Raw genomic sequence first — 57,671 nt, forward strand, 5'->3', positions numbered from 1 at the left:
GGCAGTGATGAGAACTCCTACGGCCGGTCGGTTCCGGCCCTGGCCGCGCGCCGTGTAGTGACCGGCACCGAGCCGTACACGATGGACGTCATGCCCACAGACGTCGGTCACATCGCCGTCGTGGGCAGTCCGCATCCGCATGCGCGCATCGTCGACATCGACACCACCGCCGCGGCGGCGGTGGACGGTGTGCGCGCGGTGCTGACCCACCGAGATGATCCGGGTGTGTTGTTCTCCACGGCGCGGCACCACGAACGCGACGACGATCCCGACGACACCCGGATCTTCGACACCGTGGTGCGTTTCGTCGGCCAGCGGGTCGCGGCGGTGGTCGCCGACTCCCCCACCATCGCCCGACGCGCCGCCGAGCTGATCTCGGTCACGTATCAGCCTCTTGACGCCGTCTTCGATCCGGCCGCCGCGCGCGAACCCGGTGCGCCGCGTCTGCACGCCGACAAGCCGGCGAGTTCACGGATCGCGGACGCCTCGCGCAACATCGTCGCCACGATCGACGACGGCGTCGGTGACATCACCGCGGGTATTGCGGCGGCTCGCGCGGCCGGCGGCACTGTTGTCAGCGGCACCTGGCAGACCCAGCGCGTGCAGCACACCCACCTCGAGACGCACGGTGCGACGGCGTGGCGAGAGGACAACGGGCGCATCGTCATCCGGTCCAGCACGCAGGTTCCGTTCCTGGTCCGCGACGAACTCTGCTACATCTTCGGCCTCGACCGCGAGAGCGTCCGCGTGTACGCACCGCGGGTGGGTGGCGGTTTCGGCGGCAAGCAGGAGCTGCTGACCGAGGATCTGGTGATGCTGGCACTGCTGGTCACCGGCCGCCCGGTGACCTACGAGTTCACCCGCACCGACCAGTTCACCATCGCCCCCTGCCGTCACCCGATGACCGTGCAGGTCACTGCGGCGGCGGGCGCCGACGGAGTGCTCACCGCGCTGTCGATGACCGTGCTCTCGGATGCCGGTGCCTACGGCAATCACAGCGTCGGCGTGCTGTTCCACTCGGTGGGAGAGTCGATGGCGCTCTACCGCTGCCCCAACAAACACGTTGCGGCACAAGCGGTGTACACCAACAATCTGCCGTCTGGCGCGTTCCGCGGATATGGACTGGGACAGACCATCTTCGGAATCGAGTGTGCACTCGACGAACTCGCCGACGCCCTGGGTATCGATCCGTTGGAGTTCCGCCGCCGCAACGTGGTGGTTCCCGGAGACCCGTTCGTCAGCTGGGAGGTCGACGACGGCGACCTCGAATACGGCTCCTACGGACTCGACCAGTGCCTCGACCTCGCCGAGAAGGCACTCCTGCGAGGCCGCGTCGACGAGACGAAAAACGGTGCGGCCCTTGCCCAGACCGGTGTGTGGCAGATCGGCGAGGGTTATGCCGCTGCGATGATCGCCACCATCCCGCCGCGCGGTCACGTCGCCGACGCATCGGCGACCCTCGAGATCGACGGCAGCTATTCGGCCGCAGTCGGTACCGCCGAATTCGGCAACGGCACCACCACCGTGCAGGCTCAGATCGCCGCCTCGGTGCTGCGGTGCACACCCGAGGAGATCACGCTGCGCTTCGCCGACACCGACGGTGTCACCCACGACACCGGTGCCTTCGGCTCGGCGGGAACCGTGGTGGCGGGCAAGACGTTGCAGTCAGCGGCACAGTCATTGCGCACCATCATCATCGAGCACGCCGCCCGCGCACTCGAGGTGGCACCCGAGCAGTGCTCCCTCGGTCCGCAGGGGGTCAGTTGCGGCGAGCAGTTCATCGACCTCCCCTCCGTGGCGGCCATCGCCGGCGGTGCCATCCGCGCCACTGCGCACAGCGACGGCTCGCCGCGCTCCGTCGCGTTCAACGTCTCGGCCTTCCGCGTCGTCGTCAACACAGAAACCGGCGAGGTGCAGATACTGCAGTCCGTCCAGTCCGCCGACGCAGGTGTGGTGATGAACCCCCAGCAGTGCCGCGGGCAGATCGAAGGCGGTGTGGCACAGGCGATCGGCTCGTCGCTGTACGAGGAGATGATCCTCGACCACGGTGTGGTGACCACGGCAGTGTTGCGCAACTATCACATTCCGCAGATCGCCGACGTGCCGATCACCGAGGTCTACTTCGCCGACACCTATGACATGCTCGGACCCTTCGGCGCGAAGTCGATGAGTGAGGCGCCCTACAACCCGGTGGCCCCAGCGCTGTCCAACGCCATCGCCGATGCGACGGGCGCTCGCGTACGCGAACTGCCGATGAACCCCGTGCGGGTGTGGCGCGCGGTCAGCGACGCCGGCGTCCGGCCACCCCGATCATCTGCGGCAGATCGGTGAACTTCACCCGCGGGCGCCCCTGGACCTGACCGCGACGGCGTTCGGCGAGGTCGATCCGCCGCATACCCCGATAGCCGATCACGTGGCGCGACCGCGAACGCAACAGCACGGGGAAGTCGTCGGGTCCGCATTCGGTGCGAGATAACCTGCCCGTCGCGGCGTCGTCGATGAACTCCTCGACGGCCTCCTGGGCGTACTTCTTGTTCGCGCCGATGCCGCCGGTGGGCCCTCGCCCGGCCCAGCCTAGAACGTAACTGCCGGCGATGATCTCGCCGCTCTCGTCGACCATCCGGCCCGCGATGTTCGGGAACATCCTCCGCATCTCGTCGAATGGCAGTCCCTCGATGGGCGTCGAGCGGTAGCCGATCGATCGCACCACGAGGTCGGCGTCAGCCCGGTGGTCGCGATCACCTGTGCGCACGACGATCCCGTCGACCTGCCCGTCACCGGTGATGGCCTGCGGAGTGGAGTGGAACAGGAACATGATGCGCCGCCGGGTCGGATCGGCCGTGCCGGTGAGGTCGGGCAGTCCTCCCTCGGGATCGTCGTGGACCACCACGTCCACGCCGGGAATGCCTGACAGCGCACGGAATTCGGCGGATGTGTAGGCCGCGTGCGCCTGATCGCGCCGACCGAGCAACACCACTTCGTGCACATTCTGCTCGGCCAGGATCGACAGCGCACGATCGGCGATGTCGGTGGTGGCCAACGACTCCGGTGGGGACACCAGGATGCGCGCCACGTCGAGGGCGACGTTTCCCGTGCCCACGATCACCGCCCGACCGGTCGCCGGATCGTCAGGGGTGCCGCGCCGGATCGGTGGGGCGGCATCGGCGCCGGGAACCGCGTTGTACCAGGCGACGAGTTCGGTGGCCGAGGTCGATCCGGCGAGGTCCTCGCCGGGAATGTCCAGTCGCCGTGACTCGCTCGCGCCGACCGCATAGAACACCGCGTCGAAATGCTCGGCGAGTTCGGCAGGCGTGACGTGGGCGGCGCCGTGCGACCGCGCGACGGCCGGCGATCCGACCTCGACATTGGTCGCCATCGTGACGCGGGGGTCGCGGTAGAGGAGATCGAATCCGCGCAGCACACCCTTGGTGCCAGGGTGATCCGGTGCGACACCCGCGCGGACGAGACCGCCGGGGGTGGGCAGTCTGTCGATCACCGTGACGCTCGCCTGCGTGCGGTCGAGTAGCGTGCGCAGCGCGTAGCCACCGGACGGTCCGGTGCCCACGAGCGCGACCCGCAGCCCGTCGGGCAGCGTACGGATGTCGGGATAGCCCACGATGCCGGCATCGCCAGATGACGTCGACGTCGGCTCGATCTGCGGCCAGCCCGATGTCACATCCGGATTGGTGCGGTAGTAGTCGGCATTGATCTCGATGAACACCGTGTCGCGGGTACCGAGCTTGTCGGCCGGGAAGATCGCGTCGACCGGGCAGGCGTCCGCGCACGCACCGCAATCGATACATGCCTGCGGGTCGATGTGGAGGATGTCGGAGCTCCCGAAGCCCCGCTCCTCGGGCGTGGGATGGATACAGTTGACCGGACACACGGACACGCATGCCGCATCGCTGCAGCACGACTGGGTGATCACATACATCAGAGCATGTGCACTTTCCGGTAGTAGTGCATGGCCGGGCGGGTGAGCAGACCCACCTCGTCGAGGAATTCCATGAGATGTGCACAGCTGCTGCGGATCATCGACTGGAAGTGTGTGTTCCCACGCGCCTCGCGCACCGCCCGGTCGACGTCGAGACCGGCGTCGGAATAGGCCTGCGGGCGTACGAGGCTGCTGACGATGAAGAAGGCACCCATCGAGATGTAGAGCGCGCTGAACTGCCGGCGCAGTCCGCCCACACCCTGCATCGACTCGCGCACCTCCTCGCGCGCGAACTTCATGTGCCGGGACTCTTCGAGGACGTGGATCTCGTTGACGGTTCGGATGAACGGCAGCACCCGCTCGTCACGCATACAGCCGCGCTGGAAGACGTCGAGCACCTCCTCGGCGACCAGGATGCCTGCGTAGGCGATCTCGTTCTTGGCGGTCATCTTGAAGAACTTGCCCAGACGTCCCACCTTCGTGCTCGGCTTGTAGGACGTGCCGACCATCTTCTCCGATGCCTTGGCGAACATGATCGAGTGACGACATTCGTCGGCGATCTCGGTGAGCGCGAACTGGAACTCGGGGCTGTGGTATCCGCCGAGGTACTGATCGCGGATGACCATCTCCTGCAGGATCATCTCGAACCAGATGCCGATGTTCATGATCGAGGCGAACTCGTGTCGGGTCACCGAGATCCGCTGTTCCTCACTCAGTTCGTCCCAGTAGGCCGTCCCGTACAGCGTCGACCATTCCGGACTGCCGCCGTATTTGGTGGGATCCATCGGCAGCGACCAGTCGATCTCGGTCATCGCGTTCCGTGAGAGACGCGCCGAGGACTCGAGAAGTCGCCGCGACACCTCGTCGGTGCCCTGATCGCGCATGCTCACGGTGTTCTCGCGGAGCATGCTGTTGTGGTCGAAACCGGTGGAACCGGACAGGGTCTCTGCGGTCATCGCCGCCACCTCCGCATACGTGTGACAACGTCCGTTCTCGTCGATGTCCGTTCTCATCAATGCCTGTTGTCATCAACGTACGTTGTCATATCGATGACTTCACGGTAGCACCGGAATGTGACCCAGTAAACAATCTTGTCGGACACCGCGGTCAGCCGAGGCGCGCATCGTCGGGGGACCCGGTCATCGACGAGCCTCCTACCAGCGGCGATGACGCCCGCGGCGGTATGTCGGTCCTCTGGGCCATGATGGAGGGATGTCAGCAGGAACCTCGGCTCTCGATCGCTTCGGCGAGGCGACGCGTCGGTGGTTCTCCGGTGCGTTCAGCGCGCCCACCGACGCCCAGGAGGGCGCCTGGGAATCGATCTCCGCAGGCCTCAACACCCTGGTCGTCGCACCCACCGGTTCGGGCAAGACGCTCTCGGCGTTCCTGTGGGCGCTCGACCGGCTGGCACGCGAGCCCCGCACACCGGGTACCAAGGTGCTCTACGTGTCACCGTTGAAGGCACTCGGCGTGGACGTCGAGCGCAACCTGCGCGCACCCCTGACCGGCATCGCCCGCGCCGCCGAGGAACTCGGTGTGGACATCCCGGAGATCACCGTCGGGGTGCGTTCGGGAGACACTCCCACCAAGGAACGCCGCTCGTTGCTGCGCACGCCGCCCGACATCCTCATCACCACCCCTGAATCCCTGTTCCTCATGCTCACTTCGTCGGCTCGGGAGACGTTGGCCGCCGTCCACACGGTGATCGTCGACGAGGTACATGCGGTCGCCGGCACCAAACGCGGCACCCACCTGGCCCTGTCCCTCGAGCGCCTCGACGAACAACTCGAGACGCCCGCCCAGCGCATCGGCCTGTCGGCGACGGTCCGCCCACCCGAACGTGTGGCCGAGTTTCTGTGCGGCGCACACGACTACCGGATCGTGCGTCCACCAACGGTGAAGACCTTCGATCTGCGGGTCGATGTGCCCGTACCCGACATGGCCAACATCGCCCCCTACCCCGAACCGGTGGGTTCGGCCGACTTCGACGACGAGCTGACCCCCGCGGCCGGCTCGCTGTGGCCCTATGTCGAGAATGCGATCGTCGACCTCATCGAGAAGAACCGCTCCACGATCGTCTTCGCCAATTCCCGCCGCCTCTCCGAACGACTGACCGCCCGGCTCAACGAGATCGCCGCGCAGCGCGCCGGCACCCCTGCCGACCCACCACCCAACCCGCGTGTCCCCGGTGGGGCACCCGCACAGATCCCGGCGTCGGGGACCTCACAGGGCGCACCGCCGGTTCTCGCCCGCGCCCATCACGGGTCGGTGAGCAAGGAGCAGCGCGCGCAGATCGAGGACGACCTGAAGTCGGGCATGCTGCGATGTGTGGTCGCCACCAGCTCGCTGGAACTCGGGATCGACATGGGCGCGGTCGATCTGGTGATCCAGGTGGAGACTCCGCCGTCGGTGGCGAGCGGCCTGCAGCGCATCGGCCGGGCCGGTCATCAGGTGGGCGAGATCAGCCAGGGAGTGGTGTACCCGAAACACCGCACCGACCTCATCCATGCGACGGTCGCCGTCTCGCGCATGCGCGAGGGGCTCATCGAGGAACTCACCGTCCCGGCCAATCCCCTCGACATCCTCGCCCAGCAGACCATCGCCGCCGGCGCGGTCGACGAACTCGACGTCGAGGCGTGGTACGAGCTGGTCCGCCGTGCCATGCCCTACCGACACCTGCCGCGGTCGGCCTATGAGGCCACCCTCGACCTGATCTCGGGACGCTATCCCTCCGACGAGTTCGCCGAGCTGCGTCCGCGGATGATCTGGGATCGCGACGCCGGGACACTGGTCGGCAGACCGGGAGCCCAGCGGCTCGCGGTCACCTCGGGAGGATCGATTCCCGATCGTGGTCAGTTCGGCGTGTTCATGGTCGGCGAAAAGGCCACGCGCGTGGGCGAACTCGACGAGGAGATGGTCTACGAATCACGCGTCGGCGACGTCTTCGCCCTCGGTGCGAGCAGCTGGCGCATCGAGGAGATCACCGCCGATCGCGTACTGGTCACCCCCGCGCCGGGACAGGCCGGGCGGCTACCGTTCTGGATCGGCGACGCCGTGGGCAGGCCCGCCGAGCTCGGTGCGGCGATCGGGTCATTCGTGGGAGACGCCGCCGACGCCGAGTTCCTCGATCGCCGCTCGCGCGAACTCGGGCTGTCCGACAACGCCCGTGCCAACCTCGCTGCCCTGGTCTCCGAACAAAAGGAGGCCACCGGTGCGCTGCCCACCGACCGCACCCTGGTGGTGGAACGGTTCCGCGACGAGCTCGGTGACTGGCGCGTCCTGCTGCACTCGCCCTACGGGCTCCGCGTCCACGCGCCCTGGGCGTCGGCGATCGCCGCCCGTATCCGCGACGAGCTCGGGCTCGACCAGGTGACCACAGCCTCCGACGACGGCATCATCGTGCGGTTGCCCGACACCGACGACCAGCCGCCGGGCGCCGCACTGTTCGCCGTGGATCCCGACGCCATCGAGGAGATCGTCACCACCGAACTCGGCTCGTCGGCGATGTTCGCATCCCGTTTCCGTGAATGTGCCGCTCGCGCGTTGCTTCTCCCCCGTCGTAATCCGGGCCGACGGGCCCCGCTGTGGCAGCAGCGTCAGCGCAGTGCGGCCCTGCTGTCGGTGGCCGCGAAGTATCCGCAGTTCCCGATCATCCTCGAGGCCGTGCGCGAATGCCTGCAGGATGTCTACGATCTGCCGGCACTCACCGACCTGCTCACGCGCATCCGTGGCCGCCGGGTGCGGATCGTGGAGACCGAGACCGCCACCCCGTCTCCGATGGCGGCGTCGATGATGTTCGGCTACGCCGGCGCATTCATGTACGAGGACGACGCGCCGCTGGCCGAGCGCCGGGCGGCGGCACTGTCGCTGGACTCGTCGCTGCTCGCCGCACTGCTGGGTCGCGTGGACCTGCGGGAACTACTCGACCCCGGGGTCATCGAGGAGATCGAGGCCAGGCTGCAACGCACCGCCCCCGACCGACGCGCCCGCTCGACCGAGGAGATCGCCGACATGCTGCGCTGGCTCGGCCCGTTGACGGTCGAGGAGATCGCGGCGCGCACCACCGACGACGTGACGGTGGCCGGCTCGATCGCCGATCTGCGCAGCGCCGGGCGCATCGTGGAGTTCACCCACGCCGGCCGCGCACTCATCGCACCGATCGAGGACACCGCCCGGCTCCGCGACGCACTGGGCGTGCCGCCACCGCTGGGGGTGCCCGCCGCCTTCACCGAACCGGTGCCGGACCCGGTGGGCGATCTGGTGAGCCGCTACGCCCGTACCCACGGTCCGTTCACCACCACCGAGGCCGCGCAGCATCTGGGCCTCGGGCCGGCGGTGGTGCGTGCGACGCTGACCCGACTCACCCAGGAACGACGTGTCGTGGAGGGCGACTTCCGTCCCACTCCCGCCAACACCTCGAATCAACCCGAACAGTGGTGCAACAACGACGTTCTCGGTCAGATCCGTCGGGCCTCGCTGGCCGCCTCGCGCGCCGAGGTCGCGCCGGTCCCGCCGAGCACCTATGCGCGGTTTCTGCTCGACTGGCAGCACGCCGGCACCGACACCCGGCTGACCGGCGTCGACGGGGTGGCCACCGTCATCGATCAGCTCGCCGGCATGAGCGCACCCGCCTCCGCGTGGGAGTCGCTCATCCTGCCTGCGCGCGTACGGGATTACGCCCCGGCGATGCTCGACGAGCTGATGACCTCCGGCGAGGTCATCTGGGCGGGCCACGGTCGACTATCGGCCGCCGACGGGTGGATCAGTCTGCACCCCGCCGACCTGGCCCCCGCCACACTTCCCGCACCAGCGGAGGCCGACCTCGACGACACCGCTCGTCAGATCCTGACGATCCTCGGCGACGGCGGCGCCTTCCACTTCCGGCAACTCGTCGAGTCGTTGTCGCGCAACGGTTTCGAGGTCGACGACGAGACCGTCGAACGTGCGCTGTGGGAGTTGGTGTGGACGTCGCGGATCGCCGGTGACACCTTCGCGCCCGTGCGGGCGATGGGAGCAGGACGACGCTCGTCGACGGGCAGTCGCCATCGCCCGACACATCGGTCCGGCGCCAGGGCCCCGAGGCTGCGTGCCCATCGCCTGTCCGCGCGCTACCTCGCCGAACACGCCGCCGTCTCCCGTCCCGTCCCGCCCACCGTCACCGGACGCTGGTCGCTGCTCCCGCACGTCATCGACGATCCCACCGTCGCTCTGCACGCCCACTGCGAGCAGCTCCTCGAGCGATACGGTGTGCTCACCAAGGGAGCGGTGACCAATGAGGGCATCGAGGGCGGCTTTGCCCGCGTCTACAAGGCACTGTCGGGATTCGAGGACGCCGGACGCGTCCGACGCGGCTACTACATCGACGGACTCGGAGGCGCCCAGTTCGCGACCCCGGCCACCGTCGACGATCTGCGCCACCACTCCGACACCCATTCGCGCGACGACTCCCGGTCCGCGCCCGAGGCGGTGGTACTGGCCGCCACCGACCCCGCCAACCCGTACGGGGCTGCCCTGAGCTGGCCCGAGAGCGAAGGGCACCGCCCGGGACGCAAGCCGGGAGCACTGGTGGTGATCGTCGACGGCGAGCTCGCCGCATTCGTCGAACGCGGCGGCAAGTCGGTGCTGATGTTCACCGACGACACCGGCTCACTGGCCGCCGCCGACGCCCTGGCCGGTGCGGTGCGCTCGGGAATGATCGACCAGCTGCATATCGAGCGCGTCGGTGGCGAGGCGATCCTGGGCACGCCGGCGGCCACCACATTGGTCTCGGCCGGTTTCACCGCCACCCCGCGCGGGGTTCGACTGCGAAGGCCACCGCGATGATCGTTGCTCACGCCGCCCCGACCACCCACCGCATCCTCACCTACCGCATCCTCACCCACCGCACCGTCACATCGGCGTCCTATGCCCGAAGGTGACAGCGTCTATCAGGCTGCCGCCCGCCTGCGGTCGGCCCTCGACGGACAGGTGCTGACCCGTACCGACTTTCGCGTCCCGGCGCTGGCCACCACCGATCTGAGTGGTCGGCGTGTACGCGCGGTGCGGTCGGTGGGTAAACACCTGTTCATCGACCTTGACCCGATCAACCGCGACCCGATCAACCGCGACCCGCCCACCGACCGCATCACCAGCGGGTCGCGGGCCGCCGTGAACAGCCGCGATGCGACGCCACTGAGCATTCACACCCACCTGAAGATGGAGGGCGTCTGGCAGGTCGCGCGACCCGGGGCGCGCTGGCGGCGTCCCGCGTTCACTGCCCGCCTGGTGTTGACCACGCACTCGGCGCAGGCGGTGGGATTCGACCTCGGAATCGTCGAGGTGACGGCCGACCCCGCGTCTACCGTGGCACACCTGGGTCCCGATCTTCTCGGCGGGGACTGGGATCCCGAGGTGGCTGCGGCCAATCTGACGCGCGATCCCGCCCGGCCGATCGGCGAGGCGCTGCTCGACCAACGGGTGATGGCGGGTGTGGGCAACGTGTTCCGGTGCGAGGCATGCTTTGTGCGCGGCGTGCTGCCGAGTACACCGGTCGAGCGGGTCGACGCCGATGCGATGGTCGACCTGTGTCATCGACTCTTGACGGCCAACCGTAACCGGTTGCGTACCACCACATCCTCGGATCTGCGGCGAGACAGGTTGTGGGTGTACGGCCGTGGCGGCCGACCGTGCCTACGATGCGGAACACCGATCGTGCGCGCCCTGACCGACGACGGATACGACGAGGAACGCGTGGTGTACTACTGTCCTCGCTGCCAGAGGTAACCCGTCAGGGCCGACGGTCGATGACGCGCAGCACCTCGTCCACATCACGGCGCGCCGTCGGTGCGGTCGGTCGCGCCGCACGCGCTCCGATCCGCAGCAGGATCTGCGGGTACTGATCTGCACGTCCACCGGCCTTCTCCGCCATGTCCGCCACCATCTTCCGGGACTGGGGCAGCTCGGTGACATGTGAGATGGGGCAGGTCGCCGCACCCGCCGCGGTCGCCGCCAGCAGACCCCGCGACATCGCGGCACCGGCACGCAGCCAGTCGGCGCGTTCGTCACCCAGGGTCGACAACACCATCCACGCTGCCTCGTCGGCGGCCGTACCCATCTCGAGTTCGCCGGTCGAGAAGTCGCGCGACAACGCGTGCTCGAACGGACCGAATTTCGGCAACGCACTGGGCGGGACCCCGTCACGGGGTGTGTCATGCCCTGTCCACCAGTGCAATTCGTTCTTGTACACAGCATCGTAACGGCGCGCCGACGCGGTGATGTCGGATGCCTCGAGCAGCTCGTCGCGTGCATACGACGGCAGGACAACGGCCTGCACGCCGGAAATCGACTCCACGGCCGCGGCGACGCGCCGCACGACCGAGGTCGACGGCATCGCGAAGGGGCGCCGGTCGGAATGGCGCTGCGCGATGGCGGCGGCGAGCTCGGGGTGGCGCAGTGCCGGGTCGTCGGCCTCGATGAACTCGATGGCCGCCAACACGTTCTCGTCGTCGGAGACCGGGAACTCGGTGACGCGTGCCCGAATCGCGCACTCGGACAACGCGATCACCAGGTGATCGAGTGCAGCGCCGCAGCTGAGCAGCATCTGCCTGCCGAACTCGTCGGCGTGACTCAGGTGCCGCGCCGGGTCGGCGAGCAGATACAGCGTCTGGTCATCGACCACCCAGCGCCACGGCTGTGTATTGTGCACCGACGGCGCCATGCACGCGGCACCGACGACCTTGCGGATCACGTCATTGTCGACGCGTGTGAATGTGGTCATCTCACGACCTCCCGTCCCGATTCGGACGAGTCCATTGTCGCGCCCTGATGCGCTGATCGATGCGCAGCCGGGTCACTAGGTCACCGACAGCCGGGCCCAACGTCCCGAATCGCCTACCACCTCGAATCACCCAGCATCACCGGATGATCGGGCGCCGCCCCGACACCCGCGCGCTGCCCACCGCGTCGTGCCCAGTCGAGGTCGTCGTGCCCAGTCGAGATCGCCGTGCCCAGTCGAGGTCGTCGTGCCCAGTCGAGGTCGCTGTACTCAGTCGAGATCGTCGTGGCGGACGAGCTGACGGGCGGCCTCGGTGATCGACCCCGACAGCGACGGGTACACCGAGAAGGTCGCCGCCAGATCGCTCACGGTCAGCTTGTTCTGCACGGCCACGGCGATCGGCAGGATCAGCTCCGAGGCGTTGGGTGCGACCACCACGCCACCGATGACCACACCGGTTGCCGGGCGACAGAAGATCTTCACGAATCCTCGTCGCAGGCCGCTCATCTTTGCCCGCGGATTGGTCGACAGCGGCAGCATCACCGTGCGCGCCGGGTACTCGCCGTCGTCGATGGCCTGCTGGCTCACACCGACGGTGGCGATCTCCGGGCGGGTGAAGATGGCCGAGGCCACGGTCTTGAGCTTGATCGGAGCCACACCCTCGCCGAGTGCGTGGTACATCGCGATGCGGCCCTGCATCGCCGCCACCGAGGCGAGCGGAAGAAGGCTCGTGCAGTCGCCGGCCGCATAGATTCCGGTCACCGAGGTCCGTGACACGCGGTCGACCTGGATGTGCCCACTTCTGGCGGTCTCGATTCCCACATCCTCGAGTCCGAGGTCGGCCGTGTTGGGGATCGACCCGACCGTCATGAGCACATGCGAACCCTCGACCGTCCGGCCGTCGGCGAGGTAGGCGATCACACCGTCGTCGGTACGTTCGACCTTGTCGGCTCGCGCATGTTTGATCAGCGTCACGCCGCGTTCGGCCAGCGCCTCCTCGAGGACCAGCGCCGCGTCCTCGTCCTCCCCGGGTAGCACCCGGTCGCGGCTGGAGACCAACGTCACCTGGACACCGAGTTCGGTGTACGCGTGCACGAATTCCGCACCGGTCACACCCGAGCCGATCACCACCAGATGTTCGGGCAGCTCGTCGAGGTCGTAGAGCTGACGCCATGTGAGGATCCGCTCGCCGTCGGGTTTGGCGTCGGGCAGGATCCGCGGCGATGCGCCGGTCGCGATCAGCACCACGTCGGCGTGCAGCGTGCGCTCCTCACCCCACGACAGGGTGGCCACCACCTTGTGACCGGCCGCCCCCGGCTCGTTGGGCACCAGACGCGCGCGGCCGCTGAGCAAGTGGACGTTCTCACTCTCCAACCGTGAGCGGATGTCAGCGGATTGTGCGAACGCGAGATCACGCACACGCTGATGGATCTGCGGCAGATGCACGAGCGCACCCTCGTAGGAGATGTTGACGCCCAGATCCACCGCACGCCGCACCTCCGTGCGGATGCCCGTGGACGCGATGAAGGTCTTGGACGGCACGCAGTCGAACAACACACACGCCCCGCCGATCCCATCGGAGTCGATGACCGTCACGTCGGCCCCGTAGGCAGTGGCCGCCAACGCTGCCTCATAACCTGCCGGACCTCCACCGATGATGACGATGCTGGTCATCTCACTCCTCAACGCGACTCGGAACCAGAGGTGGGCACGAGACGGTGACGGGCTGCCCGCCTCGCGTGATATCGGTTCCACCGTAATCGACACCGGCATCCCCCGGCGGTGGCACCGCTCGTCGGTGACGCGGGTCATCGGGGAGATAATGGCGACCGATCACAACCCACGACACGTTGGCGTCGCCCGTCTGCAGCTCACCGGTGTGCGCATCGTGTCATTGCACACCGCCCCGGGCGCACCCGGCCGCGGCGTCCTAATGTTCTCCGGTGGAGACGCCCTCACGTGAGGCATCATTTCTCGGGTCAGGGCATCGGGGTGGACATCCGCGCCACAGGCGGCGGGTGTCCACAGGGTCGGCGCAGAAGGAGTTCGAACACACCATGGCGACGTACGCGGCGTACGGCTCGAACATGCATCCCGCGCAGATGGGCGAACGGGCGCCGCATTCACCGACCTCGGGGGTCGGCTGGCTCCGCGGGTGGCGACTCACCTTCGGCGGCGGCGACATCGGTTGGGAGGGTGCGCTGGCCACCGTCACCGAGGATCGCGACGACCCGGATGCGCGGGTGTTCGTGGTGCTCTACGACGTGACCGACGAGGATGAACTCAACCTCGACCGGTGGGAGGGTTCAGAACTGGGCATCCACCGCAAGATCCGCGCCCGTGTGGACACCGCCGACGGACCGGTGCTGGCATGGCTGTACGTGCTCGACGCCTACGAGGGCGGCCTGCCCTCGGCCCGCTACCTGGGCGTGATGGCCGAGGCCGCCGAGATCGCCGGGGCACCCGCAGAGTATGTGCGTGATCTACGCATGCGCGATGCCCGCAATGTCGGCCCCGGCCCGGGTCCTGACGCGGTCTGACTTCGACGCGGTCTGCACTCAGACGGTCTGCGCATCCCCGGCGGCGTGGACGAGGTTGACGAACATCCGGACCCCGTACTCGAGGGCACGCTCGTCGATGTCGAAATTCGGTTGGTGCAGGTCCACCTGCGGACCGACGCCGTCCCACACTCCCAGGCGGCACATCGAGCCGGGCACCTTCTCGAGGTACCAGGAGAAATCCTCACCGCCGCCGGACTGCGGGGTGTCGGTGACCACCTCCGGTCCGATCGCGGTGACCGCGGTGTGCAGCACTTCGGTGGCGGCGGGGTCGTTGACCACCGGCGGGACGCCCCGCTGATAGTTGAGGTCATATCCCACCCCGGTCGGCGCCAGCAGCGCCGCGATCATCTCCGACACCATCGGCTCGAGCGCATCCCACACCACGTGGTCGCCGGTACGGACCGTGCCGCGCAACTGCCCTTCCTGCGGGATCGCATTGGCCGCGTTGCCCGAGTGCACCGCACCCCAGACCATCGTCGTCCCGCTGCGCGGATCCACCCGACGTGAGAGAAGACCGGGCAGACCGGTGATCACCGTGCCGAGTGCGTAGACGAGATCGGCGGTCAGATGCGGACGCGACGTGTGCCCCCCCGGCGAGTGCACACGCAGGTCGATGTGGTCGGCGGCCGACGTGATGGGGCCGGAACGAATCCCGATGTGCCCCACCTCGATCTTGGGGTCGCAGTGCAGCGCGAAGAACTGCGACACGCCTTCGGTGACACCGAAGGCGACCGCGTCGAGGGCACCGCCGGGCATGACCTCTTCGGCCGGCTGGAACACCAGGCGCACGCCGATCGGCAGAGACGGCAACGTGGCGAGGTATTTCGCGGTGAACAGCAGGATCGCGGTGTGCGCGTCATGTCCGCAGGCGTGCGAGACGCCCTCGACCTGCGAGCTGAACGGCAACCCGGTCCGCTCGGCCACCGGCAAGGCGTCCATGTCGGCGCGCAAACCGATCATCGGACCCTGCGGGCCGATCTCGCACACCACCCCGATACCCGAGGGCATCCGCTGCGGTGACAGACCGGCCAACTGCAGTTCCCGCATCACCAGCGCGGTCGTGGCGACCTCGTTGCGGGAGAGCTCTGGATGGGAGTGCAGCGTTCTGCGCATCTCGACGACGTCATCGAGATGCGCTCGGATCCACTGATCGAAATGTGCTGTGTCCATGAGGGTTACATCAGGTCCATGAGGGTTTCGTCCGGTCCAAGAGGATTACGCCAGCTCGAGACGGCGATCAGAGGAGGGTGGGCGGGGTCGGGATGGCCAGCTCGGCGAGCAGCGCCTTGCGTAGACCCCGCTTGATCGTCGACAGATTCGGTCCGGCGGTCGCCGCACGCTGACCGGCGAGCGCGGTGGCCGACGACACGAGTTCGGATTCGGCCACGGCTGCGTCCACGATGCCGACCGCCGCAGCCTCCTCGCCGCCGAACCGCTTGCCGGTCGTCATCGCCTCGGTGGCCACCGGGTCGGGCACCCGTGTGCGCACCAGCGTTGCCATACCCGCGGTGAAGGGCATACCGAGCAGGACCTCCGGCAGCGACCAGAAGCCGCGTTCGGTGCGCATCACCCGCACGTCGCCGCACAGCGCGAGCATCGCGCCGGCACCGAATGCGTGACCGTTCACCGCAGTGACGGTGGGGACAGCCAACGTCAGCACCCGCGTGTAGAGCTGGTGAACACTGTCGAGGTAGGCCGGGAGGTCGTTCGGATGCGCGGCCACATAGTCGGTGTCGAGGCCGTTGGTGAAGAACTTGCCGGTGGCGGTGATCACCAGCGCACCGGGCTTGATGCTCTCGGCCTCGGTCAGCAGTTCGCTGACCTGCTCGATCCACTCCGGCGTGAACCGGTTCTCCGGATTCGTCTCGTCGAGTTCGACCCCTTTGGTCCCGAGGTGGAGAACGGATACGGCGTCGTCGGAAATCAAGTACGGCATGAGCTGACAATATCGCGCCACCGATGTCGGTCGGTCACGAGATCGGCCAGGCGTGATGGACGCGGACGACGCCGACATCTCACCTCCCACGACTGCACGCCCGTGCACGAAGGCCCGTGTCGCCTAGGGTGATCTGCATGGCGACCGGCGATCCGTGGACAGACGACACCCTCACCCAGCAGGCACCTCTCACTCACGACGCCGGATCTGCCGTCGACGATCCCAGCGTCGATCCCGCCGCGGCAGCGGCCACCGCGGCTGCCACCATCGCAGGCGCGTCGGGCTCACCCGCCCACGACGTCGCGGTGATCCTGGGGTCGGGGTGGGCACCGGCCGCGGAGGCATTCGGTGAGCCGGCCGCGACCATCCCGATGTCGGAGATCCCCGGTTTCACCGCGCCGTCGGCGGCCGGTCACAGCGGCGAGGTGCGTTCGGTGCAGCTCGGTGACCGGCGGGTCCTGATCATGCTCGGGCGCACGCACGCCTATGAGGGACACGACCTGGCGCGGGTGGTGCACGCAGTGCGCACGGCCGCCGCGGCCGGATGTCACACCGTGGTGCTGACCAACGCCGCCGGCGGCCTGCGGTCCGACATGGCGGTCGGCCAGCCGGTCCTGATCTCTGATCACCTGAATCTGACCGCGCGCTCACCGCTGGTCGGCGCGAACTTCGTCGACCTCGTCGATGCGTACTCGCCCCGGTTGCGAGCCCTGGCGCATGAGGTGCAACCCACATTGGCCGAAGGCGTGTACGCGGGGCTGCCCGGTCCGCACTACGAGACGCCCGCCGAGATCCGGATGCTGAGCACCCTGGGCGCCGATCTGGTCGGCATGTCGACGGTGCACGAGACGATCGCCGCGCGCGCCGAGGGATTGGAAGTATTGGCGGTGTCCTTGGTGACCAATCTCGCCGCCGGGATCACCGGCGATCATCTCGACCACGCCGAAGTCCTCGCGGTGGGACGCGACTCCGCGGCACAGATGGGTGCACTTCTCGCACAGGTGATCTCGACCATGTGACCACCCGCGACCGTCTGGCCCACCCCGAACATCGACCTCCGGAGGAGACAGCCGTGGCCACCAGTGCCGAGATCAGCGAATGGATCGACGGCGACCCCGACCCGCAGACTCGTGCCGAACTCCGATCGCTGCCCAAAGACGAACTCTCCCGACGCTTCGGTGACACACTGCATTTCGGCACCGCAGGACTCCGTGGTCCGGTGCAGGCCGGGCCGGCCGGGATGAACGTCGCCACCGTCACTCGCGCCACCGATGGGCTGGCCCGGTGGCTGATCGAGCATGGACATCGAGGTGCAACGGTGGTCGTCGGCCGCGATGCCCGACACGGCTCGCAAGCGTTCTTCGCAGCGACCACCGAGGTGCTCGCTGCGCACGGCTTCGCTGTCGTCGCGCTCGAAGAACCCGGCCCGACACCGCTCGTCGCATTCGGCACCCGGCTCCTCGGCGCGGCCGCCGGTATCCAGATCACCGCCTCCCACAACCCGGCCTCCGACAACGGCTACAAGGTGTATCTCGAACACGGCGCGCAGATCGTGCCGCCGGCCGATTCCGAGATCGAGTCGGCGATCGCCGATTCCGCTCCGGCCGTGGACATCGCACGTGCGGCGGTACCCGTCGATCCGCGCGCACACGCGATCCCCGAGCAGTACCTGTCGCGCCTGGCGGATCGGTTCGGGCACCGACCCTCGCAGCTGCGTATCGCGCTGACCCCGATGCACGGCGTCGGCGGTGAGATCGCGCTACAGGCGTTGCACCAGGCGGGTTTTCACGACGTTCACGTGGTCGCCGAACAAGCCGACCCCGACCCCGACTTCCCCACCGTCGCCTTCCCCAACCCCGAGGAGAACGGCGCGACCGACCTGCTGCTCGACCTCGCCGAGAGCATCCACGCCGATCTGGCGATCGCACTCGACCCCGACGCCGACCGTTGCTCGATCGGTGCGGTCATCGACGGCCGCTGGCGGATGCTCACCGGTGACGAGACCGGCGGCCTGTTCGGCGAAGCGATCCTGTCGCGCCGGGAATCCGCCGCCGAGGCAGGTGAGGTGACGGGCACAACCGCTGGTGCCGTTGATGATCGCGCCCCGGTCCCTGCCGTTTCGACCGGACCTGCCGTTTCGACCGGACCTGCCGTTTCGACTGTGCCCGTCGTTGCGACGACCATCGTCTCGGGAACCATCCTCGCGGCCATCGCGCAGGCACACCACGCGCGCCACGTGCGCACCCTCACCGGGTTCAAATGGCTCGTCCGCGCCGGCGAACCACTGGTGTACGCCTACGAGGAGGCGATCGGACACTGTGTCGACCCGGACGCGGTGCGCGACAAGGACGGTATCTCCGCCGCGGTGTTCGCGGCCACCCTCGCACACGATGCGGCGCTCGCCGACCGCGGGATCGCCGACCTGCTCGACGACCTCGCCGTCGCCCACGGACTGCGCGTGGGCACGCAGAAGTCGATTCGCGTCGAACAGCACCGCCAGATCGTGGAGATGATGCAGCGGCTTCGTGCCAATCCCTCGGGCACCATCGGCGGGGTGGACGTCACCATGAACGACTACGCCCGACGAGACGACGGATTGGCCACCGATGCAGTCGAATTCAGCGGCCGCAACGGGTCGGGTATGGGCCTTCGGGTCTGTGCCCGCCCCTCGGGGACCGAACCGAAGCTGAAGTTCTATCTCGAGGTCAGTTCGCCGCCGACCGACCGCAGCGTGCTCTCGACGGTCCGCGACGCCTGCCGGCTGGTGCTCAACGCGGCGGTACGCGACGTCACCGAGTTCGTCGCCGGCAGCCCGCCGGTGGGCTGATGACCTGCCATCCGTCGGTGCCCCGGCAGCCCGGTGACCCAAGCGCGAGACCGCGGTTGGGATACTGAGGCGATGGACACAGTCGCACTTCTCGATGCCCGCGAACTCGATGTCGTGCGCGGCGGACGGCATCTGTTGCGTGATGTGTCGATCCAGGTCGACGCCGGTGAGCACTGGGCGCTGCTGGGACCCAACGGGGCGGGTAAGTCGACTCTGCTGACGATTCTCGGCGCCGTCGGCCACCCGACCAGCGGAACGGTCGACGTTCTCGGCAAGCGCCTCGGCCGTGTCGACATGCGCGAACTGCGCACCCACATCGGGCACGTCAACCCGCGCCACCGGCTCGACCTGCCCCTCACCGCCCACGAGGTGGTGCTGACCGGGCTGACCAACACACCCGAACTCGACGCCCGCCGCGGCTACACCGAGGCCGAACACCGCCACGCCGACGAGTTGCTCGAGCTGCTCGGAATGGGCAACCGGCGCGAATCGCGGTGGACCACCATGAGCCAGGGTGAGCGTGGCCGCACACTGATCGCCCGGGCGCTCACCGGACGCCCGTCCCTGCTGCTGCTCGACGAGCCGGCCACCGGCCTCGACCTCGCCGCGCGTGAGCAGTTGCTGCTCAGCGTCGACCAGTTGCGTCGCGAGGTGCCCGAGATGGCCAGCGTGCTGGTGACCCACCACCTCGAGGATCTGCCGGCGAGCACCACCCATGCGCTCGTCCTGGCCGACGGAGAGATCGTCGCCTCCGGTCCGGTCGATCAGACACTCACCTCCGACGTCATCTCGAAGGCCTTCGACCACCCAGTGCAGGTGAGCCGCAATCACGGGCGATGGTCTGCGGTGACCGCGAGCGCCCGCGACTGAGGCGCTGCGGCCGACCACGATGGAGTTCACGCGATGGGCACGCTACGTGGTTGCGGTCGCGGTATGCGGTGCGCTGGCCGGTCTGGTCGGCGCGGCGACCTCGGAGCTGTTGCACGCGCTGCAGCACCTGACCTACGGCTACCACTCCGGGTCATTGCTCCTGGGTGTGACACGCGCGGACTGGCGACGCCGCGTCGCGGGGCCGGTGGTGGGCGGACTGCTCGCGGGCCTGTGCTGGTGGTGGCTACGGCGCCGGCACACCGTCGATGAACTCACCCCGGCGCTGCGGGAGGGGCGCCGACTGCGACCGGTCGCACAGACCGCCGACGCCCTGGTCCAGGTGCTCCTGGTGGGGTCGGGGGCATCGCTGGGTCGTGAGAGCGCACCCCGTCAGATCGCCGCGTCGGCGGCGGCGCTGGTACTCGGGCCGTTCGCCGTGGCGGGGACCCACCGCAGGATCCTGCTCTCGTCGGCGGCCGGGGCCGGCCTGGCCGCGGTCTACAACGTGCCAGTGGCCGGCGCAGTGTTCACCATCTCGGTGATCCTGCAGACCTGGGATGCACTCACGGTCGCAACGGCTCTCGTGACATCGGCTATCGCCGTCGCGGTAACCGTACCGATCACCCATGACGCAACCACGTTCAGCTTCCCGCCGACGCATGCCGGCTGGGGATCGGCTCTGTTCGCACTCGTCTGCGCGCCGGTCGGTGCCGTGCTGGGCCTGGGGTTCAGCGCGCTGATGCACCGCTCGTCGGCACGCACCGCGGCGTCCTGGCATCTCGTGCCCGCGCTCGCGGTCGCCGGGCTGATCACCGGTGTGGCCGCGGTGTGGCTGCCCGAACTGCCCGGCAACGGCAAGAGCATCGTCGCCACCGCCTTCTCACCCGGTGCCACGTTGGCCGTGCTCGGCGCCGCAGTGATCGTCAAGCCGCTACTGACCGGGATGTATCTGCGCGCCGGTGCGGTCGGCGGGCTGCTCACCCCGGCGTTCGCGACGGGCGCGGCCGCCGGGGCGTTCATCTCCCTCGCGATACACCAGATGGGCGGGCACACAAGCACTCCCGCGTTCACCGTGATCGGTGCGGCCACGGTGCTGGCAGTGACCCAGCGGGCACCGTTGTTCGCAGCGGTGTTCGCCTACGAACTCACCGACCCGCCGCTGCTGGTCGCACCCCTACTGGTGATCTCCGCAGTCGGTGCACACCTGATCGCCGACCGGCTCCGACACCGCCACTCCCCATGCACCGCAGGCGAGCACCCCGACAAGTCCCCCGGCCGGTGAATCGGAGGGGCGTGCCACAGCGCTCAGGGTGTCCGCACGCCTACGCCCTCAGCGCGGGCCGAACTGACGATCACCCGCATCACCGAGACCGGGGACGATGTAGGCATCCTCGTTCAGGCCGTCGTCGACGGATGCGGTCACCAACCGCACCGGATATCCCGATTCGGCAAGCGCGTCAACGCCTTGCGGCGCGGCCACCACGCACACCGCGGTGATGTCGGTGGCCCCGCGCTCGACCACGAGCTTGAGCGTGTGGAGCATCGACCCGCCGGTCGCGAGCATCGGGTCGAGCACGAACACCGGGCGCCCGGACAGATCGTCGGGCAAGGAGGCGAGATAGGGCACCGGCTGGTGCGTCGTCTCGTCGCGGGCGATGCCCACGAACCCGACACCGGTTTCGGGGACCATCGCATTGGCCTGCTCGACCATGCCCAGACCCGCCCGCAGCACCGGGACGAGCAGCGGCGGGTCGGTGAGCCGCGCCCCGACCGTGTCGGCGACAGGAGTGGTGATCTGCACCGCCGTCACCGCAGCGTCGCGCATCGCCTCGTAGACCAGGATCTGGGTGAGTTCGGACAACGCCCGGCGAAACGACGCGTTATCGGTGCGTTCGTCACGCAACTCGGTGAGTCGGACCGCGGCCAGCGGGTGATCGAGCACCAGGACATCCATGCGCACAACCCTATGACGTCTGGTACAGCGGCACATCGACGGATCGACCGGTCTGTGGACACGGCTCCCACGACACAGCGCCTGTGCACAACTGTCACGGCGACAGCGAAACCATCGAGTTGTCCACAGGCAGTGCCGCGCCGACGGAACCGTGACGGGCCGGGCAACGTCGGAGTGAGCATGACTCCTCTCAACGTCGACCCATCCGCCCTCGTACACGTCGGTGGCCGCAGCGCCGAACGCAGTCACCGCATCCGCGCCGCCGCCTCGGTCGAGACCATCTGCGACGCCGAGCTGACCCCCACCTTCGGGCTCGTCGGAGCCCGGTTCCTCGCCGCGGTCACGAAATCCGCACAGCACCGACAACGAACCCTCGACGCGCTGGCGTGTCGGCATGCCGCCATCGCCGACTCCGCCGACAATTCGGCGCGGGCCTATCTCGGCACCGACGCGCACACTGCGCGATCACTGTCGGCGGGAGCGTCGCGGTGATTCCCGTCGAGCTGCTCCTGGCGGCGCTGCGCCAACTGGTCGCCGCGCTGGGCACCGGCGTCCTCCCGACACCCGGTCCGGTCACCGACCTCACCGCGACCGGGCGCACACTCACCGACGTGCACGACGAGTCGGCCACCGACGCCGACGAGTTGCGCCGGCGGTGGCAGGGCCTCGCCGCCGACGTCGCCCTCACCGCGATCGACACCGCCGTCGTGGCGACCCGCGTGGTCGCCACACACGGCGACGAGATGGCCGAGCTCATCGGATCGGCAGCGACCACGGTGGCGCGCGGAGCCGCCGAACTCGACGACATCGTCGACTCGTTGCAGGCCGCGGTCCGTGCCGCCGGACCGGCGATCACCACACCGGCGGGCGTGGTCGCGATACTGCCGGTGGCGGCTGCCCACCTAGCGCGCGGCATCTCCGTCGTCGCGCGAGTGAGCGCCGAACTCGACCGCGACATCGACGCGCTGGAGGCACTGACCGACGACACGGAGGTGTCCGGGTCGGATCCGACGGTGAACGGGTCGTCGGCGCAGACATCCGCCGGCGCCGCCGATGCCGGCTCGCAGACCGCCACATGGGTGCCCCACCCCGCCGCGGCGACCGTCGCGGTCGGTGATGCCGGTCGAGCGGTGACGCTGCCCGATGGGTCGGTGGCCTACGCGCCCACCGAACAGGCGGCCCTGGCTGTTCGCGCCGCACTGACGCAGCAGGGCGTGCCTTACTCCTGGGGTGGAACCACTCCGGGTGTGGGACTCGACTGCAGCGGCCTCACGCAGTGGGCGTACGGACAGGCCGGGGTGTCGCTACCGCGACTGGCGCAGGATCAGGACACCGTCGGGAGGGCGGTGGCCGCCGGTGATCTCGCCCCCGGCGACCTCGCCGTCTGGTCGGGCCACGTTGCGATGTACATCGGCAACGGTCAGATGATCGAGGCCGGTGATCCGGTGTCGGTGTCACCGGTGCGGACCACCAACGCCGGGCAGTCATTCGAGGGGTTTTTCCGACCCACACAGGGATAGCGGGCATCGCGCGGAAGGCGCCGACATGTGCAGGTGATCCTGGTGCCATCGCGTCTACACCTGTCTCTTGCGCCGCGTTCAGGGCGCACCGCTAGGCTGTGTGGCCATGGCTGGCGACATCATCCCGATCGAACTCGGACTCACCGACGGCAACGTCTTCACATTGTGGGCTCCCCGGTGGCGCGACGGGGACGACGAATGGCAGGCATTCCTGGGTCTCGACGAGGATCTGTACACATTCGGGTCGGTCGCCGAGCTCGTCACCTATGTACGCACCGACGCAGAGAACGATCTCTCCGATCATCCTGCGTGGCCGACACTGCCGAAGCTCGCTGCCGGTGAGTTCGTCCCCACCGAGGAGCATTCCTACGACGTGATCGGTGTCCCCGAGCTCGCCGCAGAGGATCCCACTCCCGAAGTGATCGCCGAGCTCGAAGACGTGCTCGACATCGTGCGCACCATCGGTGAGGTGTGCGAGCTGACCGCGGTCACGAAGTTCTTCAACGGCAACCCGATCCTCGGCGCGGTCACGGCCGGCACCCGCAACTTCACCGGCCGCGAGGGTCAGGACTTCTGGGTGCGTATAGGCCGCCTCATCGACAAGAGCTGGGATGACGTTGTCGACGCGATCGAGGGCATCGCCAGCACCCCTGAGTTCGATCACAGTGGTGTCGAGGAGGCCCAGGAGGAGATCGACGCGGCTGCCAGCGCGGAGGACGAGGACGAACCCACCGATGACGACGACGTCGAAATCGTCTCAGGCGCAGCGGTTGTCGCAGGAGACGATGAGTCCGACGACGACGATGATGATGACGACGACATCGCCGACGAGGACGATTTCTGGACCGAGGTCGGTATCGACCCGGTTCGCATCGTGACCTCCGCAGGCGAGTACGTGACGCTGCGTTGCTATCTCGGCGACGACCCGGTGTTCTTGGGCCGTGACGGCAAGATCTTCGTGTTCTCCTCCGACCGAGCACTGCTCCGCTATCTCGCCGACGCCACCGACCACGACCTCGCCGAGGTGAGTACCTACCCCGAGGTGCAGACCGCGGCGACCGACGGATCGTTGGAGATCGACGTCTACGACGACAATGTGTACGTGCTGCCGGGTATCAGCGAGGACATCGCCGACGGCCCGCGACGGATGGACCGCCACCAACTCGAATTGGCCGTCGAATTGCTCACCGATGCCGCCGATTTCGCCGATGACGACTCGGTGTCGGAGGCACTCGGCTCCACCACCCCGCTCGGGTGGTTCGTCGACTACGCGGTGAACTTCGACCCCAAGCGCCTCGCGCCGAGCCCGCCGTTCGACAACGAAGCCGACGCATGGAAGGCACTCGAGCACGATTTCGAGGAGCGCCTTCAGGTCCGCTCGTAGACGTACAGGGTTTCCGCAGTCGAATGCGGCGGCAAGACATGATGATTCGGCGGTGGGTCACCGTGGACCCACCGCCGAATCAGTACGCTCGCGGTGACTGGATGCGTGGAACTCCGGGTCGATCGCTCAGTAGTTGAGGTTCAGCGGACCACTTTTGTGCGGCCCCTGATCGTCATCATCGGGCAGGTCGAGAACGGGCACGACAGCGTCGAGTCCCGGCCCGATGATCTCTTCACCGTTCTTAATCGACAACAACAGCTTCGAGGGTTTGTGCGCCTTGTCGTCGTTGCTCTTTGCCGCTGAGCCGCCGCGTGCAGCCATCGGCGCGCCACCGGCAGACTGCGACGACACGCTCGCTCCTTGAGCGGCACGCATCGCTGCGGCCTCGGCAGCTGCCATCCGGGGCGTGAGACGCGCCGCATTCTCCGCAGCGCCCAACGCTCCGGCGCCGACGCCACCGAGCGCTCCGGCGCCGCCGAGTCCACCCACGGCGCCGAGCCCTGCGGACAATCCCCCGGCGCCGCCGGCACGGGAGGCAGCAGCTCCAGCTGCGCCCGCAGCACCGCCCATTCCCGGCAGGAAGCCTTCTGCACCGAGGCCATCAGCACCACCGGAGAGTCCCATGGTCTCGGTTGAGGCTCCGTCAGAAGACCGGCTCAGTCCGTCTGCAGCCTGCGACAGGCTGCTTGCGGCATTCTGACTGGCCGATTGCATCGACGACAGCGCCGACCCGGGGTTCGTCGAACCAGCGGACGCAGCAGCCGCCTTCGCCGAATCAAGCCCAGATGCCGACTCGGCGAGCTCCTTGGCCGCGTTGCTCCCCGAAGTGCCAGCGCTCGCGCTTGCGCCGATACCCGACAGTCCCCCACCAGCACCGCTCCCGCCGCCGAAACCACCAAGATTCGCGGCACTGATACCGCTGCCCCCGACACCCCACCCTGGGGGCGCGGGCACCACCGGCTTGGCAACCACCGGATTGTAGGGCGTGGACGCCTTCGGCATGCCCGTGTTGTTCTCGATCACCGCCGGGTTGTACAGCGACGCCATCAGCTCTCGCGCCTTCTCCGTGCGCGAATCATTATGAACAAACGAAGTCACCTTGCCGAAAAACTTCTTCACACCGCTACCGGTTGCTACGGAGGGCTCGGGAACCTTGGCCTGGAAGGCGGTCAGTGACTCGGTCAGTGCGCCTGTGCTCGCTGCGGCCACTCGCAACTCCGATTGGATCTGGTTGGCAGACGTTACGAAGTTCTGCAGACCTTCGCGAATCGCTTGGGGTCCTGAACCATCCCAATGCGTACCCGGACCGATCTGACGGAGAACGCCATCATTGAATTGGTCAATCACCGCGTTGAGCTTTCGAGAGGCCGCCTCGTACGACACGACGACGATCCCCAGTGCGACAGCGTCGATCGAGCGGGTCTTTTCGTAAATCGAGTGCACATCAAAGTTGAAGGGGTTTTCCGGACTCGCGGCACCGGGCCACATCCCAGCCTGCGACATGGTTGTGAATTGTGATCGGCTCGGACTCGTCTGCGGGCCTCCACGATTGGTGTCGTATCGACCCGCGCGACGCACATTCTTCAAATCCACCGTGTTGTTGTCTTCGGTGTTCTGCATCGCCAGACCACAGGCGCGAACGGCATTCGCGATTTCAACCAATGTCTTACCCATTTCGTCGAGTTTCGCAACGAACTCGACACCCATCTTTGACAGCTCCCGGGCCATTGTCTTACCAGACCCGAAGTCGCCACATCCCGAAACTGAGTCGACCTGAAGGGCCGCCGACGAGACGTTCGCGAGGGCGTCAGAGCACGAGATACAGTTCGCGATCACCGTGCGACACACCTCAGGGTCGAAAACTGCGTAACCGGCAGCGCCGCTCGACCCGATGCTCGACCAATACGTCTGAGGGTCAGCCATCACTCACCCCATCTCCGATGGTTTAGTGGGCATGTATTGATACAAAGAATTTCCAAACTCTTCCAGCTTGCTGCACAGATCTACATTGTCTCCGGTTGAGGAATACCCTGAATGCAGAAGCCACAATGCCGTACCGTAAAACGTTCCCCACGACAGATAGCAGGTGTTCTCCCTGCCATCGCGCGTGTACAGGTAAGCGCGGTTCGGGCCGAGGACAACATTTTCATTTGAAATCCTGATGCCGTCCTGCGCAATCACTTCATGAAATGGTTCAGAAGTGACACCTACGGAGAGGGTATACGCAGTTCCCTCGCCATTCGGATTGTCGTAGCTTATTTCGCAGGTGTGCAACAGCTTTGATACGGGCGTATCGGGAGAGCGCGTCTTGTAACCAGGTGACGGGGTGAACCCCACCTTCGCCAGAGCGTCATCGGGAAACCGTGGACACAGGTCAGGCATTCGCGCGAAGTAGGGACTTGAACTGCCGGCCTCAGTGGCGGTCGTCGCTAACGATTGGTCAGACGCCCCAGCGCCGAGCGACGAGGCCGCTGTGTCAGGCGAACCACTGTCAGACCCACTGCCGCAACCTGCCACCAACGACGCCACGACGACTCCGACAACGGCGATAACCTCACGTCTCACGGCTGCGAACCTTACCCAAGCGAAGTCACTGCGGCGAGCAGTGTCGATTGCGCAGCCGACACCAGGTGTCTACTTGTCGTCGCCGTCAACCCAGCCAGCGCACACAGAATGGCGGTTGCCGTATCCCACGATGTCGATAGGGCATCTGTGGACCCGCCGTTGTCATTCAACTGACCGCATTCGCAGACTCGGCATGCCCGCCCGCCGCGGCGCCCTCTACCATCGCACGCGGTGGCAGCCCGACTATCAGGGCGAGAAGTAAGTCCGTCTGGAGGATGACGTTGTACGTGTGGCGATCAGCTGCAGGAGTTTGGGCATGATCATCACTCCGCAGGCATTTCTGGCGGTGTGGCGCCACCTCAACAACAGTGAACCTCCGTCGGTCTTCCAGTACCGCACCGAAGGCATGGACGAACTCGACGTGGCCGTGCGCCGCGAGCAGCAACTCGTCGAGGAGATCGTCCCCACACTCACTGACGGTCAGCGCGCCATGTTCACGGTGCTTGCGACAGCAAAACTGAAGGCCCGCGTACTCGGGCTCGATGAAACCCTCGGTGAGAACGACCAGCGCGGTCACACCCGCGTCTACTCGGCGGGTGTGGCCTCCACTGGAGCAGTCATCGCCGCCCAGACACCCGGCACCGGCGGATTCGGCGGAAACATCACTGTCAGCGGCATGCAGTACGCGGCATGGCCCAAGCGCCTCGTCGAGGCACTACCGGACTCGCCCGGCGCCGGCCACATCCCCGCCGTCTACGGGTTCGACGACAACTTCTCGTCCGGCAACGGCACGTCGATCCGCGTGTCTGCGACGCCAGATCCGGTGGTGCGCGCCAAACGCGCGCACATGGAGGCGCCATCGCGAACAACGGGCATCATCGAGGTCACGCTTCATGACATGGGCACAGCCATTCCGGCACAACAGGTCTCACTGTATTACCGCGATATCGACGACGACGGTCGCTACGCCCTGACTCAATTCGGCCGCGACGATCTGATCCCTGCCGACGCCGCGACGATGACGTCACTGGTCAGCCGCTGCTTCAGCCACGTGACGCAGCGGTTCGAGGATCTCGCCGACGCCTACTGACCCCCCGTCAGCCGATCAGCACCGCGTAACCGGGTTTGATGATCTCGTCGATCATCGCCAGCCGCTCGTCGAAGTGGATGAACGCCGACTTCATCGCATTGACGGTGAACCGCTCGAAATCGGCCCAGCCATAACCGAACTGGCCGGCGAGGACCGCGAACTCCTTGCTCATCGAGGTATCGCTCATCAGCCGGTTGTCGGTGTTGACGGTGACCCGGAAACGCAATCTCGCCAGCACATTGAACGGATGCTCGGCGATCGACGCCACCGCACCGGTCTGCACATTGCTGCTCGGGCACAGCTCCAACGGGATTCGCTTGTCCCGCACGTAATTGGCGATCTCGCCGAGTTTCGCACCGTGGAAGTCGTGAGCGGTGAAGTCGGCGTCTTCGGGCAGGCTGATGTCGTCGATCACCCGTACACCGTGTCCGAGCCGGTCGGTGCCGCAGAAGCTGATCGCCTCGTGGATCGACGGGAGTCCGAACGCCTCACCGGCGTGAATCGTGAAGGGCGCGTTGTGGGCGCGCATGTACTCGAAAGCGTCGAGATGTCTGGTGGGCGGATATCCGGCCTCGGCACCGGCGATGTCGAACCCGACCACGCCGCGATCGCGGAAACGGACGGCGAGTTCGGCGATCTCACGCGAACGCGCGGCGTGGCGCATCGCCGTCACCAGACAGCGCACCGTGATCGGCCGCCCCGCCGATGCGCTGAGCGCCTCCCCCTCGGCGAATCCCTTCAGAACCGCCTCCACCACCTCGTCGAGCGTCAGCCCGGCTTCGAGGTGTTGCTCAGGGGCGAACCGGACCTCCGCGTAGACCACCCCGTCGTTGGCGAGGTCCTCGGCGCATTCGAGTGCCACCCGTTCCAGCGCACCGGCGGTCTGCATCACCCCCACCGTGTGCTCGAAAGTCTCCAGATACCGCACGAGCGACCCGCTGTCGGCGGACGCGCGGAACCAGGTCGCCAACGACGGACCGTCAGAGGCAGGCAATTTGGTATAGCCCACCTGCTCGGCGAGCTCGAGCACGGTCTGCGGACGCAAGCCACCGTCGAGGTGGTCGTGCAGAACGACTTTGGGGGCCAGTGCGAACAACGCCGGATCGGGATCCGGGCCGAAAGGACTCACCGGCGGCATCGACGTGGTCATGAGCCGACGGTAACCCGATCGATCACCCGATGGGGGATCTCGACGGTGTGGTCACCGACACGCACGGCGTCGGTCAGAGCCGCTATCGCGCCGGCGAACCGCGAGGGGTCGGCGGCATGCAGAGTGAACATCGGCGCACCGGATGCCACCGTCTCCCCAGGACGCGCATGGATCACCACGCCGGCCTCGGCGGCGACCGGCTCGCCCTGGCGTGCCCGGCCTGCACCCAGACGCCACGCCGCCACGCCGACCGCCATCGCGTCGATCGACTCGATCACCCCGCCCGCGGGCACGGTGACGGTCTCGGTGTGGGCGGCCACCGGCAGCGGCGCATCCGGGTCGCCACCCTGCTCGCGGATCATCGCGCGCCAGCGATCCATCGCCGTCCCGTCGGCGAGGTGATCGGCTGGGTCGACGCCGGTGATGCCGCCCAACGCGAGCATCTCCGTGGCCAGCGCGAGCGTCAGCTCCACCACGTCGGCCGGACCGCCGCCGGCGAGCACCTCGAGCGCTTCGGCCACCTCCAGGGCGTTGCCGGCCGTGCGGCCCAACGGCGCGTCCATCCGGGTGAGCAACGCGACGGTGTCGACGCCGGAGTCGTGACCCAGCGCGACCATCGTCTCGGCCAACTCCCGGGCATCGGGTTCGGTCTTCATGAACGCACCAGACCCCACCTTCACGTCGAGCACCAACGCGGAGGTGCCCTCGGCGATCTTCTTGCTCATGATCGAGCTCGCGATCAGCGGGATGGACTCCACTGTGGCGGTCACGTCGCGCAGCGCGTAGAGCTTGCGGTCGGCCGGCGCGAGATCGGCACCCGCCGCGCACACCACGGCGCCCACCTTCTCCAGCGCGGCGGTCATCTCCGCCGTCGTCAGATCGGCGCGCCAGCCGGGGATCGACTCGAGTTTGTCCAGGGTCCCGCCGGTGTGTCCGAGCCCCCGGCCCGACAGCTGCGGAACGGCCAGACCGTACGAGGCGACCAGCGGGCCGAGCGGAAGGGTGATCTTGTCGCCCACACCACCGGTGGAATGCTTGTCCACGGTCCGCAGCGGCGACCCGGCGCGGCGCAGGCCGGAGAAGTCCATCCGGTGCCCCGTCGCGATCATCGCCTCGGTCCATCGGGCGATCTCGTGCCGGTCCATCCCGTTGATCACGATCGCCATCGCCAGGGCCGACATCTGCTCGTCGGCCACCTCACCGGCGGTGTAGGCCTCGACCACCCAGTCGATCTGTGCGTCCGACAGCGCCCCGCCATCGCGTTTGGTGGCGATCACCGACACCGCGTCGAAGACATCTGTCACAGCCACATCGGTCACAACTGCCCCACTTCGAGGTCGTCGGGACCAAAGGCGTCCGGGAGCAGCTCCCGCAGGGGCTTGGGGCCCTGCGGATGATCGATCAGCATGTCCGGGCCGCCGTGTTCGAGAAGTACCTGCCGGCAGCGTCCGCACGGCATGAGGATGGCGCCGCGACTGTCGGTGCACGACAACGCGACAAGTCGACCACCGCCGGTTGTGTAGAGGTTCGCCGCGATCGCGCATTCGGCGCAGAATCCGAGGCCGTATGAGACATTCTCCACATTCGAACCGCCGATAATCCGGCCGTCATCCACTAGTGCACCAGCACCGACTGGAAACCTCGAATAGGGCGCATAGGCCCTCTCCATCGATTCTTTGGCCTTGGCTCGCAACGACTTCCAATCGATGACCGCACTCACTCGACAAACCCCTACCCCGTTGATGAACCCTTCGCAGCAACATCCACTTGTTGGTAAGGCAAACCTAAGTTCAGTTCCGGTGTGCCACATCACTACTCAGGGGAGCATTTCTTGCGGCTCTCAGCATAGGTTTAGAGTTTGGTGTCAGTGGGTTCTCGATCGAGCCGCTCGGCAGGCTCGACCGCACATCCATCGACGATGTTGGAGGCCAATCCCGAATGAGCACACCTACCGAGGTCGCGCCCGAGCCAGTACGCAAACGGTCCCTGTATCGAGGCGACCCTGGCATGTGGTCGTGGGTCCTGCACCGGATCACCGGTGTATCGATCTTCTTCTTTCTTTTCGTACACGTTCTCGACACTGCGGTCATCCGCGTCGACCCGAACAAGTACACCCAGGTTGTCGACACCTACAAGAACCCCGTGGTGGGGCTCATGGAGATCGGTCTCGTCGCCTGCGTCCTGTATCACGCACTCAACGGCATCCGCATCATCCTCGTTGACTTCTGGGCCAAGGGCCCGAAGTACCAGCGTCAGATGCTGTGGATCATCCTCACGGTGTTCGTGATCGTATTCGCAGCTGCAGCGGTTCGCCTGCTGCAGATCTGGGTCAACCATCTCTAGGACGGGGCAACGACGATGACGACTTCTTCGACTCCGCGAATCGCGAAAACGCTTGAGCGGGAACGCGACCGTCCGGCCAGTCTGGACAATCCCCGCTCCCCTCGCCGCCCCAAGGGCAACAACTTCGAGAAGAACGCATGGCTGTTCATGCGCTTCTCCGGCGTCGCGCTGATCTTCCTGACCATCGGCCACATGTTCATCATGCTGGCGTGGGACTCCCAGGGTGTGCACCGTATCGACGCCTCCTTCGTGGCCCACCGGTGGAAGGAACCGTTCTGGCAGTGCTGGGACCTCGCGATGCTGTGGCTGGCCCAGCTGCACGGCGGTAACGGCGTGCGCACGGTGATCGCCGACTACTCGCGTAACGACCGCACCCGCTTCTGGCTCAACGTCCTGCTTGCGCTGTCGATGATCTTGATCATCGGGCTCGGCACCTACGTGCTGCTGACGTTCGACCCGAGCAGCGCCAGCTAGCCGACCACACACTTTTTCGATCGAGAGCGAGCAATCTTCATGCAGGAACACCGATACGACGTGGTGATCGTCGGCGCCGGCGGCGCCGGGATGCGCGCGGCTATCGAGGCCGCCCCGCGCGCCCGTACCGCGGTGCTGACCAAGCTGTACCCCACCCGTAGCCACACCGGCGCCGCTCAGGGCGGCATGTGCGCCGCGCTGGCCAACGTGGAAGAGGACAACTGGGAGTGGCACACCTTCGACACGGTCAAGGGCGGTGACTACCTCGCCGACCAGGACGCCGTGGAGATCATGGCCAAGGAGGCCATCGACGCGGTCCTCGATCTGGAGAAGATGGGTCTGCCGTTCAACCGCACCCCCGAGGGCAAGATCGACCAGCGCCGGTTCGGTGGCCACACCCGCGACCACGGCAAATCGCCGGTTCGCCGCGCCTGCTACGCCGCCGACCGCACCGGCCACATGATCCTGCAGACGCTCTACCAGAACTGCGTCAAACACGACGTCGAGTTCTACAACGAGTTCTACGCACTCGACCTGTGCATCAGCAACAACTCCGATGGCGAGCCGGTCGCGACGGGTGTCGTGGCCTATGAGCTGGCCACCGGCGAGATCCACGTCTTCCACGCGAAGTCGATCATCTTCGCCACCGGCGGCTCTGGCCGTATGTACAAGACGACCTCCAACGCCCACACCCTCACCGGTGACGGAGTGGGCATCGTCTTCCGCAAGGGCCTTCCGCTCGAGGACATGGAGTTCCACCAGTTCCATCCGACCGGCCTGGCCGGCCTGGGCATCCTCATCTCCGAGGCCGTGCGCGGTGAGGGCGGCATCCTCCGCAACTCCGAGGGCGAGCGCTTCATGGAGCGCTACGCCCCCACCATCAAGGACCTCGCACCCCGCGACATCGTCGCCCGGTCGATGGTGCTCGAGGTGCTCGAAGGCCGCGGCGCCGGGCCGAACAAGGATTACGTCTACATCGACGTGACCCACCTCGGCGAGGACGTGCTCAACGAGAAGCTGCCCGACATCACCGAGTTCGCCCGCACCTACCTGGGCGTCGACCCGGTGAAGGAATGGGTGCCGGTGTACCCCACCTGCCACTACCTGATGGGCGGCATCCCCACCAACATCCACGGTGAGGTGCTGCGCGGCAACAACAACATCGACAAGGTCCACGGCCTCTACGCGGCCGGCGAATGCGCCTGCGTCTCGGTGCACGGTGCGAACCGTCTCGGCACGAACTCGCTGCTCGACATCAACGTCTTCGGACGTCGCGCCGGCATCGCCGCGGCAGAACATGCCAACAACTCGGACTTCCATCCGCTGCCGGAGAACCCGACCGCGATGGTCGACAGCTGGTTGGAGACCATCCTCGGCGAGCACGGACACGAGCGGGTGGCCGACATCCGCACCGCCCTGCAGCAGACCATGGACGACAACGCCTCGGTGTTCCGCACGGAGGAAACCCTCAAGCAGGCGCTCACCGACATCCACAGTCTCAAGGAGCGCTACGACCACATCCGCGTTCACGACAAGGGCAAGCGGTTCAACTCCGACCTGCTGGAGGCGATCGAGCTGGGCTTCCTGCTCGAACTCGCCGAGGTGACGGTGGTCGGCGCGCTCAACCGCAAGGAATCTCGCGGCGGACATGCCCGCGAGGACTTCCCCAACCGCGACGACGTCAATTTCATGAGGCACACCATCGCCTACAAGAAGGGCGACACGCTGCTCAGCGACATCGAGCTCGACTGGAAGCCCGTTGTCGAGACCCGCTACGAGCCGATGGAGCGTAAGTACTGATGACCCTCACCACGGACGCACCCCACACCGACGAGCCGCCACTACCAGCGGTACCCGACGAAGCGACCATGGTCACGCTCAAGATCATGCGTTTCAATCCGGAGAACCCCGACGAGCAGGGGTGGCAGAGCTTCCGCGTGCCGGCGCTGCCCACCGACCGCATGCTGAACCTGCTGCTCTACGTCAAGGGCTACCTCGACGGCACCCTGACGTTCCGCCGCAGCTGCGCTCATGGCGTGTGCGGATCCGACGCGATGCGCGTCAACGGAGTCAACCGGCTGGCCTGCAAGATGCTCATGAAGGATTTCCTCCCGAAGGACAAGAGCAAGGACATCACGATCACGATCGAACCGATCCGTGGTCTGCCGGTGCTCAAGGACCTCGTGGTGGACATGGAGCCGTTCTTCGACGCCTACCGCGCGGTGAAGCCGTTCCTGATGACCAGCGGTAACGAGCCCACCCGTGAGCGCATCCAGTCGCAGAAGGATCGTGCGCGTTTCGACGACACCACCAAGTGCATTCTCTGTGCCTGCTGCACCACCAGCTGCCCGGTGTACTGGAACGAGGGCTCGTACTTCGGCCCGGCGGCGATCGTCAACGCCCACCGCTTCATCTTCGACAGCCGCGACGAGGGTGCCGCCGAGCGCCTCGACATCCTCAACGACGTCGACGGTGTGTGGCGCTGCCGCACCACCTTCAACTGCACCGACGCCTGCCCCCGTGGCATCCAGGTGACCCAGGCGATCCAAGAGGTCAAGCGAGCACTCATGTTCTCGCGCGGATAGCTTCTCTCTGCAGCCCCGCATCGGCCCCGCTTCCCTCGTCGGAAGCGGGGCCGATGTGGTGCGCGTACCGGGCGGTATCCATCTGTCGCACCGATCACCGACGCAGTACTGATCTATAGTTGCGACCACTCGATGGTTGCGGCCACTCGATGGTTGCGGACACTCGATGGTTGCGGCCACTGCGACCACCGCGACCACGCTGTCACCCCGATCGGATGAGGAGGCGGAGTGGAGATCAGGCACCTGCGCTACTTCGTCTCCGTCGCCGATACCGGGAACTTCACGCGGGCCGCCGAGCTGTGTCACGTCGCGCAATCGGCTCTGAGCCAGCAGATCGCGCGACTGGAACGCGAAGCGGGCGCTCCGCTGTTCGTGCGGACCACACGATCGGTCGAGCTGACCCCCGCCGGCCGGGTGCTGATGCCTCTGGCGCGCCGGATACTCGCCGACGAGATCTCGGCGCGCGCCGAGTTGCGATCATTCCTCGGTCTGGAGAAGGGGCGCCTGCGCATCGGACTCATCCAGACCAGCACGCACTTCCCCGAGACCATCGAGGCGATCACCGCATTCCATGAGCGGTTCGACGGAATCGAATTGACCATCACCTCGCGGCCATCGGAGGCGATGGTCGAGGAGATCGCTTCCGGCGATCTCGACATCGCTGTGGTGGCATCGGACCCCAGTCGAATCCCCGATGCGCTGAGCTCGGTGATCCTGCGCGAGGAACCCCTGGTGGGCATCCTGCGAACGGCTGATGCCGTGGGGTTGCAGACACCCACGGACATAACGGATCTGCTCGCACGCGGCCGGCTGATCCGATTCGCACGGGGTTCGGGCATCCGGCATCGCGTGGACGACGCGGTGACCCGAGCCGGAGGAGACCCACAACCCAGCGCCGGAATCGAACTCACCCAGGTGACCGACCTGATTCGCTTCACCCAGCTGGGCCTCGGCGTGACCATCGTGCCTGCCAGCCTTGCGAAGTCGGTTCTCGGTGAGCCCGGTGACTCCAGTCATGACGGCACGCCCGCATGCACCGTTGTCGCGCTCACCGATCCCGATGCCGTCCACACCGTGCGCGTGGTCCACGATCCGAGGCGAATGCCACCGGCCGCGGCGGAATTCCTCCGCCTTCTCGTGCCGCCGCCTTCTCGTGCACGGAGGTCATCCGCCACACCTCAGTGATCGCTTCTGACGATCACTGAACGCTGTTTTCTGTGTTGGACAGATCAGTCGATGGCCGCCGAGACTGGAGGCACAGACGGACACCACCACAGGAAAGACGCTCATGACCACCGCACTCTCCGACGCCTGGCGGACCGTCGTCCCCGACCCGACGAGCGGCGAAGGACCCCTCACCTCGCTGCTCGTCGCCCTCACCACCGTCACCGGCCTCGTCGACGCCTTCAGCTATCTGCAACTGGGACACGTGTTCGTGGCGAACATGACCGGGAACGTCGTGTTCTTGTCCTTCGATCTCGGCGGTGCACACGGATTCGTGTGGTGGGCATCGTTGCTCGCGATCGCGGCATTCGTGCTGGGCGCGCTCGTCGGCGGCCGCATCCGTGCGGCCTCGAGCGCGCACCGCGCCCGCCACGTCATGGTCGCCGCCACAGTACAGACTGTCCTGTTGGCAGTGGGTTTCGCTGTCTCCCTGTTGTATTCGCATCCCTACCGCGCTGGACCCATGGCTGCTCTGATCGTGGTGCTCGGCATCGGGATGGGCGTCCAGAACGCCACGGCACGCGCATTGTCGATTCGCGATCTCACCACGACGGTGCTCACTCTCACCCTCACCGGCATCTCCGCCGACAGCAGCGTTGCCGGCGGCAGGGGCAGCAATGCCGGTAGGCGCCTGGTCTCGGTCGGCGCGATGTTCCTCGGCGGCCTGATCGGCGCGATCCTGGTGACCCATGGCTGGGCACCGTTGACGCTGTTGCTCTCCACACTTCTCGTGATGGGTGTTGCACTGACAGCGGCCACCCAGGCGTACTCCACCGCCGAGTGGACGCGTCCGCCGCAGCCGGCGAGGTGAAGTGTCAGTTGCCGGTGTAGCTGCCCGGCCGTTTGTCGAGGAATGCCGACAAGGCCTCCCGATGGTCGTCGGTGTGGTGGGCCAGCGCCTGCATGGCCGCCGACATCTCCAGCAACGACTCCAGCGACTGGTGCATGGATTCACGCAGGAGCCGTTTGGCCATCCGCACCGAATGCGGCGGGTTCTTGGTCACGCGCCGTGCCAGTGCCACGGCCGCATCCATGAGGGCCTCGGGATCGACCACCTCGTTGACCAGTCCCCACCGCAGGGCGGTCTCGGCGTCCACCCGGTCGCCGGTGAGCGCCATCTCGGCGGCGCGTGCCGGCCCGATCGCCTTGGTGAGCAGCCATGCTCCACCGTCACCCGGGATGATCCCCAGCGAGACGAAACTCTCGGCGAAGAACGCCCGCCGCGAGGCGATGCGTAGGTCACACATCAGCGTCAGGTCACATCCGGCGCCGACGGCGGGACCGTTGACCGCCGCGATCACCGGTACCTCACAGTGGCACAGCGCGCGCGGAATGCGTTGGATCCCATGACGATAGCCCTCGCTGAGCCGATACGGATTGCCGCCGAACATGCCGGCGCGACCGGCCATGTCGTGGACATTGCCGCCGGCCGAGAACGCCGAACCCGCGCCGGTGAGGATCACCGCGCGCACGTCGTCATCGCCGTTGACCACGTCGACCTGCGCGCAGATGGCATCGACCATCGTCCCATCGGAGATCGGGTTGCGACTGTCGGGCAGGTTCAACGTCCAGGTCTCAATGTGCTCAGCCCGCTCGACCAGCAGCACGTCCGGTGTCCCCATCGCCATCCCTTCCATCGACAATCGCCACGACCTCACGCCCGCACCGCTCATGACCGGCTGTCAATGTATCCGCCTTCACCGGCATGGGGCGGTGATTCGACCAGCGCGAGGTGCTCGACCAGCGCGCGGGCGTGCCGGACGCCTGCAGATGCACCCCCGACGTGACCGGCATGGACTCCAGACACGGTTGTCACCAGGAGCGGTGCGCTCGCCGTTCCGACCTCGCACTCGGGTCGTCGTCTCAGCGACAGGGCGTTCACAGGGTGGGCTTCTACACTCGCCGCTCATGCACCCGACCATGACAAGTCGCTCCCGCAGGAGCGGCGCGCTCGGCCTGCTGGTTGCCACCGCACTCATGGCGGGCGGCTGCTCTACCACCCCGGTATTCGGTGAGTCTGCTGGTGGTTCGTCGACGGCGACGAGCGCCGACGCGTCGACACCGCCGATGGGGTGGAACAGCTGGAATACATTCGGATGCGACATCGACGAGAAGAAGATCGAGGCGCAGGCCGACGCGCTCGTCGCCGACGGGATGGCCCGAGCCGGTTACCGCTATGTGGTCGTCGACGACTGCTGGTATGCGCCCTCACGCAACGGCGATGGCGCGCTCACCGCCGATCCCACCCGATTCCCCTCCGGCATGGCTGCACTGGCCCGATACGTCCATGCGCGCGGACTGCGGTTCGGGATCTACAGCGGTGCGAGCACGCAGATGTGCGCGCAGTTCACCGGCGCCTACCCCGGATCGAGCGGGAGCGAGGGCCACGAGATCGCCGACGCACGCACATTCGCATCGTGGGGAGTTGATTTCGTCAAATATGACTGGTGCTCAAGCGATTCCGACCCTCAGAGACAGATGCGTGATTTCACCGCGATGCGCGATGCACTTCGGAGCACAGGCCGACCGATCATCTACAGCATCAATCCCAACAGCGGTCTCGGCGCGACATTACCCGGCATGCACCACGACTGGGGATCGATCGCCACCATGACCCGGGCAACCAACGACGTCAGCCCCTATTGGACGACCGGCCAGGGTCCCGGTGGGTACCAAGGAATATGGGATATCGCTGACGCGACATCGGCTCTGGCGCAACGCACATCGTCGGGTCGCTACGTCGACATGGACATGCTGGAGGTCGGCGTGGGCACGGCGCTGTCCCCCGCCGCCCAACGCTCACAGATGGCGTTGTGGGCGATGAGCGCGGCGCCGCTGTTTGCCGGCAACGACCTGCCGTCCGCCTCACCCGCGACGACGTCGCTGCTGACCACTCGCGGCGTCCTCGCGATCGATCAGGACAGCGCGGTCTCCTCGGCGAGGGCCTATGGTGCGACCAATCGCACGGTGCGCACCCGACAGCTGCACGACGGGAGCATCGCGGTGTCAATGACCAATCTCGGCGCGACCGCACAGTCGATGTCGATCGCCCTCGGCGATCTCGGTATGGATCGCGACGCGACCGTGACCGACGTGTGGACGAACCGACCGGTGAGCGGCGTCGCACGTGGCGTGGTGTCGATGACCGTCGCCCCTCAGGACACAGCGCTGCTGCGGATCACCCCCGGGTGAATCGCCTCACATCGATTCGGTTAGGGCATTACATCCGGCGGCGGGTCGCACGATCATCGAGTCTGCAGACGTTCACGGTGCCGGCGAACCCGCTCACGATTGGCGCACCCACGCGCGGGACAGAATCGCGACGACGCATTCTTGGTGGTGTCGGTGAAGTAGCGGTGGCAATCGCGCGCCGCGCATCTGCGGATCCGTTCCGCCCCGCGTGCGGTCATGAAATCCATCAGCCCGAAGGCCGCCTCGGCGGCCAGATGCCGCCACACCCGGTCACCGGCCACGTGGTGATCGATATGCCAGGTATGGCCGTCGTGGTCGGTCATCCGCGGTGCGGCATGCGCCTCAGACGCGAGGTAGTTCAGCGTCGGCGCGACGAGAGCCGGATCGGGGTCGGCGACCACGTCGAGCAGGCGCTCACGGACCCATGCCGTCCGCTCGAGATCGACGGCGTCGGCACGGGCATCCAGGGCGGGGTCGTAGCGACGGATCAGCGCCGTGACGTCGTCGGGTGTGGACAGCAACTCGTAGCCGCAGGTCTCCGGCGCAGTGTTGACGAGGTCGATCGCGAGGTCGGCACCCCAGAATCTGTAATGCTCTATACCCACATAGCCCATGTTGCCATCGTATCGGGCGTCGCTCTAGCGTGATGGCCATGACCACTCAGGGCACCGCCGACATCGCGGATACCTCCCCCGCATCCGGACGCGCAGGCCGGCACCTCGGCCGTGCGGCCACCGTGTTCCTCGCGACCGGACTGCTTCTGATCGCGCTGAACCTGCGCATCGGTGTCGCGTCGGTGAGTCCGGTGATCCGCTACATCCAGGACGCGCTCGGGTTGACCTCCACCACCGCGGGCCTGCTCTCCACCCTCCCGGTTCTGTGCTTCGGCATCTTCGCCTTCCTCACCCCTTGGCTGGTACGCCGGATCGGGATCGACAGGTTGCTGGCCGTGGTGCTCGTGGTGCTCGCGGTGGCCATCGCCACCCGTCTCATCGACGGCTCGCCGGCACTGTTCATCGGCACGGTGTTCGTCGGCGCGGCCATCGCCGTCGGCAACGTGGTCCTACCCGCGGCGATCAAACAGCATTTCGTCGCGCGCACCGGACTGATGATGTCGCTGTACTCGATGACGCTCTACATCGGCGCGGCTCTCGCCTCGGGTCTCACCGTCCCCCTGATGCACGCATTCGACGGGGACTGGCAGGCGGCGCTGGCGATCTGGTCGATACCGGCCGCCGTGGCACTGCTGGTGTGGTTGCCCAGACTGTGGACCACGCGCCGCGCGTCGAGGCGGTCGGGCACCGAAACCGCAGTCTCACAGGCTGATTCCGCCGAGACCGCATCGGTGGCCGACGTGGTCCCCGAGCGCGACGAGCCGTCGTTCTCACGCCTGATCCGCGACCGAACCGCACTGGCGGTCACCGGATTCATGGGCTTGCAGAGTCTGAGCTACTACGCGGGGCTGGCCTGGGTTCCGACGATCCTCACCGATCACGGGATGTCGAGCAGCACAGCCGGATTGATGCTGTCCTACTCATCGTTCCCGGCGCTGGCCAGTGCCCTGCTGGTGCCGATCCTCGCCAACCGGGTATCGGTGAGGTGGATACCGGCCGCGATGGCCGTCGGCCTCACAGCGCTGGCTCTGGTGGGTCTGGTGGTGGCCCCGGTCTCGGGTGCGATCGCCTGGATGACCTTGCTGGGCCTCGGACAAGGTGCCGCACTGAGCCTCGCGCTGAGCTATATCGTGTGGCGCGCCCCCGACGCCCGGCACACCGCCCATCTGTCGACCATGGCGCAGGGCGTGGGGTACCTGGTGGCCGCGTTGGGTCCGTTCCTGGTCGGCGCACTGCACTCGGTCACCGGCGGCTGGCAGATCCCGCTCGCGGTGCTCATCGTGCTGCTGATACCCGAACTGGTCGCCGGCGTCATCGCCAGCCGGAACCGACACGTGCTGACGCCGGTCACAACAGAGTGAGGGGCCGCGATCAGTAGTGGTAGGTGTCCGAGGGCGCCGGCATGTGCTCGGGATCCTCGTCGTCACGGGCGACCGGGATGCTGTAGGCACGTGCGAGATCGAGGATCTTGGTGGCGCGGGCGATACGTGGCAGGTCCGAACCGTTGCGGATCTCGCCGCCGTCGCGCTCGAACTCGGCGAAGAAGTCCAGCGCCCACGTGATCTGGTCGGGCGTCGGGGACAGCCCCTCGTTGATCGTCCGGCACTGGTCGTTGGTCAGGCAGATCTTGCCGGTCATACCGAATTCGACACTCACCGCGGCTGCCTCGGTCAGGGTCAGCGCCGACGAGCCGACGGTCGGACCGTCGATCGCCGACGGCAGCCCAGCAGCCTTGGCTGCGATGGTGAACCTCGAGCGTGCGTAGGCCAGCGTCATCGGGTCACCGCCGAAGCCGGTGTCGCGGCGGAAATCGCCGATCCCGAAGGCCAACCGGAAGGTTCCCTTCGCCGAGGCGATCTCACTGATGCGCTCAAGGCCACGCGCGGTCTCCACCAGCGCGACGATCGGCACGCCGGGTAGGCGGCGCGCGGTCTCGGTGACGTGGTCGACACCCTCCACCATCGCCAGCATCACACCGCCGACGGTCACGTCGCCGAGCATCGCCAGATCATCGGCCCACCACGGGGTACCGAAACCGTTGATGCGCACCCAGTCCTCGGAGTGTCCGCCGGCAAGCCAGGCCCGCACGTTCTCGCGTGCACGGTCCTTGTCCTTGGGGGCCACAGCGTCTTCGATGTCGAGCACGACGATGTCGGCGCGCGAGTCGGCCGCCGCCTGGAAACGATTGTCGTGCGATCCGTTCACGAGCAGCCAGCTGCGCGCGAGGACGGGGTCGATACGAGAGCCGATGTCCTCGGGTTCGACATCGACGTCGAGGTGGGAAGTCGGATTCACGCCGTCCATGGTCTCATCGTGGCCGGTGAGAGCAAAATTTCGGCCACTCATCCGGCCGGGATCGCACTGAACGTCGGATAATGAGACACCAGTCAGCCATGCGACACCCGTCATCGAGCGAGGACACCACATGAGTACCAGCCTCTCCCGGCTCACCGTCGGATATCTGGCCACCGACACCGGCGCCGACGGCGTCGCGCTGGCGGCGACGATCGCGGCCACCATCGGCGCGGCAATCGATTTGGTGTGTGTACTCCGCGAGGACGAACTGGCCACGCGAACCCAGCGCACCTACAGCGAGAAGGCGCTCACCGCACAGGCGCAGAAATGGCTCGACGCCGGCGCGGCACTCGTACCCGAGGGCATCGAGGTCGACACCCATGTGGTCACCGCGGCGTCGTTCGCCGAGGGCCTGGCCGGCTTCGCGACACAGACGAACGCGCGGATGATCGTCATCGGCGGCACCAGCGACGGGATACTCGGACACCACACGCTGGGCCCGGTCGGACTGGGGTTGGCGCACTATTCGCCGGTGCCCGTCGCACTCGCCCCCGCCGACCACCACCGGCACCCCGTGCCGCGACTGTCGGAGGTCACCATCGCGGTCGCACCCGGGCCGCACAGCGACAACCCGCTGCCGTTCGGACTGGCGCTCGCCGCCGAGGGGCGGCTGGCGGTACGGCTGCTGACCGTGGTGGTGGACGGCGGGGTCCCCGACCCCACGAACCTGGCCACCCGGCAGGAGAATGTGGCCGCCGCACGCCGCGTTCTCGACGAGGCCAGCAGCGCGGCCGGCGACGACATCACGGTCGAGGCACTGGTCGCCGAAGGCGCCACGATCACGCAATCACTGCGCGCGCTGCGCTGGGGCCCCGGCGACATCGTCGTGATGGGCTCCGGGCGACTGACCGGCGAGAAGCGAGTCTTCCTCGGCCCCAACGCGGCTCGCATCCTCCGTGCGGCGACCGTGCCGATCATCCTGGTACCCAAGGCGTTCGACTGACGCCCCGGTCAGCTGTCGAAGCCCAGCCCCAGCGCGTCGAGCACCCGTAGCCACACACCACGCTTGCCCCGATTGCGGTCGGATCGGGCGAGTTCGCGTCGGGTCAGCGTGATCCCGAACCAGCGCACCGGTTCCGGGGGGAAGGGCAGCGGCTTGGACTTCACCATCTCCAGCCGGGTGCGTTCGGTGTCGCGGCCGTCCACCAGATCCAGGGCGGTACGCGCACCGAAGTGCGAGGCGCCCACACCGAGTCCGGTGAAGCCGACCACGGTGACCACCCGACCGCCCATCGACACATCCCAGAACGCGTTGAAGCGCGAACAGGTGTCGATGATGCCGCCCCATGTATGCGAGACCTTGATGCCCTCGAGCTGTGGGAACACCTGCAGCAGATGCTCACCGAGCAGTGCGGCCTCCTCAGGCTTGTCCGCCAGACGACTGTCGGTCTTGCCGCCGTAGTAGTAGAAGGCGTCATAACCACCGAACAGGATCCGGTTGTCGGCGGTGAGCCGGAAGTAGTGGAAGCGATTACCGCAGTCGGACAACCCTTCTCGACCGTTCCACCCGATCGACGCCAGCTGCTGGTCGGTGAGGGGTTCGGTGACGATCACATAGTCCCACACCGGCACGATCATCCAGCCGACCTTGCGGACCAACGGCGTCGACGCCGACGTCGCGGCGATGACATGTTGTGCCCGGATGGAACCCAGTGCCGTGGTCGCCACCACGGCGTCGCCGGTGTCGCTCAGACTGCGCACCTGGGTGTGCTCGTAGATCCGCACACCGAGTCGGTCGGCGGCCACAGCGAGCCCCCAGGCCAGTTTGGCCGGGTCGATGATCATCACGTCGGGGTCGAACAACCCGCCGGCGACCAGCGGTGAGTTGACCCGGGCTCGTGCCTGTTCGGCATCGAGGCTCTCGACGGGCTCGCCGAGTCGGCGCGCCTCGGTGACGAGTTCGTCGAGTTCTGCTGCCTGCCAGTCGAAGTTGGCCAGATCCAGTTCGCCGGTGTGCTCGGCGTCGGCGTCGATACCCAGTCGGGTCAGCGCCGCGGCGATCTCGGCGAGCGTCTCACGACCCATCCGCTGCAGGGTGGCCAGTTCGTCGGCGTACCTCTCGAACCCGTTGCCCAGACCGTGCACCAGGCTCGCCGCACAGAAGCCGCCGTTGCGACCGGTGGCGCCCTCGGCGATACGGGCGCCCTCGACCAACACGATCGACCGCGACGGGTTCTCCTCGGCCGCCTGCACCGCGGCCCACAGACCGGTGAACCCGCCGCCGATCACCAACAGGTCCGTCGACTCCTCGCCGACCAGACGCTCACGGGCCGCCGGCCGCTCGGCCCGGTCGAGCCAGAACGGGACGGGGGCGGCGTCGGCGACCATGCGCCGGGAACGGTCGGTGGGTTCACCGGCCCACGCGGCTGTCGATGCGGAAGTGGATGCGGTCATGCGTTATCAGCGCCTTGTTCGGTCGTGGTCGGTGTCTGGGCGTTCGGTGTCTGGGTGTTCGGTGATCGGGTGGTGTCGTTCTTGTCGGCCACGATGATGCGATGCCAGGGCTTCCTCGCCTCGGCGGTGATGTCGCTCATCACGTGTTTGATGGTCAGGTACTCGTCGAGTGAGTACGTCGACATGTCCTTCCCGAATCCCGACGCACCGACGCCGCCGTGGGGCATCTCGCTGATGATCGGGATGTGGTCGTTGATCCACACACAACCGGCGTGGATCTCGCGGCCGGCGCGCTGGGCGCGGTAGACATCCCGCGTCCAGGCCGATGCGGCCAGACCGTACGGGGTGTCGTTGGCGCGACGGATCGCATCGTCATCGTCGTCGAAGGTGCTCACAGTGAGCACCGGACCGAACACCTCGTCGCGGTAGATCTCGGCATCCTCGCCCACATCGGCGATCAGCGTCGGCGGGTAGTACGCGCCGGGGCCGGTCGGCACCACACCCCCGGTCACGACGCGCAGGCCGGCAGCACGCGCCCGCTCCACCATGCCGGCGACCTTGTCACGGTGTCTGGTGGAACTGAGCGAACCCATGTCGGTGTCGGGATCCATCGGATCACCCATCGAGACCGTCGCCATGACGTCGGCGACGCCGGAGACGAACTGCTCGTAGAGATTCCGCGCGACGATCGCGCGGGTCGCTGCAGTACAGTCCTGACCGCCGTTGATCAGACTCGCGGCCACCGCACCCTCGACAGCCGCATCGAGATCGGCGTCGTCGAACACCACGAAGGGCGCCTTGCCGCCGAGTTCGAGCTGAACGCGTGTGCCGTTGGTGGCCGCAGCAGCCATCACCGCCCGGCCGACAGCGGTCGAACCGGTGAAGGTCACGATGTCGACGTCGGGATGACCGGCGAGTGCGGCACCCACATCCGAACCGGCGCCGGTCACCACGTTGAGGACACCGAGCGGCAGTCCGGCCTCGACGGCCAGGCGCGCGAGGCGCAACGTGGTCAGCGGAGTGATCTCGGCAGGCTTGATGACCACCGTGCAGCCGGCAGCCAGTGCGGGCATCACCTTCCACACCGCCATCTGCAGCGGATAGTTCCACGGCGTGATCGACCCGACCACGCCGATCGGTTCGCGACGGATCGAGGAGGTGTGATCACCGGAGTACTCGGCACTGGCCTTGCCCTCGAGGTTGCGAGCCGCACCGGCGAAGAACGAGGTGTTGTCGATACTCCCGGGCACGTCGAACTCCCGCGCCAGCCGTATCGGTTTGCCGGTCTGAGACACCTCCTCGACCGCGAAGAGTTCTGCATCGCGATCCATCAGCGCGGCCAGTCGGTGCAGAACGGCCGACCGGTCCGCCGGTGTGGCCGAGGCCCACTCCCTCAGCGCCGCACGAGCGGTGGCGACCGCGAGGTCGACATCGGCCGGCGTCGCCAGCGTCATCGTGGTCACCGTGGTCCCGGTTGCCGGGTCGATCACCGAGTGGGTGTTCCCCGAGCCGGCGCGCGGGACACCCCCCACCCAGCTCGCAGCTGTCGTCGTGTCGGTGGTGGTCATGGGAGTATCAGTCCTTGGCAACTGCGGTTCTCGACCGGGAGTTATGGGTAGAGCGGATCCGGGCGCGATGGGTGCCCGGCGTCGACGCGAGGCAAGAATACCCCGCCAACATGACCATTCGCGAGTTATGTGCCCGATTGACGACTGATTCAGTCGAATATGTTGCGAAATACTTCGGAATTCGTCAGCATGGTCGCACCGCCACTGATTGCGGGACAGTAGACAGAAGCGGAGCCCATGTCCGATCATCCGATAGCACTCGACGACATCTCCAAACGCATCATCGAGTCCCTCCAACGCGACGGCCGACGCTCGTATGCCTCGGTCGGCAAGGAGATCGGTTTGTCCGAGGCAGCCGTGCGCAATCGCGTTCAACGGCTCCACGATGCCGGGGTCCTGCAGATCGTCGCCGTGACCGATCCGCTCCAGATCGGCTTCGCCCGACAGGCGATGGTGGGCATCCGGTGCACCGGCGATTCGCAGGAACTCGCCCGGAGGCTGGCGGACATCCCCGAGATCGACTACGTGGTGCTCACAGCCGGCTCATTCGACATCTTGATCGAGGTGATATGTGAGGACGATGCCAGCCTGCTGCATCTCCTCAACGAGAAAGTCCGGACCCAACCCGGAGTCACCATCACCGAGACCATGGTCTATCTGAAACTCGTCAAACAGCAATACAATTGGGGAACACGATGACATCGATTCAAACCCGCACCGACGAACCCTCACTCGGCGCCCGCAGCGCCGCGCACCTGTGGGGTCACTTCTCCCGCCACGGCGCGGAGATCACTCCTCCGGTCATCACCCACGGCGAGGGTGTGCGCATCTTCGACGACGCCGGCCGTAGCTACTTCGACGGCCTGTCGGGTCTGTTCGTGGTGCAGCTCGGTCACGGCCGCGAGGAACTCGCCGAGGCCGCCGCCGAGCAGGCCAAGAAGATCGGATTCTTCCCGCTGTGGTCCTACGCCACGCCGCCGGCCATCGAACTCGCCGAGAAGCTCGCCGCGTACGCCCCCGGCGATCTGAACCGGGTCTTCTTCACCAGCGGTGGCGGCGAGGCCGTGGAGAGCGCCTGGAAGCTGGCCAAGCAGTACTTCAAGCTCACCGGAAAACCCGGCAAGCACAAGGTGATCTCGCGGTCGATCGCCTATCACGGGACCCCGCAGGGTGCGCTGGCCATCACCGGCATCCCCGATCTGAAGAAAGACTTCGAGCCGCTGACCCCCGGCGGCTTCCGGGTCCCCAACACCAACATCTACCGCGCACCCGAGCACGGAGACGATCCGAAAGCATTCGGCCGCTGGGCCGCCGACCGCATCGCCGAGGCGATCGAGTTCGAAGGCCCCGACACCGTCTGCGCGGTGTTCCTCGAGCCGGTGCAGAACGCCGGCGGTTGCTTCCCGCCGCCGCCCGGATACTTCGAGCGGGTGCGTGAGATCTGCGACGAGTACGACGTGCTGCTCGTGTCCGACGAGGTGATCTGTGCCTACGGCCGCATCGGGTCGATGTTCGCCTGTGACGATTTCGGCTACGTGCCCGACATCATCACCAGCGCAAAGGGTCTCACCTCGGGATACTCCCCGCTGGGGGCGATGATCGCCAGCGAGCGCCTCTTCGAGCCGTTCAACGACGGCAAGACCACCTTCGCCCACGGCTACACCTTCGGCGGCCATCCGGTGTCGGCGGCGGTTGCGCTCAAGAACCTGGAGATCTTCGAGCGTGAGGGCATCACCGATCACGTCAAGGCCAATGCGCCGGCCTTCCGCGCGACGCTCGAGAAGCTCAACGATCTGCCGATCGTCGGTGATGTGCGCGGTGAGGGGTACTTCTACGGCATCGAGCTGGTGAAGGACAAAGCCACCAAGGAGACCTTCAATGCCGAAGAGTCCGAACGGATTCTGCGCGGCTTCCTCTCGACCGCGTTGTTCGACAACGGTCTGTACTGCCGCGCCGACGACCGCGGCGACCCGGTGGTGCAGCTGGCTCCCCCGCTCATCTGCGGTCAGGCGGAGTTCGACGAGATGGAGCAGATCCTGCGCAAGGTCCTCACCGAGGCGGGCAACCTGATCTGATCCGAGGGATCTTATCTGGGAGCTCTGACCTGGAATCCCTGCGCGATCACCCGACGATCCTGTGCACCCGATGACCTGAGCGGGTTCTCAGCACCGAACACCGGTGGCGGTGCCGGAAGGCACTGCTACCGGCGTTCGGTCTGTGTTGGACTGTGGCGCACCATCTCTCACACCGGCCAGATGAGCGGGATCAGTGCCAGCGATACCGCGAGCCAGGCCAGCATCACCACCCCACCCAGCCGCCAGTAGTCGCCGAAGCGATAACCCCCCGGGTGCCATGATGATGAGGTTTGCCGGCGTCGCGATCGGTGTGAGCAGCGACGCCGCTCCGGCCACGGTGACCGTCATCAGCACGGGCGCGATCGACATGTGCACCTCGGCGGCGGTGGCCAGGGCGATCGGGATGACGATGAGTACCGTCGCCGCATTCGAGATGAACTGCCCCAGTGCTGCGGTGAGCACGAACAACACCAGCAGCACCAGATAGGGGCTGCGGCCTTGCACCAGGTCCACCACCGGGCCGGCGATCTTGTCGGCCGCGCCGGTGCTCTGCACGGCCAGCGACAGCGGGATCAGCGCACCGATGAGGATGATCGTCTGGATCGGCATCGCACGCATTGCCCGTTCGGGCGTCAGTACCCGCAACAGGACGGTTGCCGCTGCGGCGACGAGCGCGGTCACCGACGCAGGCACGAGTCCCGTGGCGAGGACCACGATCATGGCCACCACGATGAATATCGCCCTCGGCGCGGTGGGGGCCAAAGAAGTGGGCGTCCCCCGCAGCTCCTCGGGATCGTCGACCAGAAGCAGCTGCATGTCGCCGAAGGCCGACAGCGCATCCCAGCCTCCGTGCAGCAGCACCGCGTCACCCTGCACGAGATCGGTCGATCGGGCGCCGCGGTCGGATCCGCGCCGCGACACCGACACCACCTCGACACCGTCGGTGACGGTCATCCCCGGGAACACCCGTCGCCCGACCCAGTCCGACCGTGGCGGCACCACGGCCTCGAGCAGACCCTCGTCGCGGCGGGCCAATTCGTCGGGTCCGGCGGCATCCAGCGCGCGCACCACGGTCTGGGTCTGCGCCCCCAGCGTGCGGGCCGCGTCGTCGGGGCCGGTGACCACGAGGCTGTCACCGACCCGCAAACGATGGTTGTCCGACACCGCCACATGCGCCCGGTCCTGCACGCCGACCAGTTGCAGCGGTTCGGTGACGACCTCGCGGGCCCGGCGATCGACCAGGTCTGACGACGGGCTGATCTCGAGGCGGTAGCCGCGCGACCCCGTCATACGGTGGCGGTGTGCAGGTGCCGAACGGCCTTGGGAGCCGGGCGCATCGCCGCGGCTGGGCAACAGTCGTGGCCCGAGCGCCAAGACGATGACCACGGTCACCACCACCAGCGGCGCTCCGATGGCGGCATATTCGAAGTAGCCGAATCCGCCGCCCCCCTCGGTGCGGAAGGCCTCGTCGACGATCACGTTGACCGGGCTACCCGACAACGTCAGCAACGATCCCGCGCTACACGCGAACGCGAACGGGATGAGCATCCGCGACGGCGCCACACCCAGCCTGAGCGCCGTCGCCACGACCACGGGCAACAACGCCGCGGCGGCGCCGTTGATCGTGATCAGCGCGCTCAGCACGGCCGCGAGGAGCAGCAGCGCCAGCCCGGCACGCATACGGCTGTCGCCGGCGAGTCTCGACAGCACGCCGCTGAGCCAGGCGGTGACGCCGGAGGCCTCCAGGCTCGCGCTCACCACGAACAATGCTGCGATGAAGGCGATCACCGGATCCCCGAAGCCCGCGAACACATCTCGCGCGGTGACCACCCCGGTGGCGTACAACGCGACAGACACCGCGATCGCGACGATCTCGACGGGAAAGCGGTTGGAGATGAACGCAACGATGGCGACGCCGAGCACGATCAGGGTGATGTCGGCGTCGGACATCGTGATCAGCGCCGCCGCACCAGATCTGAGACTTTCCACGCGGTGAGCGCCCCCACGATCATCGAGACGATCACACCGCCTCGCGTCATCGAGTTCTCCCGCACCACCGGCGCGATCACCACCGGGTCGGGCACAGCCACCGGCTCGTACTTCTTGTTGTCGGGGTCGGTCGCCGCCCACGCCGTCGCGAACAACACGATCCGGGTGGTGAAGAAGGCGAACACCATGATGCCCAGGATGGGCCCGAAGGTCGCGCCGGCGGGCCCGCTGACCACTTTCTGCAGGTAGAAGGTGGCGATGTACTTGAACACCTCGAATCCGATGGCGGTGACCAGTCCGGCTTTGGCCGCATTGCGCAGCGGCAGTGCGACGCGGGGAAGTTTGGCGATGATCCAGGTGAACAGCAGCCACGACGCCGCGATCGACAGCAGGATGGAGACAACACGCACCGCCACACCCGCGCCGGTCAGATGGGACACGTGCAGCCATTGGAGGATCTTCGTCGTCAGTGACGAGGCGCCCAGGGCCGACAGCCCGAAGGAAATGGCCAGGGCGACGAACAGGCCGATGAGCGCGAGGAGATCAGAGATCTTGGTGCGCAGGAAGTTCGGCTTCTCAGGCTCGGTTCCCCACTGCACGGTGAGCGCTTGTCGGATGTTGGCCATCCAGCCCATCCCCGAGTACAAGGCACCGACCAGACCGACGATGCCGATCGTGGTGCGTGAATCGATCGCCTGATCGATCAGGTCCTTGATCGAATCGCCCGTGGACCCGGGCATCGCACTCGAGATGTGGTCGCGGAGTTCGTCGAGCAGTTCGGGATGGGAGGACAGCACGAAGCCGGCGGTCGCAAAGGCGACCATGAGCAGCGGGAAGATCGCGAACACACTGAAATACGTTGCGCCCGCTGCGAAATAATCGCCCTTTTGATTCTGATAGCGCTGGGCAGCCTCGACCAGGTGGTCGATACCCGGAGATTTCGCTCGCACCTTGTCCAGCCGCGACGGCTCGGAGGACTCCTCTTGCCGCTGCGCACTTGCTGCCATATCGCTCGAGTCCCGTCTGTGCTGCCGCCGGCACCCGAGGCGCTTCAGGTGCGGGTTTCACCGCGGTCAGGCTTGTGCTAGGAATCCCACCTTGTCATACACCCGGGCCAATGTCTGCTCGGCGACCTGACGGGCGCGCGTCGCCCCCTTGGCCAGGATTTCATCGATCGTGTCGGGATCGGCGAGCAATTCGGTCACCCGATCACGTAGCGGCGTCACGAAATCGACGAGCGCGTCGGCGGTGTCGACCTTGAGGTGTCCGTATCCCTTGCCCTGGTAGCCGGCGACGAGTTCGTCGACAGGCACTCCGCGCAGGGCGGACTGGATGGTCAGCAGGTTGGACACCCCCGGCTTGCCCTCCCGGTCGAAGCGGATCTCGGTGTCGGTGTCGGTGACGGCCGAGCGGATTTTCTTGGCTGACCGCTTGGGATCGTCGAGCAGGTTGATCAGACCCTTGTCGGTCTCGGCAGACTTGCTCATCTTCGCAGTGGGGTTCTGCAGGTCGTAGATCTTGGCGTATTCGCGGACGATGTAGCCCTCGGGGACGGTGAAGGTCTCCCCGAAGCGCGAGTTGAACCGTTGCGCGAGGTTACGTGTGAGTTCGAGGTGCTGGCGCTGATCCTCGCCGACGGGGACCCTGTCGACCTGGAAGGCCAGGATGTCGGCGGCCATCAGGATCGGGTAGGTGAACAGGCCCACACTCGACGAATCGGCACCACCCTTGGCCGACTTGTCCTTGAACTGGGTCATGCGGCCGGCCTCACCGAAGCCGGTGATACACGAGAGCACCCACTGCAGCTGGGCGATCTCGGGAACGTGGGACTGGACGTAGATGGTGGAGTGCTCGGGATCGACGCCGAGCGCGAGCAACTGCGCGACCGACACCCGGGTGCGCTCACGCAGCGTCGCCGGATCGTGCGGGGTTGTGATCGCGTGCATGTCGGGGATGAAGTAGAACGTCTCGAAGTCGTGCTGCAGCTCCACCCACTGCCGCACCGCACCCAGGTAGTTGCCCAGGTGGAAGGAATCACTGGTCGGCTGGATGCCGGACAGGGCACGCGGATTGGCGGCCCGGGGCTGCGTGGAGACGTCGGCACTGCTCATGGGTCCATCTTTCCATTCGCCCCGACCCCGCCTCACTCGTAGGTCACCGACACCGGGGCGTGGTCGGACCACCGCTGGTCGTAGGCGTTCGCACGGTGTACGCGGCTCTCCTTGCCCCGCGCCGCCATCGACCTGTTGGCGAGCTGATAGTCGATCCGCCAGCCCGCGTCATTGTCGAAGGCCTTGCCGCGCCACGACCACCAGCTGTAGGGACCCGAGACGTCGCCTTCGATCTGGCGAACCACGTCGATCCACCCGGTATCGAGCACGTCGGCGACCCAGGCCCGTTCGGCGGGCAGGAAGCCGGGGTTCTTCTGGTTGCCCTTCCAGTTCTTCAGGTCGCGTTCGGTGGGCGCGATGTTCCAATCGCCGCCGATCACCACGTCGCGTCGCTTACGTGCCAGCGAGCCGAGATGGTCGGCGAACGCCCCGAGGAAGCGGAACTTCTCCTCGTACTTCTCGCCGTCGGCGGCTCCCTTGGGCACGTAGACGCTGGCGACGGTCAACCCGCGGCCGTCGGGTTGGGTGAAGTCCGCCTCGAGGTAGCGGCCCGTCCCGTCGAACTCGTCCGAGCCGAATCCCACCCGGTGGGCGATCGCCGGTTCGCGGCTGAGGATGCCGACACCGGCATGGCCCTTGACCGTCGAATCGGCCATCACCAGATGCCAGCCGTCGTCGAGTGCCGGCGCGAGCGCCGCACGTGCTTGATCTTCGGTGGCCCGGATCTCCTGCAGGAGCACGTGATCGGAGTCTGACTCCTTGAGCCAGGCCAGCAGCCCCGGATTGTGCTCGTTGCGCACCGACACAGCTGCGCGGATGCCGTTGACGTTGGTGGTGGTGACGACGATGGACACGCGATCACGCTAGCGGCCGACTCCGACAACCCCGGCAGGCAGCCCCGGTCGAAGGTCCTCAGTTGAGCGGCGACATCGGCGAATACTTAGGCAAGGCTTGCATGACCGATTCCCGATAATGTAAACCTAACCTCATCAACGTATGACTGAAGGGCCGGAGGTGACGCGGTGTTCGCCTGCATCTGCCGAGGAGTGACCGACGACGAGGTACGCGAATACGGCGCCTGCGGCGCCGTGACGGCCGACGACGTGGGCGAGCAATGCGGTGCCGGCTGGGGCTGCGGCACCTGCGTCGAGCGCATCGAGCAGCTCATCGCCCAGCGCGTCGGATCGGCCGCCTGACTCCTCGGGCTCCCAAAGGTCCGTCGCGACCTCTCTTTCGCACCCGCCATCGTCAGATCACCGGCGCGACGTGAATCCTGGTCGAGATGCTGCCGTAGTCCTCATGCACGAGACCACACCGCGTATAACCCGACCACCGCGACCTCATCGTGTTAATTTGTGCCGATCCGAGTGGGTCGGACGAAACTGACTGACGAGAGGTCGGCGATGCGCGGCGACGACGAAGTGATTGCACTCCTCAACGAGCAGCTCACCAGCGAGCTGACGGCGATCAACCAGTACTTCCTGCATCACAAGATGCAGGCCAACTGGGGACTGACGGAGATCGCCGAGAAGACTCGGGCCGAGTCGATCGAGGAGATGGAGCACGCCGAGATCCTCACCGACCGGATCCTGTTCCTCGAAGGCCTGCCGAACTACCAGAAACTCCTGCCGCTGCGCATCGGGCAGACACTCAAGGAACAGTTCGAGTGCGACCTGGCCATCGAGGTGGAGGTGGTCGACCGCCTGCGCCCGGGCATCGCGATGTGCCGCGACAAGGGTGACATCACCTCGGCGAAGATCTTCGAGAGCATCCTCAAAGACGAAGAGCACCACATCGACTATCTCGAGACACAGCTGGAGCTGATGGAACGCATCGGCGAGCCGCTCTACCTCAGCAAGACGATCGCCACTCCGCCCGACGTGGGCTGATCCGGGCGGGGGGCTGATCCGGGCGGGGCTGATCCGGGCCGGGCGGGCACCCGGGGACGGCCCCACCGCGCGTCAGGCGATCGGCTCCGAGGCGGGTTCACCCGCATCGTGATCGTGGCGCCGGCCGCGGGAGCCGGGCACTGCCGGCCCCGGGGTCGCGCGGCGGCCGAGCGCCACGGCGACACCCAGCACCACCATGCCCGCCACCGCCAGACCGACACCTGCGAGCGCCGGAGCGCGGTAGCCGTAGCCGGCCGCGATGACCATCCCGCCCAGCCACGCTCCCAACGCGTTCGCGAGGTTGAGTGCTGAGTGGTTGAGCGCGGCTGCCAACGTCTGCGCGTGATCGGCGACGTCCATCAGCCGCGTCTGCAGCGCGGGCACCGAGATGCTGCCCGAGATCCCGATGAAGAACACCATCACGATCGCCAGTGGCGCGATACCCGCGACCAACGCGAACAGTCCCAGCGACACCCCCACGACCAGCAGTCCGATGGCGATACCACCGACGACGCTGGTGTCGGCGATGCGACCGCCGATCATGTTGCCGGCGACCATGCCGAGACCGAAGAGCATGAGCACCAGCGGGACCCCGGCAGACGGGAGGCCGGCCACCTTCGTCAGCGTCAGCGTGATGTAGGTGTAGAAGGCGAACATGCCTCCGCATCCCACCACCGCGATCGCCAGGGTCAGCCACACCTGCGGACGTTTGAGCGCACCGAGTTCGTCGAGCGGATTGTTCATCCGCATGGTGCCCAGGTGCGGCAGGAACCGCAGGAGTGCGAGCAGTGTCGCCACCCCGACCAGCGCGACCAGCACGTAGGCCGAGCGCCAACCGAAAGCGTCACCGAGCCAGGTGGCCACCGGCACACCCACCACGTTGGCCACCGACAGACCGAGCATCACCTGCCCCACCGCCTTGGCGCGGCCGCCGCGCTCGGCCATGTGCGCGGCGACCAGCGCTGCCACCCCGAAGTAGGCGCCGTGCGGGAGTCCGGCTACGAACCGCGCCAGCATGAGGGTCGGATAGTTGGGCGCGATCACCGATGCGGCGTTGCCGACGGTGAACGCCAGCATGAGACCGATCAGCAGCACCCGGCGGTTGACTCGCGCACTGGCCGTCGCGATCAGCGGCGCACCCACCACCACGCCCAGCGCGTAGGCGGAGATGAGGTGACCGGCGGTGGGCTCGCTGACCCCCAGCGACCGCGCGATCTCCGGCAACAATCCCATCGAGACGAATTCGGTTGTGCCGATGCCGAATCCACCCAGGGCCAGGGCCAGCATCGCGGCGCGGCGGCCACCCGGCGTCAGTGGCGCCGACGGGTCCGACGAGGTGCCTTCGCGGGCACCTGCCGGCCCGAGGCGGGCACGACGGGACATCAACGATGTGACGGACACGTGGGGTCGACCTTCCATGGACGCGCGGCGGCAGCGGAGACGAACAGGTGCCACCTGAACAACAACCGGATCTGCAACACGCGGGTGCGCCTGCCGAGCGCGCGACGACGAGCACCCGGGCAACAGCCGGACGGGGCAGCACTCCCCCGCGCGATCACCGCGCGGGCCGTGAGAACACTGCGACTACGCGTTAAACGAACCAACCCCACCGGCTGACGATTCCGCGCCGGTGGGGTGAGGTCGTTCACATCCCGGACGAGCCGGGACCGATGGTGTGGTGGCGTGCACGTTCACGCCAACTCAGTCTCTTGCCGATCAGCGTCCGGCGAGTTCCTTCTGCAGGTTCTCGTCGAGGGCGCCGAGGAATTCTTCGGTGGTCAGGTACTCCTGATCGCCACCGACGAGCAGTGCGAGGTCCTTGGTCATCTTGCCGCCCTCGACGGTCTTGATCACCACGTCCTCGAGGGTGTGGGCGAACTCGATGACCTCGGGGGTGTTGTCGAGCTTGCCGCGGTGCTCGAGACCACGCGTCCACGCGAAGATCGACGCGATCGGGTTGGTCGACGTGGGCTTGCCCTGCTGATGCTGGCGGTAGTGGCGGGTCACCGTGCCGTGCGCGGCCTCGGCCTCGCAGACCCGGCCGTCGGGAGTCAGCAGCACCGAGGTCATCAGACCCAGCGAGCCGAAGCCCTGGGCCACGGTGTCGGACTGGACGTCGCCGTCGTAGTTCTTGCAGGCCCAGACGTACCCGCCCTCCCACTTGAGGCTGGAGGCGACCATGTCGTCGATGAGACGGTGCTCATAGGTGAGTCCCGCAGCCTCGAACTGGTCCTTGAACTCCTTGTCGAAGATCTCCTGGAAGGTGTCCTTGAACATGCCGTCGTAGGCCTTGAGGATGGTGTTCTTGGTCGACAGATAGACCGGGTAGTTCAGCTGCAGGCCGTAGTTGAGCGATGCGCGGGCGAAGTCCTCGATGGACCGCTTGAAGTTGTACTGCGCCTGGACGACGCCGCCGTCCTCGGGCATGTTCACGACCTCGTGGACGATCGGCTCGCTGCCGTCCTCGGGGGTGAAGGTCACGGTCACGGTTCCGGGGCGGTCAACCTTGAAGTCGGTGGCCCGGTACTGGTCGCCGAATGCGTGGCGCCCGATGACGATGGGCTTGGTCCAGCCCGGGACCAGACGCGGCACGTTCGAGATGATGATCGGTGCGCGGAAGATGGTGCCGCCGAGAATGTTTCGGATGGTGCCGTTGGGCGAACGCCACATCTTCTTGAGGCCGAACTCCTCGACACGGGCCTCGTCGGGGGTGATCGTGGCGCACTTGACACCCACACCGTGCTTGAGGATGGCGTTGGCGGCGTCGACGGTCACCTGGTCGTCGGTCTCGTCCCGATGCTCGATTCCGAGGTCGTAGTACTCGAGATCGATGTCGAGGTAGGGATGGATGAGCTTTTCCTTGATGAACTGCCAGATGATCCTGGTCATCTCATCGCCGTCGAGTTCTACTACAGTTCCTTCAACCTTGATCTTGCCCATATGGCGACGCGTCCTCCTCGGCGTGATGGCCGGTTCGACTCCGCGGTGACCTTATGGGTCGCCGGTCGAACCATCTCCTCGACAAACCTAGTACGCAGACGACGGTCGTCGCTGCGCTCGAGTTAAACATTACGCGCGTACTGATTGGCGCGAGCAGGCCGTACCACGTGCACGTTCGCCGCCACAGCACACGACGCCACCGACCTCGCGGTTTCTCGAGCACGCATCATTCGTCCAACTAACTTGCCACAGCAATAATTGTGAGCGCACAATGATTGTATGAACACAACGACTCAGGCAGATGCCGCCTACCGGTTGATGACGGGTCTCGTGCTCGAGCATCGCGACGGCTGGCGTCGTGCGGTGGTGGAGCG

The 57,671-nt window shown here is 66.8% G+C and carries 49 protein-coding genes (2 of these 49 cut by a window edge); 26 read left to right on the forward strand and 23 right to left on the reverse strand.

What is annotated here, in order from left to right; translation table 11 throughout:
* Positions 1-2,331, forward strand: partial view of a molybdopterin-dependent oxidoreductase gene (locus IEW22_RS00495; RefSeq protein ID WP_188584615.1) — the 3' portion only. The gene continues 441 nt to the left of window position 1, outside the view; 2,331 of the gene's 2,772 nt are visible here — the last part of the coding sequence; the start codon falls outside the window, past its left edge; it ends in the stop codon at positions 2,329-2,331.
* Here IEW22_RS00495 and IEW22_RS00500 read toward each other — a convergent pair.
* Together IEW22_RS00500 and IEW22_RS00505 are read right to left on the reverse strand one after the other, a co-directional pair.
* A complete protein-coding gene (locus IEW22_RS00500) occupies positions 2,282-3,934 on the reverse strand; it encodes an FAD-dependent oxidoreductase (protein WP_188584616.1) in 1,653 nt (550 codons plus the stop codon). The genes IEW22_RS00495 and IEW22_RS00500 overlap by 50 nt on opposite strands.
* Positions 3,934-4,842: an AurF N-oxygenase family protein gene (locus IEW22_RS00505; protein WP_188584770.1), complete on the reverse strand. Its 909-nt coding sequence runs from the start codon at positions 4,840-4,842 to the stop codon at positions 3,934-3,936. The genes IEW22_RS00500 and IEW22_RS00505 overlap by 1 nt, the downstream gene beginning before the upstream one ends.
* Before the next feature lie 304 nt (positions 4,843-5,146).
* Here IEW22_RS00505 and IEW22_RS00510 point away from each other — a divergent pair, with 304 nt between their 5' ends.
* Positions 5,147-9,757, forward strand: coding sequence for an ATP-dependent helicase (locus IEW22_RS00510; RefSeq protein ID WP_188584617.1), 4,611 nt, complete (start codon positions 5,147-5,149; stop codon positions 9,755-9,757).
* An 81-nt stretch (positions 9,758-9,838) separates the two neighbouring features.
* Positions 9,839-10,696 carry an Fpg/Nei family DNA glycosylase gene (locus tag IEW22_RS00515; protein WP_188584618.1) on the forward strand — a complete coding sequence of 286 codons (858 nt, stop codon included), beginning with the start codon at positions 9,839-9,841 and terminating at the stop codon, positions 10,694-10,696.
* Between the two features lie 4 nt (positions 10,697-10,700).
* On the opposite strand, the gene IEW22_RS00520 is transcribed toward IEW22_RS00515, so the two are convergent.
* Positions 10,701-11,690, reverse strand: coding sequence for an Acg family FMN-binding oxidoreductase (locus IEW22_RS00520; protein ID WP_188584619.1), 990 nt, complete (start codon positions 11,688-11,690; stop codon positions 10,701-10,703).
* A gap of 267 nt (positions 11,691-11,957) precedes the next feature.
* Positions 11,958-13,361: an NAD(P)H-quinone dehydrogenase gene (locus IEW22_RS00525; RefSeq protein WP_188584620.1), complete on the reverse strand. Its 1,404-nt coding sequence runs from the start codon at positions 13,359-13,361 to the stop codon at positions 11,958-11,960.
* Positions 13,362-13,744: 383 nt separating this feature from the next.
* Here IEW22_RS00525 and IEW22_RS00530 point away from each other — a divergent pair, with 383 nt between their 5' ends.
* Complete coding sequence (locus IEW22_RS00530) at positions 13,745-14,227, forward strand: gamma-glutamylcyclotransferase (RefSeq protein WP_188584621.1); 483 nt, start codon at positions 13,745-13,747, stop codon at positions 14,225-14,227.
* 18 nt (positions 14,228-14,245) lie between these two features.
* Here IEW22_RS00530 and IEW22_RS00535 read toward each other — a convergent pair whose 3' ends face one another.
* Together IEW22_RS00535 and IEW22_RS00540 are read right to left on the reverse strand one after the other, a co-directional pair.
* Positions 14,246-15,418 (reverse strand): amidohydrolase, encoded by a 1,173-nt coding sequence (locus IEW22_RS00535; RefSeq protein ID WP_188584622.1) that lies wholly within the window; start codon positions 15,416-15,418, stop codon positions 14,246-14,248.
* Between the two features lie 67 nt (positions 15,419-15,485).
* The gene (locus tag IEW22_RS00540) at positions 15,486-16,184 is read right to left on the reverse strand and encodes an enoyl-CoA hydratase/isomerase family protein (RefSeq protein ID WP_188584623.1); all 699 of its coding nucleotides are present in this window, start codon (positions 16,182-16,184) and stop codon (positions 15,486-15,488) included.
* 137 nt (positions 16,185-16,321) lie between these two features.
* Between IEW22_RS00540 and IEW22_RS00545 the strand changes: the two genes are divergently transcribed.
* The 4 genes from IEW22_RS00545 to IEW22_RS00560 all read left to right on the forward strand — a co-directional run bounded on the left by IEW22_RS00545 (position 16,322) and on the right by IEW22_RS00560 (position 21,163).
* A complete protein-coding gene (locus tag IEW22_RS00545; protein WP_188584624.1) occupies positions 16,322-17,203 on the forward strand; it encodes a purine-nucleoside phosphorylase in 882 nt (293 codons plus the stop codon).
* A 53-nt stretch (positions 17,204-17,256) separates the two neighbouring features.
* Complete coding sequence (locus tag IEW22_RS00550; RefSeq protein ID WP_268235446.1) at positions 17,257-19,011, forward strand: phospho-sugar mutase; 1,755 nt, start codon at positions 17,257-17,259, stop codon at positions 19,009-19,011.
* A 72-nt stretch (positions 19,012-19,083) separates the two neighbouring features.
* Positions 19,084-19,881, forward strand: coding sequence for an ABC transporter ATP-binding protein (locus IEW22_RS00555; RefSeq protein WP_188584625.1), 798 nt, complete (start codon positions 19,084-19,086; stop codon positions 19,879-19,881).
* A 19-nt stretch (positions 19,882-19,900) separates the two neighbouring features.
* Entirely contained in the window at positions 19,901-21,163 is a 1,263-nt protein-coding gene (locus IEW22_RS00560; protein ID WP_188584626.1) for a chloride channel protein, read from the forward strand.
* A gap of 48 nt (positions 21,164-21,211) precedes the next feature.
* Here the strand turns inward: IEW22_RS00560 and upp are convergent, their stop codons facing one another.
* Complete coding sequence (gene upp / locus IEW22_RS00565) at positions 21,212-21,835, reverse strand: uracil phosphoribosyltransferase (RefSeq protein WP_188584627.1); 624 nt, start codon at positions 21,833-21,835, stop codon at positions 21,212-21,214.
* Between the two features lie 180 nt (positions 21,836-22,015).
* On the opposite strand from upp, the gene IEW22_RS00570 reads away from it, so the two are divergent.
* The 3 genes from IEW22_RS00570 (at position 22,016) to IEW22_RS00580 (ending at position 24,739) form a co-directional block, all read left to right on the forward strand.
* Positions 22,016-22,327 carry a type VII secretion target gene (locus tag IEW22_RS00570; protein ID WP_188584628.1) on the forward strand — a complete coding sequence of 104 codons (312 nt, stop codon included), beginning with the start codon at positions 22,016-22,018 and terminating at the stop codon, positions 22,325-22,327.
* Positions 22,324-23,355, forward strand: a complete 1,032-nt coding sequence (locus IEW22_RS00575; RefSeq protein ID WP_188584629.1) for a C40 family peptidase — start codon at positions 22,324-22,326, stop codon at positions 23,353-23,355. Before IEW22_RS00570 ends, IEW22_RS00575 begins: the two co-directional genes overlap by 4 nt.
* A gap of 106 nt (positions 23,356-23,461) precedes the next feature.
* Entirely contained in the window at positions 23,462-24,739 is a 1,278-nt protein-coding gene (locus IEW22_RS00580) for a primosomal protein (RefSeq protein ID WP_188584630.1), read from the forward strand.
* A 126-nt stretch (positions 24,740-24,865) separates the two neighbouring features.
* Here the strand turns inward: IEW22_RS00580 and IEW22_RS00585 are convergent, their stop codons facing one another.
* Together IEW22_RS00585 and IEW22_RS20540 are read right to left on the reverse strand one after the other, a co-directional pair.
* The gene (locus IEW22_RS00585) at positions 24,866-26,446 is read right to left on the reverse strand and encodes a hypothetical protein (protein ID WP_188584631.1); all 1,581 of its coding nucleotides are present in this window, start codon (positions 26,444-26,446) and stop codon (positions 24,866-24,868) included.
* A 219-nt stretch (positions 26,447-26,665) separates the two neighbouring features.
* Complete coding sequence (locus IEW22_RS20540) at positions 26,666-27,076, reverse strand: hypothetical protein (RefSeq protein WP_373284108.1); 411 nt, start codon at positions 27,074-27,076, stop codon at positions 26,666-26,668.
* A 544-nt stretch (positions 27,077-27,620) separates the two neighbouring features.
* On the opposite strand from IEW22_RS20540, the gene IEW22_RS00595 reads away from it, so the two are divergent.
* Positions 27,621-28,394 carry an ESX secretion-associated protein EspG gene (locus IEW22_RS00595; protein ID WP_188584633.1) on the forward strand — a complete coding sequence of 258 codons (774 nt, stop codon included), beginning with the start codon at positions 27,621-27,623 and terminating at the stop codon, positions 28,392-28,394.
* Between the two features lie 7 nt (positions 28,395-28,401).
* Here IEW22_RS00595 and IEW22_RS00600 read toward each other — a convergent pair whose 3' ends face one another.
* From IEW22_RS00600 to IEW22_RS00610, 3 genes are read right to left on the reverse strand one after another with little or no spacing between them, the layout of a single operon-like run.
* On the reverse strand, positions 28,402-29,544 hold the full coding sequence (locus IEW22_RS00600; protein ID WP_188584634.1) for an adenosine deaminase: 1,143 nt from the start codon (positions 29,542-29,544) through the stop codon (positions 28,402-28,404).
* Positions 29,541-30,848, reverse strand: a complete 1,308-nt coding sequence (locus IEW22_RS00605) for a thymidine phosphorylase (RefSeq protein ID WP_188584772.1) — start codon at positions 30,846-30,848, stop codon at positions 29,541-29,543. The genes IEW22_RS00600 and IEW22_RS00605 overlap by 4 nt, the downstream gene beginning before the upstream one ends.
* 11 nt (positions 30,849-30,859) lie before the next feature.
* The gene (locus tag IEW22_RS00610) at positions 30,860-31,264 is read right to left on the reverse strand and encodes a cytidine deaminase (protein WP_268235447.1); all 405 of its coding nucleotides are present in this window, start codon (positions 31,262-31,264) and stop codon (positions 30,860-30,862) included.
* Between the two features lie 218 nt (positions 31,265-31,482).
* On the opposite strand from IEW22_RS00610, the gene sdhC reads away from it, so the two are divergent.
* The 6 genes from sdhC to IEW22_RS00640 all read left to right on the forward strand — a co-directional run bounded on the left by sdhC (position 31,483) and on the right by IEW22_RS00640 (position 36,981).
* Entirely contained in the window at positions 31,483-31,887 is a 405-nt protein-coding gene (sdhC, locus tag IEW22_RS00615) for a succinate dehydrogenase, cytochrome b556 subunit (protein ID WP_188584636.1), read from the forward strand.
* A gap of 15 nt (positions 31,888-31,902) precedes the next feature.
* Entirely contained in the window at positions 31,903-32,361 is a 459-nt protein-coding gene (locus IEW22_RS00620; RefSeq protein WP_188584637.1) for a succinate dehydrogenase hydrophobic membrane anchor subunit, read from the forward strand.
* Positions 32,362-32,400: 39 nt separating this feature from the next.
* Positions 32,401-34,161: a succinate dehydrogenase flavoprotein subunit gene (gene sdhA / locus IEW22_RS00625; RefSeq protein ID WP_188584638.1), complete on the forward strand. Its 1,761-nt coding sequence runs from the start codon at positions 32,401-32,403 to the stop codon at positions 34,159-34,161.
* Positions 34,161-34,946: a succinate dehydrogenase iron-sulfur subunit gene (locus IEW22_RS00630; protein WP_188584639.1), complete on the forward strand. Its 786-nt coding sequence runs from the start codon at positions 34,161-34,163 to the stop codon at positions 34,944-34,946. The genes sdhA and IEW22_RS00630 overlap by 1 nt, the downstream gene beginning before the upstream one ends.
* 228 nt (positions 34,947-35,174) lie before the next feature.
* The gene (locus tag IEW22_RS00635) at positions 35,175-36,131 is read left to right on the forward strand and encodes a LysR family transcriptional regulator (RefSeq protein ID WP_188584640.1); all 957 of its coding nucleotides are present in this window, start codon (positions 35,175-35,177) and stop codon (positions 36,129-36,131) included.
* A 103-nt stretch (positions 36,132-36,234) separates the two neighbouring features.
* Positions 36,235-36,981, forward strand: coding sequence for a YoaK family protein (locus IEW22_RS00640; protein ID WP_188584641.1), 747 nt, complete (start codon positions 36,235-36,237; stop codon positions 36,979-36,981).
* A gap of 4 nt (positions 36,982-36,985) precedes the next feature.
* Here IEW22_RS00640 and IEW22_RS00645 read toward each other — a convergent pair whose 3' ends face one another.
* Positions 36,986-37,792, reverse strand: coding sequence for a crotonase/enoyl-CoA hydratase family protein (locus tag IEW22_RS00645; RefSeq protein ID WP_188584773.1), 807 nt, complete (start codon positions 37,790-37,792; stop codon positions 36,986-36,988).
* 298 nt (positions 37,793-38,090) lie between these two features.
* Between IEW22_RS00645 and IEW22_RS00650 the strand changes: the two genes are divergently transcribed.
* The gene (locus IEW22_RS00650; protein ID WP_188584642.1) at positions 38,091-39,362 is read left to right on the forward strand and encodes a glycoside hydrolase family 27 protein; all 1,272 of its coding nucleotides are present in this window, start codon (positions 38,091-38,093) and stop codon (positions 39,360-39,362) included.
* Between the two features lie 53 nt (positions 39,363-39,415).
* On the opposite strand, the gene IEW22_RS00655 is transcribed toward IEW22_RS00650, so the two are convergent.
* Positions 39,416-39,976 carry a CGNR zinc finger domain-containing protein gene (locus tag IEW22_RS00655; protein ID WP_188584643.1) on the reverse strand — a complete coding sequence of 187 codons (561 nt, stop codon included), beginning with the start codon at positions 39,974-39,976 and terminating at the stop codon, positions 39,416-39,418.
* Positions 39,977-40,014: 38 nt separating this feature from the next.
* On the opposite strand from IEW22_RS00655, the gene IEW22_RS00660 reads away from it, so the two are divergent.
* Positions 40,015-41,337: a CynX/NimT family MFS transporter gene (locus tag IEW22_RS00660; protein WP_188584644.1), complete on the forward strand. Its 1,323-nt coding sequence runs from the start codon at positions 40,015-40,017 to the stop codon at positions 41,335-41,337.
* Positions 41,338-41,347: 10 nt separating this feature from the next.
* Here IEW22_RS00660 and IEW22_RS00665 read toward each other — a convergent pair whose 3' ends face one another.
* Positions 41,348-42,280 (reverse strand): HpcH/HpaI aldolase/citrate lyase family protein, encoded by a 933-nt coding sequence (locus IEW22_RS00665; RefSeq protein ID WP_188584645.1) that lies wholly within the window; start codon positions 42,278-42,280, stop codon positions 41,348-41,350.
* A 121-nt stretch (positions 42,281-42,401) separates the two neighbouring features.
* Between IEW22_RS00665 and IEW22_RS00670 the strand changes: the two genes are divergently transcribed.
* On the forward strand, positions 42,402-43,274 hold the full coding sequence (locus IEW22_RS00670) for a universal stress protein (RefSeq protein ID WP_188584646.1): 873 nt from the start codon (positions 42,402-42,404) through the stop codon (positions 43,272-43,274).
* A gap of 8 nt (positions 43,275-43,282) precedes the next feature.
* On the opposite strand, the gene IEW22_RS00675 is transcribed toward IEW22_RS00670, so the two are convergent.
* Together IEW22_RS00675 and IEW22_RS00680 are read right to left on the reverse strand one after the other, a co-directional pair.
* A complete protein-coding gene (locus IEW22_RS00675) occupies positions 43,283-44,725 on the reverse strand; it encodes an NAD(P)/FAD-dependent oxidoreductase (RefSeq protein ID WP_188584647.1) in 1,443 nt (480 codons plus the stop codon).
* Complete coding sequence (locus tag IEW22_RS00680) at positions 44,722-46,293, reverse strand: gamma-aminobutyraldehyde dehydrogenase (RefSeq protein WP_188584648.1); 1,572 nt, start codon at positions 46,291-46,293, stop codon at positions 44,722-44,724. Before IEW22_RS00680 ends, IEW22_RS00675 begins: the two co-directional genes overlap by 4 nt.
* A 237-nt stretch (positions 46,294-46,530) precedes the next feature.
* On the opposite strand from IEW22_RS00680, the gene IEW22_RS00685 reads away from it, so the two are divergent.
* Both IEW22_RS00685 and IEW22_RS00690 read left to right on the forward strand, forming a co-directional pair.
* Entirely contained in the window at positions 46,531-46,992 is a 462-nt protein-coding gene (locus tag IEW22_RS00685; RefSeq protein WP_188584649.1) for an Lrp/AsnC family transcriptional regulator, read from the forward strand.
* Positions 46,989-48,368: an aspartate aminotransferase family protein gene (locus IEW22_RS00690; RefSeq protein ID WP_188584650.1), complete on the forward strand. Its 1,380-nt coding sequence runs from the start codon at positions 46,989-46,991 to the stop codon at positions 48,366-48,368. Before IEW22_RS00685 ends, IEW22_RS00690 begins: the two co-directional genes overlap by 4 nt.
* An 87-nt stretch (positions 48,369-48,455) precedes the next feature.
* Here the strand turns inward: IEW22_RS00690 and IEW22_RS00695 are convergent, their stop codons facing one another.
* The 4 genes from IEW22_RS00695 to IEW22_RS00710 form a co-directional block, all read right to left on the reverse strand.
* On the reverse strand, positions 48,456-50,357 hold the full coding sequence (locus IEW22_RS00695; protein ID WP_229742050.1) for an SLC13 family permease: 1,902 nt from the start codon (positions 50,355-50,357) through the stop codon (positions 48,456-48,458).
* Positions 50,324-51,364: an inner membrane protein YhjD gene (yhjD, locus tag IEW22_RS00700; RefSeq protein ID WP_188584651.1), complete on the reverse strand. Its 1,041-nt coding sequence runs from the start codon at positions 51,362-51,364 to the stop codon at positions 50,324-50,326. Before yhjD ends, IEW22_RS00695 begins: the two co-directional genes overlap by 34 nt.
* Before the next feature lie 66 nt (positions 51,365-51,430).
* A complete protein-coding gene (gene trpS, locus IEW22_RS00705; protein WP_188584652.1) occupies positions 51,431-52,468 on the reverse strand; it encodes a tryptophan--tRNA ligase in 1,038 nt (345 codons plus the stop codon).
* A 32-nt stretch (positions 52,469-52,500) separates the two neighbouring features.
* Entirely contained in the window at positions 52,501-53,322 is an 822-nt protein-coding gene (locus IEW22_RS00710) for an exodeoxyribonuclease III (protein WP_188584653.1), read from the reverse strand.
* 168 nt (positions 53,323-53,490) lie between these two features.
* Here IEW22_RS00710 and IEW22_RS00715 point away from each other — a divergent pair, with 168 nt between their 5' ends.
* Together IEW22_RS00715 and bfr are read left to right on the forward strand one after the other, a co-directional pair.
* Positions 53,491-53,664, forward strand: coding sequence for a (2Fe-2S)-binding protein (locus IEW22_RS00715; RefSeq protein WP_188584654.1), 174 nt, complete (start codon positions 53,491-53,493; stop codon positions 53,662-53,664).
* A 207-nt stretch (positions 53,665-53,871) separates the two neighbouring features.
* Positions 53,872-54,357, forward strand: coding sequence for a bacterioferritin (gene bfr / locus IEW22_RS00720; RefSeq protein ID WP_188584655.1), 486 nt, complete (start codon positions 53,872-53,874; stop codon positions 54,355-54,357).
* 72 nt (positions 54,358-54,429) lie between these two features.
* Here bfr and IEW22_RS00725 read toward each other — a convergent pair whose 3' ends face one another.
* Entirely contained in the window at positions 54,430-55,644 is a 1,215-nt protein-coding gene (locus tag IEW22_RS00725; RefSeq protein WP_229742072.1) for an MFS transporter, read from the reverse strand.
* Between the two features lie 429 nt (positions 55,645-56,073).
* Positions 56,074-57,297, reverse strand: coding sequence for an NADP-dependent isocitrate dehydrogenase (locus tag IEW22_RS00730; RefSeq protein WP_188584656.1), 1,224 nt, complete (start codon positions 57,295-57,297; stop codon positions 56,074-56,076).
* 279 nt (positions 57,298-57,576) lie between these two features.
* On the opposite strand from IEW22_RS00730, the gene IEW22_RS00735 reads away from it, so the two are divergent.
* Positions 57,577-57,671 carry the beginning of a MarR family winged helix-turn-helix transcriptional regulator gene (locus tag IEW22_RS00735; RefSeq protein WP_188584657.1) on the forward strand. It continues 397 nt past the right edge of the window, so 95 of the gene's 492 nt are visible here — the first part of the coding sequence; the start codon lies at positions 57,577-57,579; the stop codon falls past the right edge of the window.

Origin of the sequence: Gordonia jinhuaensis (genome assembly GCF_014639795.1) — a bacterium.
In the GTDB taxonomy this organism is placed as follows: Bacteria; Actinomycetota; Actinomycetes; order Mycobacteriales; family Mycobacteriaceae; genus Gordonia_B; species Gordonia_B jinhuaensis.

Bases quoted from the DNA above. Each gene is read 5' to 3' on its own strand.
- IEW22_RS00500 (WP_188584616.1), bottom strand. From the start codon at position 3,934: ATGTATGTGATCACCCAGTCGTGCTGCAGCGATGCGGCATGCGTGTCC.
- IEW22_RS00505 (WP_188584770.1), bottom strand. From the start codon at position 4,842: ATGCTCCGCGAGAACACCGTGAGCATGCGCGATCAGGGCACCGACGAG.
- IEW22_RS00510 (WP_188584617.1), top strand. From the start codon at position 5,147: ATGTCAGCAGGAACCTCGGCTCTCGATCGCTTCGGCGAGGCGACGCGT.
- IEW22_RS00515 (WP_188584618.1), top strand. From the start codon at position 9,839: ATGCCCGAAGGTGACAGCGTCTATCAGGCTGCCGCCCGCCTGCGGTCG.
- IEW22_RS00520 (WP_188584619.1), bottom strand. From the start codon at position 11,690: ATGACCACATTCACACGCGTCGACAATGACGTGATCCGCAAGGTCGTC.
- IEW22_RS00525 (WP_188584620.1), bottom strand. From the start codon at position 13,361: ATGACCAGCATCGTCATCATCGGTGGAGGTCCGGCAGGTTATGAGGCA.
- IEW22_RS00530 (WP_188584621.1), top strand. From the start codon at position 13,745: ATGGCGACGTACGCGGCGTACGGCTCGAACATGCATCCCGCGCAGATG.
- IEW22_RS00535 (WP_188584622.1), bottom strand. From the start codon at position 15,418: ATGGACACAGCACATTTCGATCAGTGGATCCGAGCGCATCTCGATGAC.
- IEW22_RS00540 (WP_188584623.1), bottom strand. From the start codon at position 16,184: ATGCCGTACTTGATTTCCGACGACGCCGTATCCGTTCTCCACCTCGGG.
- IEW22_RS00545 (WP_188584624.1), top strand. From the start codon at position 16,322: ATGGCGACCGGCGATCCGTGGACAGACGACACCCTCACCCAGCAGGCA.
- IEW22_RS00555 (WP_188584625.1), top strand. From the start codon at position 19,084: ATGGACACAGTCGCACTTCTCGATGCCCGCGAACTCGATGTCGTGCGC.
- IEW22_RS00560 (WP_188584626.1), top strand. From the start codon at position 19,901: ATGGAGTTCACGCGATGGGCACGCTACGTGGTTGCGGTCGCGGTATGC.
- upp (WP_188584627.1), bottom strand. From the start codon at position 21,835: ATGGATGTCCTGGTGCTCGATCACCCGCTGGCCGCGGTCCGACTCACC.
- IEW22_RS00570 (WP_188584628.1), top strand. From the start codon at position 22,016: ATGACTCCTCTCAACGTCGACCCATCCGCCCTCGTACACGTCGGTGGC.
- IEW22_RS00580 (WP_188584630.1), top strand. From the start codon at position 23,462: ATGGCTGGCGACATCATCCCGATCGAACTCGGACTCACCGACGGCAAC.
- IEW22_RS00585 (WP_188584631.1), bottom strand. From the start codon at position 26,446: ATGGGTGTCGAGTTCGTTGCGAAACTCGACGAAATGGGTAAGACATTG.
- IEW22_RS00595 (WP_188584633.1), top strand. From the start codon at position 27,621: ATGATCATCACTCCGCAGGCATTTCTGGCGGTGTGGCGCCACCTCAAC.
- IEW22_RS00600 (WP_188584634.1), bottom strand. From the start codon at position 29,544: ATGACCACGTCGATGCCGCCGGTGAGTCCTTTCGGCCCGGATCCCGAT.
- sdhC (WP_188584636.1), top strand. From the start codon at position 31,483: ATGAGCACACCTACCGAGGTCGCGCCCGAGCCAGTACGCAAACGGTCC.
- IEW22_RS00620 (WP_188584637.1), top strand. From the start codon at position 31,903: ATGACGACTTCTTCGACTCCGCGAATCGCGAAAACGCTTGAGCGGGAA.
- sdhA (WP_188584638.1), top strand. From the start codon at position 32,401: ATGCAGGAACACCGATACGACGTGGTGATCGTCGGCGCCGGCGGCGCC.
- IEW22_RS00630 (WP_188584639.1), top strand. From the start codon at position 34,161: ATGACCCTCACCACGGACGCACCCCACACCGACGAGCCGCCACTACCA.
- IEW22_RS00640 (WP_188584641.1), top strand. From the start codon at position 36,235: ATGACCACCGCACTCTCCGACGCCTGGCGGACCGTCGTCCCCGACCCG.
- IEW22_RS00645 (WP_188584773.1), bottom strand. From the start codon at position 37,792: ATGGGGACACCGGACGTGCTGCTGGTCGAGCGGGCTGAGCACATTGAG.
- IEW22_RS00650 (WP_188584642.1), top strand. From the start codon at position 38,091: ATGACAAGTCGCTCCCGCAGGAGCGGCGCGCTCGGCCTGCTGGTTGCC.
- IEW22_RS00655 (WP_188584643.1), bottom strand. From the start codon at position 39,976: ATGGGCTATGTGGGTATAGAGCATTACAGATTCTGGGGTGCCGACCTC.
- IEW22_RS00660 (WP_188584644.1), top strand. From the start codon at position 40,015: ATGACCACTCAGGGCACCGCCGACATCGCGGATACCTCCCCCGCATCC.
- IEW22_RS00665 (WP_188584645.1), bottom strand. From the start codon at position 42,280: ATGGACGGCGTGAATCCGACTTCCCACCTCGACGTCGATGTCGAACCC.
- IEW22_RS00670 (WP_188584646.1), top strand. From the start codon at position 42,402: ATGAGTACCAGCCTCTCCCGGCTCACCGTCGGATATCTGGCCACCGAC.
- IEW22_RS00675 (WP_188584647.1), bottom strand. From the start codon at position 44,725: ATGACCGCATCCACTTCCGCATCGACAGCCGCGTGGGCCGGTGAACCC.
- IEW22_RS00680 (WP_188584648.1), bottom strand. From the start codon at position 46,293: ATGACCACCACCGACACGACGACAGCTGCGAGCTGGGTGGGGGGTGTC.
- IEW22_RS00685 (WP_188584649.1), top strand. From the start codon at position 46,531: ATGTCCGATCATCCGATAGCACTCGACGACATCTCCAAACGCATCATC.
- IEW22_RS00690 (WP_188584650.1), top strand. From the start codon at position 46,989: ATGACATCGATTCAAACCCGCACCGACGAACCCTCACTCGGCGCCCGC.
- yhjD (WP_188584651.1), bottom strand. From the start codon at position 51,364: ATGGCAGCAAGTGCGCAGCGGCAAGAGGAGTCCTCCGAGCCGTCGCGG.
- trpS (WP_188584652.1), bottom strand. From the start codon at position 52,468: ATGAGCAGTGCCGACGTCTCCACGCAGCCCCGGGCCGCCAATCCGCGT.
- bfr (WP_188584655.1), top strand. From the start codon at position 53,872: ATGCGCGGCGACGACGAAGTGATTGCACTCCTCAACGAGCAGCTCACC.
- IEW22_RS00725 (WP_229742072.1), bottom strand. From the start codon at position 55,644: ATGCTGGCCCTGGCCCTGGGTGGATTCGGCATCGGCACAACCGAATTC.
- IEW22_RS00730 (WP_188584656.1), bottom strand. From the start codon at position 57,297: ATGGGCAAGATCAAGGTTGAAGGAACTGTAGTAGAACTCGACGGCGAT.